Annotated in this window: 51 protein-coding genes and 5 pseudogenes (1 of these 56 running past the window's edge); 3 read left to right on the top strand and 53 right to left on the bottom strand. The window is 43.3% G+C overall.

All coding sequences use genetic code 11. The features are described from left to right. From aspS to VSQ32_00215, 14 genes and pseudogenes are all read right to left on the bottom strand, one after another. Nucleotides 1-335: the 5' end (the start) of an aspartate--tRNA ligase gene (aspS, locus tag VSQ32_00280; GenBank protein ID MEH2941331.1), read on the bottom strand. The gene continues 1,411 nt to the left of window position 1, outside the view; 335 of the gene's 1,746 nt are visible here — the first part of the coding sequence; the start codon lies at nucleotides 333-335; the stop codon falls past the left edge of the window. 554 nt (nucleotides 336-889) lie between these two features. Continuing rightward, nucleotides 890-2,710, bottom strand: a complete 1,821-nt coding sequence (locus VSQ32_00275; protein ID MEH2941330.1) for a methyl-accepting chemotaxis protein — start codon at nucleotides 2,708-2,710, stop codon at nucleotides 890-892. A 219-nt stretch (nucleotides 2,711-2,929) separates the two neighbouring features. Beyond that, nucleotides 2,930-3,784, bottom strand: a complete 855-nt coding sequence (locus tag VSQ32_00270) for a sugar nucleotide-binding protein (GenBank protein ID MEH2941329.1) — start codon at nucleotides 3,782-3,784, stop codon at nucleotides 2,930-2,932. 13 nt (nucleotides 3,785-3,797) lie between these two features. After that, complete coding sequence (locus tag VSQ32_00265; GenBank protein ID MEH2941328.1) at nucleotides 3,798-7,172, bottom strand: DEAD/DEAH box helicase family protein; 3,375 nt, start codon at nucleotides 7,170-7,172, stop codon at nucleotides 3,798-3,800. A gap of 66 nt (nucleotides 7,173-7,238) precedes the next feature. Then, on the bottom strand, nucleotides 7,239-8,327 hold the full coding sequence (locus VSQ32_00260) for an alpha/beta fold hydrolase (protein MEH2941327.1): 1,089 nt from the start codon (nucleotides 8,325-8,327) through the stop codon (nucleotides 7,239-7,241). Nucleotides 8,328-8,391: 64 nt separating this feature from the next. Next, nucleotides 8,392-9,486: a DUF4261 domain-containing protein gene (locus tag VSQ32_00255; GenBank protein MEH2941326.1), complete on the bottom strand. Its 1,095-nt coding sequence runs from the start codon at nucleotides 9,484-9,486 to the stop codon at nucleotides 8,392-8,394. Nucleotides 9,487-9,519: 33 nt separating this feature from the next. Beyond that, nucleotides 9,520-9,844: pseudogene (locus tag VSQ32_00250) on the bottom strand (dihydrofolate reductase family protein). Nucleotides 9,845-9,919: 75 nt separating this feature from the next. Continuing rightward, nucleotides 9,920-10,126, bottom strand: a pseudogene (locus VSQ32_00245) (integrase). 28 nt (nucleotides 10,127-10,154) lie between these two features. Then, nucleotides 10,155-10,592 (bottom strand): hypothetical protein, encoded by a 438-nt coding sequence (locus VSQ32_00240; protein MEH2941325.1) that lies wholly within the window; start codon nucleotides 10,590-10,592, stop codon nucleotides 10,155-10,157. Then, nucleotides 10,582-11,052 carry a DUF3990 domain-containing protein gene (locus VSQ32_00235; GenBank protein ID MEH2941324.1) on the bottom strand — a complete coding sequence of 157 codons (471 nt, stop codon included), beginning with the start codon at nucleotides 11,050-11,052 and terminating at the stop codon, nucleotides 10,582-10,584. The genes VSQ32_00240 and VSQ32_00235 overlap by 11 nt, the downstream gene beginning before the upstream one ends. Before the next feature lie 3 nt (nucleotides 11,053-11,055). Beyond that, nucleotides 11,056-11,397, bottom strand: coding sequence for a hypothetical protein (locus VSQ32_00230; GenBank protein ID MEH2941323.1), 342 nt, complete (start codon nucleotides 11,395-11,397; stop codon nucleotides 11,056-11,058). Between the two features lie 32 nt (nucleotides 11,398-11,429). Further along, a complete protein-coding gene (locus VSQ32_00225; protein ID MEH2941322.1) occupies nucleotides 11,430-11,675 on the bottom strand; it encodes a restriction endonuclease subunit S in 246 nt (81 codons plus the stop codon). Beyond that, the gene (locus tag VSQ32_00220; GenBank protein MEH2941321.1) at nucleotides 11,672-12,043 is read right to left on the bottom strand and encodes a hypothetical protein; all 372 of its coding nucleotides are present in this window, start codon (nucleotides 12,041-12,043) and stop codon (nucleotides 11,672-11,674) included. Before VSQ32_00220 ends, VSQ32_00225 begins: the two co-directional genes overlap by 4 nt. A 187-nt stretch (nucleotides 12,044-12,230) precedes the next feature. Then, nucleotides 12,231-12,434 (bottom strand): annotated as a pseudogene (locus VSQ32_00215) (cell filamentation protein Fic). Between the two features lie 526 nt (nucleotides 12,435-12,960). Between VSQ32_00215 and VSQ32_00210 the strand changes: the two are divergent. Next, entirely contained in the window at nucleotides 12,961-14,109 is a 1,149-nt protein-coding gene (locus VSQ32_00210; GenBank protein ID MEH2941320.1) for a hypothetical protein, read from the top strand. A 727-nt stretch (nucleotides 14,110-14,836) separates the two neighbouring features. On the opposite strand, the gene VSQ32_00205 is transcribed toward VSQ32_00210, so the two are convergent. The 6 genes from VSQ32_00205 to VSQ32_00180 form a co-directional block, all read right to left on the bottom strand. Beyond that, on the bottom strand, nucleotides 14,837-15,427 hold the full coding sequence (locus tag VSQ32_00205; protein MEH2941319.1) for a hypothetical protein: 591 nt from the start codon (nucleotides 15,425-15,427) through the stop codon (nucleotides 14,837-14,839). Between the two features lie 185 nt (nucleotides 15,428-15,612). Further along, nucleotides 15,613-16,005 carry an HTH domain-containing protein gene (locus tag VSQ32_00200; GenBank protein MEH2941318.1) on the bottom strand — a complete coding sequence of 131 codons (393 nt, stop codon included), beginning with the start codon at nucleotides 16,003-16,005 and terminating at the stop codon, nucleotides 15,613-15,615. A 13-nt stretch (nucleotides 16,006-16,018) separates the two neighbouring features. After that, nucleotides 16,019-16,987, bottom strand: coding sequence for an ArdC-like ssDNA-binding domain-containing protein (locus VSQ32_00195; protein ID MEH2941317.1), 969 nt, complete (start codon nucleotides 16,985-16,987; stop codon nucleotides 16,019-16,021). Next, nucleotides 16,932-17,096, bottom strand: a complete 165-nt coding sequence (locus VSQ32_00190) for a hypothetical protein (protein MEH2941316.1) — start codon at nucleotides 17,094-17,096, stop codon at nucleotides 16,932-16,934. The genes VSQ32_00195 and VSQ32_00190 overlap by 56 nt, the downstream gene beginning before the upstream one ends. After that, nucleotides 17,093-18,067, bottom strand: coding sequence for a DUF5688 family protein (locus VSQ32_00185; protein ID MEH2941315.1), 975 nt, complete (start codon nucleotides 18,065-18,067; stop codon nucleotides 17,093-17,095). The genes VSQ32_00190 and VSQ32_00185 overlap by 4 nt, the downstream gene beginning before the upstream one ends. Nucleotides 18,068-18,100: 33 nt before the next feature. Next, nucleotides 18,101-19,774 carry a type IV secretory system conjugative DNA transfer family protein gene (locus VSQ32_00180; GenBank protein MEH2941314.1) on the bottom strand — a complete coding sequence of 558 codons (1,674 nt, stop codon included), beginning with the start codon at nucleotides 19,772-19,774 and terminating at the stop codon, nucleotides 18,101-18,103. Nucleotides 19,775-20,214: 440 nt separating this feature from the next. Between VSQ32_00180 and mobC the strand changes: the two genes are divergently transcribed. After that, a complete protein-coding gene (gene mobC, locus VSQ32_00175; protein MEH2941313.1) occupies nucleotides 20,215-20,532 on the top strand; it encodes a plasmid mobilization relaxosome protein MobC in 318 nt (105 codons plus the stop codon). Next, a complete protein-coding gene (locus tag VSQ32_00170) occupies nucleotides 20,490-21,338 on the top strand; it encodes a relaxase/mobilization nuclease domain-containing protein (GenBank protein MEH2941312.1) in 849 nt (282 codons plus the stop codon). Before mobC ends, VSQ32_00170 begins: the two co-directional genes overlap by 43 nt. 59 nt (nucleotides 21,339-21,397) lie before the next feature. Here the strand turns inward: VSQ32_00170 and VSQ32_00165 are convergent, their stop codons facing one another. The 33 genes and pseudogenes from VSQ32_00165 to VSQ32_00005 form a co-directional block, all read right to left on the bottom strand. Then, the gene (locus VSQ32_00165) at nucleotides 21,398-21,847 is read right to left on the bottom strand and encodes a hypothetical protein (protein ID MEH2941311.1); all 450 of its coding nucleotides are present in this window, start codon (nucleotides 21,845-21,847) and stop codon (nucleotides 21,398-21,400) included. A 98-nt stretch (nucleotides 21,848-21,945) separates the two neighbouring features. Then, a complete protein-coding gene (locus tag VSQ32_00160; protein MEH2941310.1) occupies nucleotides 21,946-23,475 on the bottom strand; it encodes a recombinase family protein in 1,530 nt (509 codons plus the stop codon). Nucleotides 23,476-23,534: 59 nt separating this feature from the next. Then, nucleotides 23,535-24,287, bottom strand: a complete 753-nt coding sequence (locus VSQ32_00155; GenBank protein MEH2941309.1) for a Fic family protein — start codon at nucleotides 24,285-24,287, stop codon at nucleotides 23,535-23,537. A gap of 102 nt (nucleotides 24,288-24,389) precedes the next feature. Continuing rightward, on the bottom strand, nucleotides 24,390-24,884 hold the full coding sequence (locus VSQ32_00150; GenBank protein ID MEH2941308.1) for a restriction endonuclease subunit S: 495 nt from the start codon (nucleotides 24,882-24,884) through the stop codon (nucleotides 24,390-24,392). A 144-nt stretch (nucleotides 24,885-25,028) separates the two neighbouring features. Continuing rightward, nucleotides 25,029-26,061: pseudogene (locus tag VSQ32_00145) on the bottom strand (N-6 DNA methylase). Between the two features lie 46 nt (nucleotides 26,062-26,107). Then, the gene (locus VSQ32_00140; GenBank protein MEH2941307.1) at nucleotides 26,108-27,400 is read right to left on the bottom strand and encodes a hypothetical protein; all 1,293 of its coding nucleotides are present in this window, start codon (nucleotides 27,398-27,400) and stop codon (nucleotides 26,108-26,110) included. A gap of 11 nt (nucleotides 27,401-27,411) precedes the next feature. Then, nucleotides 27,412-27,726: a CRISPR-associated endonuclease Cas2 gene (cas2, locus tag VSQ32_00135; GenBank protein MEH2941306.1), complete on the bottom strand. Its 315-nt coding sequence runs from the start codon at nucleotides 27,724-27,726 to the stop codon at nucleotides 27,412-27,414. Between the two features lie 43 nt (nucleotides 27,727-27,769). Continuing rightward, nucleotides 27,770-28,369, bottom strand: a complete 600-nt coding sequence (gene cas1 / locus VSQ32_00130) for a CRISPR-associated endonuclease Cas1 (protein MEH2941305.1) — start codon at nucleotides 28,367-28,369, stop codon at nucleotides 27,770-27,772. A 1,468-nt stretch (nucleotides 28,370-29,837) separates the two neighbouring features. Continuing rightward, nucleotides 29,838-30,956 (bottom strand): type III-A CRISPR-associated RAMP protein Csm5, encoded by a 1,119-nt coding sequence (csm5, locus tag VSQ32_00125; protein ID MEH2941304.1) that lies wholly within the window; start codon nucleotides 30,954-30,956, stop codon nucleotides 29,838-29,840. Next, nucleotides 30,953-31,888, bottom strand: a complete 936-nt coding sequence (gene csm4 / locus VSQ32_00120; GenBank protein MEH2941303.1) for a type III-A CRISPR-associated RAMP protein Csm4 — start codon at nucleotides 31,886-31,888, stop codon at nucleotides 30,953-30,955. The genes csm5 and csm4 overlap by 4 nt, the downstream gene beginning before the upstream one ends. 2 nt (nucleotides 31,889-31,890) lie before the next feature. Next, the gene (gene csm3, locus VSQ32_00115) at nucleotides 31,891-32,550 is read right to left on the bottom strand and encodes a type III-A CRISPR-associated RAMP protein Csm3 (protein ID MEH2941302.1); all 660 of its coding nucleotides are present in this window, start codon (nucleotides 32,548-32,550) and stop codon (nucleotides 31,891-31,893) included. 11 nt (nucleotides 32,551-32,561) lie between these two features. Then, nucleotides 32,562-32,957, bottom strand: a complete 396-nt coding sequence (gene csm2 / locus VSQ32_00110; GenBank protein MEH2941301.1) for a type III-A CRISPR-associated protein Csm2 — start codon at nucleotides 32,955-32,957, stop codon at nucleotides 32,562-32,564. After that, on the bottom strand, nucleotides 32,954-35,320 hold the full coding sequence (gene cas10 / locus VSQ32_00105; GenBank protein ID MEH2941300.1) for a type III-A CRISPR-associated protein Cas10/Csm1: 2,367 nt from the start codon (nucleotides 35,318-35,320) through the stop codon (nucleotides 32,954-32,956). The genes csm2 and cas10 overlap by 4 nt, the downstream gene beginning before the upstream one ends. Further along, complete coding sequence (gene cas6 / locus VSQ32_00100; GenBank protein MEH2941299.1) at nucleotides 35,317-36,069, bottom strand: CRISPR-associated endoribonuclease Cas6; 753 nt, start codon at nucleotides 36,067-36,069, stop codon at nucleotides 35,317-35,319. Before cas6 ends, cas10 begins: the two co-directional genes overlap by 4 nt. Nucleotides 36,070-36,516: 447 nt before the next feature. After that, nucleotides 36,517-36,681: a helix-turn-helix transcriptional regulator gene (locus VSQ32_00095; protein ID MEH2941298.1), complete on the bottom strand. Its 165-nt coding sequence runs from the start codon at nucleotides 36,679-36,681 to the stop codon at nucleotides 36,517-36,519. Between the two features lie 67 nt (nucleotides 36,682-36,748). After that, complete coding sequence (locus VSQ32_00090) at nucleotides 36,749-37,006, bottom strand: hypothetical protein (GenBank protein ID MEH2941297.1); 258 nt, start codon at nucleotides 37,004-37,006, stop codon at nucleotides 36,749-36,751. 388 nt (nucleotides 37,007-37,394) lie between these two features. Continuing rightward, the gene (locus VSQ32_00085; GenBank protein MEH2941296.1) at nucleotides 37,395-37,964 is read right to left on the bottom strand and encodes a sigma-70 family RNA polymerase sigma factor; all 570 of its coding nucleotides are present in this window, start codon (nucleotides 37,962-37,964) and stop codon (nucleotides 37,395-37,397) included. A gap of 163 nt (nucleotides 37,965-38,127) precedes the next feature. Beyond that, complete coding sequence (gene cysK, locus VSQ32_00080) at nucleotides 38,128-39,060, bottom strand: cysteine synthase A (protein ID MEH2941295.1); 933 nt, start codon at nucleotides 39,058-39,060, stop codon at nucleotides 38,128-38,130. 21 nt (nucleotides 39,061-39,081) lie between these two features. After that, nucleotides 39,082-40,395 carry an O-acetylhomoserine aminocarboxypropyltransferase/cysteine synthase family protein gene (locus VSQ32_00075; protein MEH2941294.1) on the bottom strand — a complete coding sequence of 438 codons (1,314 nt, stop codon included), beginning with the start codon at nucleotides 40,393-40,395 and terminating at the stop codon, nucleotides 39,082-39,084. 108 nt (nucleotides 40,396-40,503) lie between these two features. Next, a pseudogene (locus VSQ32_00070) lies at nucleotides 40,504-41,328 on the bottom strand (ATP-binding protein). 77 nt (nucleotides 41,329-41,405) lie between these two features. Next, entirely contained in the window at nucleotides 41,406-42,668 is a 1,263-nt protein-coding gene (locus VSQ32_00065; GenBank protein MEH2941293.1) for a DNA methyltransferase, read from the bottom strand. Beyond that, entirely contained in the window at nucleotides 42,647-43,960 is a 1,314-nt protein-coding gene (locus tag VSQ32_00060) for a DNA methyltransferase (protein MEH2941292.1), read from the bottom strand. Before VSQ32_00060 ends, VSQ32_00065 begins: the two co-directional genes overlap by 22 nt. A 93-nt stretch (nucleotides 43,961-44,053) precedes the next feature. Next, nucleotides 44,054-46,603: a response regulator gene (locus tag VSQ32_00055; protein MEH2941291.1), complete on the bottom strand. Its 2,550-nt coding sequence runs from the start codon at nucleotides 46,601-46,603 to the stop codon at nucleotides 44,054-44,056. A 24-nt stretch (nucleotides 46,604-46,627) separates the two neighbouring features. Beyond that, nucleotides 46,628-47,653, bottom strand: coding sequence for a response regulator (locus VSQ32_00050; GenBank protein ID MEH2941290.1), 1,026 nt, complete (start codon nucleotides 47,651-47,653; stop codon nucleotides 46,628-46,630). 47 nt (nucleotides 47,654-47,700) lie between these two features. Then, nucleotides 47,701-48,051: an Hpt domain-containing protein gene (locus tag VSQ32_00045; GenBank protein MEH2941289.1), complete on the bottom strand. Its 351-nt coding sequence runs from the start codon at nucleotides 48,049-48,051 to the stop codon at nucleotides 47,701-47,703. A gap of 289 nt (nucleotides 48,052-48,340) precedes the next feature. Next, nucleotides 48,341-48,826, bottom strand: a complete 486-nt coding sequence (locus tag VSQ32_00040; protein ID MEH2941288.1) for a hypothetical protein — start codon at nucleotides 48,824-48,826, stop codon at nucleotides 48,341-48,343. A gap of 55 nt (nucleotides 48,827-48,881) precedes the next feature. Then, nucleotides 48,882-49,931 carry a GHKL domain-containing protein gene (locus VSQ32_00035; protein MEH2941287.1) on the bottom strand — a complete coding sequence of 350 codons (1,050 nt, stop codon included), beginning with the start codon at nucleotides 49,929-49,931 and terminating at the stop codon, nucleotides 48,882-48,884. A 19-nt stretch (nucleotides 49,932-49,950) separates the two neighbouring features. Then, nucleotides 49,951-50,487 carry a LytTR family DNA-binding domain-containing protein gene (locus VSQ32_00030; GenBank protein ID MEH2941286.1) on the bottom strand — a complete coding sequence of 179 codons (537 nt, stop codon included), beginning with the start codon at nucleotides 50,485-50,487 and terminating at the stop codon, nucleotides 49,951-49,953. Between the two features lie 284 nt (nucleotides 50,488-50,771). Next, the gene (locus VSQ32_00025; protein ID MEH2941285.1) at nucleotides 50,772-51,506 is read right to left on the bottom strand and encodes a FlxA-like family protein; all 735 of its coding nucleotides are present in this window, start codon (nucleotides 51,504-51,506) and stop codon (nucleotides 50,772-50,774) included. Between the two features lie 179 nt (nucleotides 51,507-51,685). Continuing rightward, nucleotides 51,686-53,284, bottom strand: coding sequence for a M56 family metallopeptidase (locus tag VSQ32_00020; GenBank protein ID MEH2941284.1), 1,599 nt, complete (start codon nucleotides 53,282-53,284; stop codon nucleotides 51,686-51,688). A 49-nt stretch (nucleotides 53,285-53,333) separates the two neighbouring features. Continuing rightward, the gene (locus VSQ32_00015) at nucleotides 53,334-53,693 is read right to left on the bottom strand and encodes a BlaI/MecI/CopY family transcriptional regulator (GenBank protein MEH2941283.1); all 360 of its coding nucleotides are present in this window, start codon (nucleotides 53,691-53,693) and stop codon (nucleotides 53,334-53,336) included. Nucleotides 53,694-53,797: 104 nt separating this feature from the next. After that, on the bottom strand, nucleotides 53,798-56,824 hold the full coding sequence (locus VSQ32_00010; GenBank protein MEH2941282.1) for an AAA domain-containing protein: 3,027 nt from the start codon (nucleotides 56,822-56,824) through the stop codon (nucleotides 53,798-53,800). Between the two features lie 55 nt (nucleotides 56,825-56,879). Then, on the bottom strand, nucleotides 56,880-57,560 hold the full coding sequence (locus tag VSQ32_00005; GenBank protein MEH2941281.1) for a dihydrofolate reductase family protein: 681 nt from the start codon (nucleotides 57,558-57,560) through the stop codon (nucleotides 56,880-56,882). Nucleotides 57,561-57,671: the final 111 nt, after the last annotated feature.

Here is a 57,671-nt window from a genome sequence, read left to right as displayed (position 1 = left end):
ACTTCAAAGGGCAGAGGTGCATATACGTCTCCCAGAATCTGAATTTCCTTTGCTTCCAGCTCTATGGTTCCCGTGGGAATCTTCGGGTTGTACGTATCCTCATCCCGCTGTTCGATAATACCCTGAATGGATACCGCCTGTTCCCGGCGGATTCCCTCCAGCAGCTTCCCATCCCGAATCACCACCTGCATCACAGCGTACATGTCCCTCAAATCAATAAAAGAAACGCCGCCATGGTCCCGGATGTTTTCCACCCATCCGGCTGCCCGGATGGTCCGTCCGATATCTGTTTCACTCACTTTGTTTAACGTTATGTCTCTGTAAATACTGCTCATAATTCCCACTCCTTTTTGCGTATCCGTGAGCTGCGCAATCCAGCAGGGAAGATTTACCGCACCCTGCTCGCCGCGCGCGAGCGGATTGCCTGGCAATAGATTTCCTTTCCGCGAGCTGCGCATCCCGCCCGGAGGGCTTTATCTTACAGGAAGATACTTTCGCACGTTAGCGCGACACGGTATTTCCTGTAAGATAAAAAAACCCCGGAATACTTTCGTATTCCGGGGCGAATCTCTTCCAGGGAAATCCGCGGTACCACCCGCATTGAAAGACTGCTTCCCGCTGCACAGCATCAGGAACATCTGCTTTCCACTCTTATGCTTAACGCGCACAACGTACTGGCCTGCCCGCCATGAATCTTTTCCCATAAGCTGCTTAACCAGTCTGCTCCGGAGCGTTCCCTTTATCTCCTCTTCCAAACGGCGCTCTCAGTCGGTGACGCCATATTCCTGTCGGCTTCTGAAAACAAGAGTCTCCTTCAACGCTTTACTAAGTTGATGTTTTTTAGTTATGGGTTATCTTATCACAGATTATTCTGTTTTGCAAGAAAAATTTACAATTTAAATTTATTTGCCTGGTCATTCTGTCTGCGGCTCAGTTCTACCAGTCCCCTGGTATCTTCGGTACACTCGTCAATGGTCTGAGACAGAAGAGTCATGCTGGCGCTGGTTTCTTCTGTGGACGCCGCACTCTCCTCCACCACGCTTGCCAGACTGTTGGCAGAGTCTGTAACAATCTGTTTCAGGGAATTCAGAATCTCTGTCTGTCCGCCGATTTCTTTTGTCACTTCTTCAACCATGGCTACTTCTTCTTTCAAATGCTGAAATGCAACTCTGGTTTCCTGCAGACATTTCTGCTGCTTCTGCACATTGTTCGTAACTTCCTGCATTTTATTGACGGAAACTTCCACATTATGCACCAGTTCTTTCACTATTTCTTCAATCTCCTGGGCATTTCCGGAAGATTCCTCGGAAAGATTCCGGATTTCTTCTGCCACAACTGCAAATCCTCTGCCGGCTTCTCCGGCTCTGGCCGCCTCTATGCTGGCATTCAGGGAAAGCAGATTGGTCTGGGCTGCCAGCCCTTTGATAATCTCAATGGTTTTATTGATATTGGCGGCGGAGTCATTATTCTTATTGGTCTGTTCTGATACCACATCAATGGTTTCAATGGTCAGTCTTGTAATCTGATCCAGTTCCCGAATACTCTCAGAAGCTCCTGCTGAATGGGTAGCCATGGCAGAAACTGCTTCTTCCAGCTTATGTACACCGCTCTTTTCTACTTCAATAACATCTCCCAGTTCCCCAATCTTCTCATTTACGGTCTCTGTCTCATTAGCCTGACTGGTAGCTCCCTGTGCCAGGTCTTCAATGGCCTGATTGGTATCCCGGATACTGGTCAGAATATAACCGAACTTCTCACTGAACTTTTCACTGCTCTGATTCAGAGATTCTCCTGTATGGAGAACACTGCCAATCATAGTTGCCAGAGATTCCCGCACATTATCCAGGGAACGTGCCATTTCTCCAATCTCGTCATTCCTTTGCAGTAATACAGGGCTGACGGTAAAACTAAGATCTCCCACTGCTGCCTGGCGAAGATGAGCCTCCACCATCTTAATACCTTTTGTTATCCGCATACCACCCACTGTGGAAATTACTATCGCTATAATCAGCATAACAACAGCCGCAACTCCGTAAATCATAAGCATACCGGAGAATTCTTTCTGGATATTATCTTTCTGGCTGTCAATCTTTGCATTCATTTCATCCACATAATTTCCGGTGGCAACGGCCCAGCCCCAGGGCTCAAACATCTCAGAATAGGCAATCTTGGGCGCAACAGTCACACCGTCTGCCTTGGTAAAATAAAATTCATTGTAGCCGCCTCCGGCTTTTGCTGCTGACACCACATTCTGCGTCACTTTCACACCGTTCTGATCTGTTAAATCCTTCCGGTTGGTACCTTCCTGGTCTGTCAGAATCGGATGTTCAACCAGCACATAATCCTCTCCGTCAATCCAGATATAACCGGAGCCGTCATCCCGGTAACGCATGGAACGCACTGCATCTTTCGCTCTCTGCTGCGCCTCTTCCTCCGTCATTTCACCGCTTTTAAACCTGTCATAATAACGCTGAATCAGTGCCAGGGCTCCCTGTACCTGAGATTTGATTTCCATGGAATAACCGTCTGTCATGGACTCCTCATACAAATCCACTGACTCATCCATGGACTGTCTCAGATAATAAACACCCAGACATGCCAGACCAATTGTCGGAACAGACACCATAATACAGATAATGGAAACCAGCATAACGGTCAGGCTTTTGAAGCCTTTCGTCTTCGGTTTCTTAACTTCCATATTTTCATTCATATAATCCCACCTTCCACATTTACTGCCTGTTGATACTTCTATTATACAGTTTTCCCAATATAAGTCAATGGAATTGGAGATTATTTGTTAATTTTACCGTTATCTAATTTTCACCATTGTGCAAATATAGTGCTATTTTACTATTATTCACTGCTTTTTCACCAAAAATTTCTGTTTTATCACCAAAACCTGCTTATGCCGGGATATTTCCGGACAATATCAGGTTATGTCCAGACCGGCCAGTTGCCTGGCCAGACTATCTGCCGTATCAGAAAAAAATATGCCCTGACTGTTTATTTTCTCCTGACACATGGTAAGATTCCTGGGATTCCCGCGGAAGGCTTCTTCATTTTTCTGCAGCCTGTCCGTATTCAGTCCCAGATTTTCAAACACCCCACGCACTGTCTCATAAGTACTTTTCTCATTGGGCGAGCCAAAATTGTACACACCTCCCGGAAGTTCAAATGCTTTTTCCAGATGTTTTGCCACTTCATTTACATCCGTAATGCCCCGTCTGTCCCATACCGGCAATTTTATGGCTTCTTCACCTGCAATCTGAGAAATCAGTGTCCGGAAAAAATCACTGTGTTCCCCTTCTTTTCCCGTTTTCACATCGTACATCCAGGACAGACGCAGTAGCACGCAGTCCGGATTTGCACGGAGGCATTCCTGTTCTGCCCTTAGCTTCTCCTGCCCGTACAAATTACAGGGACTGAGTGCTTCCTCCTCCCGGTGAGCTCCGGAAAAGCTGCTGCCGAAATACACCTGGTCCGAACTGCAGATCATGCATTTTGCCTGTACGTCCCCGGCTGCTTTTGCGAGGTTTATACTTCCGTTCACATTGATTTTCCAGGAACGTTCCGGCTCTTTTTCACACTGGCCCACGTCCGAGACAGCGGCGCAGTGAATCACCACATCCGGCCGGTAAGTTTCAGCCATGCGCCTGACGCTTCCTTCGTCTGTGATATCCAGTTCCGCGTGAGCTGGTGTATATATTTCATATTTTTGTGCGTAGAATGAGGCAATTCTGCTTCCAAGAAAACCGGAGGCTCCGGTTAGTAAGATTTTTTTCATTTTTCCTCCTGAATTACGCCATAACGGGAACTGCATGTTCCCTGATATCATTAATTGCCGCTATCAGAGAAGCCCTTGTTTTTGCGTCAAACATTTTAATAAAAGGCACAGGCTTGTCAAAGGGCGGTTTCTGCAAATCCATAATATTTTCCATGTACCCGTTCTGCTCCATATGGTTGATAATCTTGTAAACGAACTGTATCTGCCTCTGATTCAGAGATTCATCATTGATAAATGCTGAAAATGCTGTCATGGCAGCTTCATGGTCCAGTTTCGCAATTTTCCTCACCAGAAGTCCGAAGGGAATATCTCCAAATTCCCGCTGGTAATCTTCCCTGCTTCCCAGTTCTTCTGTCAGCACCCGCTCCAGCTCCCGATAGTCTTCTTCTGTCAGCTGCTTATTGTGGAACAGTTTATAAATTGCCAGAGAATCCCTGTGTTCCTCCACATAGCGGTTTACTTTTCTGCGGTAATTTTCAAAATCATAAGCGGCACCTAACTGAACCCCTTCTTTTTCCTCCAAAACCGGATCCTGAAGTCTTGTCATAATCGACTTCCTGGAAGAGTCTTCCGCCAGAAATTTCATAAGTCCCCGTAATTTGCTTCTTACATGCTCCAGCCGGAGGGCATCCGTATCTTTCCAGAAATTCTCTGTATTTATCTCTCCTATCAGTTTTAACTCTGCTTCAATCTGAGGAATATTTGCCTTTTTTTCCAATTCCTCTGCAATTTCACACAACTGTTTTTTCCCTCGCTGAAATCCGGAAGCCTTTCCCAGTTTTGCCAGTACCATTCCATACATGAAATTATCGAATCTTTTTGCCATCTCATCCTTATCTTCCATGGTGACAATGGGGGCAATTTCCCGAAGCAGCTCCCCTTCGTCCGTTTCATTCAGGCACTGAAATATTTCTTTGTTTCTGTATTTTTCCACATATTTTCTTTTCAGTTTTACAGATATCAGCCCGTCATTCAGCTCACCTGCCTGTTTACAGCAGATTTCCACCAGCTCATTTCTCCAGTTTCGATATGCCTCCTCCGAAAAACATTTTTCCTGAAAAGCGGTAATCAGCCGGATTCTTTTCCCATATATCATTTCCGACAGGGATTTGGCCTCTCTGCCCTCATATCCCCTCGGCTTTGTACCGAAAAATTCAAAATTGTTGCAATAATCAAAAATAATAAATCTTCTTTTTCCCGTATACTCTCCGTCAATCTGATCCACACAGATTAAATCCTCCGCCAGCCTGGTTCCCCGGCCAATCATCTGCCAGAATTTGGTTTTGGAGCGTACTTTCTTAAAAAATACCAGGTTCACACACTCCGGCACATCAATTCCCGTATCCATCATATCCACAGAGATTGCAATATGAGGCTCCCCCTGAGGCTTTTTAAAATCATCTATCACAGTCTGAGCATAAGCGTCGTCACAGAGAACCCTCTGAGCAAAGGTGCCGCGATATTTCGGATATAGCTTATTGAAACACTTCAGGATAAATTCGGCATGTTTCTTATTCTGAGCAAATATAATAGTCTTCCCGATTCTGTCCCCGCCTGCTGTTTTAATGCCCCGTTCCATCAAATCCTGCAGCACGCGTTCTACCGTAAGCTCATTAAATACAAAACGGTTCAGTGCTTCCGACGGTATAAAATCCGGCATGGCTCCATCCTCTTCCTCAAAATCCTCCTCATACCTTTCCCGGTCTGCCGCAGACAGTTTTTCATAGGTAATGCCGTCATTTAAAAATTCTGTTTTTACGATATATGTGTAATACGGAACCAGTACATGATCCTGTTCCACCGCAGTTTCATAATCATAAGCGTAAGTGGGAACGCCATGTTCCATTTCAAAAAAATCATAAGTATTCCGGTCCACATCCGTTTTGGGCGTTGCGGTAAGCCCCACCAGGATTGCGTCAAAATATTCGAAAATTGCCCTGTATTTTTTGAAAATGCTTCTGTGGCTTTCATCAATGATGATTAAATCAAAATGGGTTGGGGTATAAAATCTGTTTCCTTCTTCATTTTTCACAGAATCAATGGCATTCAGCATGGTGGGATAGGTGGAAAACACAATTCTGGCATTTTTATCGTCTTTTCCGGTACACAGATTACAGAGGGACATATCCGGCAAGTAATTTTTAAAATCATCCTTCGCCTGTTTTACCAGCGCCAGCCGGTCCGCCAGAAACAGAATATTCGTTGCCTGTCCCGCCCGGCTGAATACATCGGTCAGACTTGCGGCCGTTCTGGTCTTCCCGGTTCCTGTGGCCATAACCAGGAGATTTTTCCGATGGCCCTGCATAACATTTTCACATACGGCACGAATGGCTTCTTTCTGGTAGTAACGGTCTGTAATTCTGTCATCAACGGGAACTGACAGCAGGTCTTTTTTCTCGGTTCTGCGGTTCATCAGCTTCTGCAAATCACCTTTGCTGAACATTCCGCTGACACTTCGCTGGGGGCTGGATAAATCATCCCAGAAATAAGTTTCAAACCCATTGCTGGTAAACATCATGGGGCGTCTGCCGAATTTCCGTTCCAGGCAGTCTGCATACAACATGGCCTGCCTTCTTCCCGCATTGGGATCTGCGCCCGTCCGTTTTGCCTCCACCAGGGCCAGGGGCAGCCCGTCTTTTCCAAACAGTACATAATCCACATAGCCTTTCTGTCCCAGCACGCCCGTCATATCATTTACCTGATATTCCTCCCACACATCAGCGTCTTCTCCAGTAAATTTCCATCCGAGTTCTTCCAGATCCACATCAATAAATTTCTTTCTGGTCTCCCATTCGGTAATATCTTCCGCAACAAAGGTACGTTCCTGTCTGTGCATTTCTTTTTGAGCAGTAAGGCGTTCTGCCATCTGTTCCACCTGTTTGCGGAGTTTTTCGATTTCAGCGTCTTTTTCTTCCAGAAGGGATTCCTGTTCTTTAATCTTCCTGGTATTTACCACGACTTTCTCTCTGGGGATTCTGGCTTCCTCAAATTTACGTTCCGTATAATCCGCGCCATAACAGTAATCAATCCACTGGATAAATTCAAACAGGCCCCGCATGGACATCACCGCGTCGCTGGCCCGCACACTTTTTTCCGTATGTACCGCCAGATTTCCAAGTTTAATAATATAACGCAGTTTTCCCCATGTATTCGAATCCAGCGCAAACCGAAACGTTGGTTCATGAATCAGAGACTGCAGGTTGTCCCTGTATGGCATCTGAATGGATTTATCAGCAGAATACACCCATTTTACCGCAAGCTCCAGGGCTTTGCGGCAGCCTGCGGCACACATGGCCGGAGAGGTACGGTATACTTTCTCCGCTTCTATTGCCGCAGGGGCAAACATAAGATATTCCTGCCTGGTTTCCAGAAATTTAAAATTTGACATCGGAAATCCCCCTTATCCTTTGTTTCATCGTAACAGTTCAGCTTTCGGCGGAACTGTTATGTTTCATCACTGTCTGCTCATGTACGCATCATAAAAATCCAGAATCCGCTGCATTAACGCAGAATCAAATTCATAGCATTTGCTTTTATCCAGATTTTTTTCCATAAATTCCGCCTTTATTTCGGCATTGTATTCACCGCCATGGGCTTCCACATAAGATTTATAATCTTTGTTTAACTGCTCTTTATAACGCCGCGCCCCGTCCGAATAATATACGCTGTCGTGCCCTCTGTCCTCGTATTCTACAAAACAAAACCGTGAATCATCACCATATGTACGGTAAAATTTATCATAGCCGTTTTCCGGCAGGACCGTGGTATCATCTTTACTGTGAAGCACCATAATCCCGGCGTCGGAGGCCGCAAATCCATCCATTGCGCTGTAAGCAGCGTATTTTCCAAATTTCAGCCGCTCATACAAAGAGACATAGGGCATAAAGAATTTGATGACAGGGCCTGCCATGGTTTCCCCCTGCTGCTCAAATAAATCGGCAGAACAGTCAAATCCGGCCACAAGCACTGCCGCTTTCACATCCGGATGGCAGTTCAGCACGCAGCCTGCGGAATAACCTCCCCAGCTGTGACCAGACAATGCAATGGGCAGCCCCTGATATGCGTCCGCTTCCTTTACATAGCGCAAAGCATAATCCAAATCTATAATTCCCTGGGGAAGACCTTCCACAGAATCGCCTTCGCTTTTATCATTTCCGGTTCCGTCATAAGCAAAGACAAGATACCCGTTAGAAGTAAAATAATCGGCAACGTCCATATAGGTGTTGTGTCCGCCGCCTCCAAGACCATGAGCCAGTACAATCACGCCTTTCACGTCCTGATTTTCTTTTGCATACTGATATCCTGCCAGAAGCTGTCCGTGACTGGAAGGAAATGTACATTCTGTGACTTCCAGTCCCTCAAATTCATTGACGGAATAAGCCATCCATTGGGCAGTCTCAAATCTTTCTCCAAAATTATCCTGATAAACCATAACAGTCATAGCGGGCATCAGAACAAGAAAAAATACAGCCAGCACGCACCCTGCTGCAATCAGTGCAATCTTCTTTTTATTTCTGTGATGTTTCCTGCTTTTATCTTTCATTTTATCTGTGTTCTCCTTCGCAGATTCTCGTTCATTTTACAGATCAGTTTCAGAAGCAACGATATCAGAACCCTATTTTTATGGTCTTTCCCTTCACATAAACGCCTTCTGAGCGTGTCAGGGACAGCTTCTGCTCCGGGGAAAATCCAATGGTTTCTCCATCCCGTAAAACGGCTCCTTCCTCCAGAATATAAGCGGAAATATCCAGCATGAAATCATAAACTTCAGAGGCCGGCCGGCTGCTTTCCACCACTTCCAGCTCATCTTTTCCAAAGGAGTTCAAACCGCTGGTCCAGCTGCTGACTCCCTGTTCATCCTGATACAGTCCCACAAATACCAGATTTCCCAGAGGCAGTTCTCCCTCTTTCATTATCAGGGCCATCTGGTTAAAATGTTCCGGCAGCCATACGGTTCCGCAGTCATAGATTCCAAGGGCATTGGGCGCTTTCAGACAGGCGCAGGCAATTTTCACAAACAGCTCTCCCGCTTTCCGGGGCTTTGATTCACCGCCCAGTACAGCCACCAGTAAGTGGGCTTTGTGATTCTTCGCTGCGGCAACGGATTTTTCTCTGGTCATAAAATTGCTGTTAGCCCAGTACTCCGCCTCCCCGTCCGGAACGGGCATATCCATAAGCCCCACCGTTACCATCATGTCATCTATCTCAAATACAATGGCATCCTGTTTACTTTCCGGATGTTCCGGTTCCTCCGGGCATTCCAGTCCCCAGTCCTCTTTTAACACGAAACGGAAGTTTTCCACATCAAATTCCGGCGCGGACAGCAGGACAAACCCCAGAAAATCTCCGGCCCTGCGCTCTGTGTCCTGATTTTCTTCCTCCTCTTTTGCCCGATCCATCCAGTATTGACGGATTTTTTCTACCATGGCCACGCATTTTTCCTGTGCTGTGGCAGGGTCATACTGTTCCATTTCACTGTAAATATGCCCGCAATGGCCCAGGCCTTCTCCGTCATAGCCTCCGCAGACTGCCACTTTCCAGGAACCCAGTTTTGATTTTTTAAACCTGAAAATATAATAATGGAGATCATGCAGGTCAAATTCCCCGGCAATCTCCAGCTTTGCAGGCTTTTTCCCAAGCTCTTCGGGATGGGAAAGCCATTCTTCCATTACTTCTGCGGCTGCTTTCTGCTGTTCATTCATATAGGTATCCTCCTGTACATTCTCTGCATTTCCTTATCTGCACACATAAACCAGTTCTGTGATTCCATTATAAGTCTGTGTATGAACCAGCCGGAGCTTTATTTCACTGGAAAGTTCCCCAAACAGGCGAATGCCAAAGCCCGAAATTACAGGTATCACAGAGATATAATAAATCTGTTGCAACCTGGTGATAAGTGTTCCATCCCATAACAACGGTATCCATGTCTTTCACAAAATCCGAATACGTATCTGTATTTTCCTCATCGCTGCCATGTCCATGAAGCCAGTTCACACTTCCACGTCGGTCTGCAATATATCCGTCAAGGCTCATTGCAATGTACAGGGTAACTGTTCTCATTTCTGTCCTCCGATTCGTTTCTTATTGCATTTTGCTGCATATGATATGAAAATTTTGATATCTTTTGAAATCACGCAATGATTTTGTTGCCAGAGTCTTTCGGAATTTATGTGGATATACTCTGGATATCTCCGGCTTCTTCCCCAGCTCACGCAAACGTATTTCCACGCCGCTTATCTCCAGCCTCTTGTATGGCTTTAGCAACGATACAAACAAAGCCGGATTATCATCATTTCCTGAATCCAGGTAATTTTTCAAATGTATCTTAGCCCTCGCGTAAAAACATTCTACACCATTCAGAACCTTTCATCTATGCGGAAAGTATTTTTCCTTCTTTATAGCAGGCTGCAATATAATCCCGTGGCTGATAATATAAATCGGAGTTAAAATTCAAAATTCTTTCTGTAAGCCAGGATTCGTAGACTTCTCTGATTCCGGTTATTACATTTGCCTCCTCATAGCAGTCTTCCACCAGACGGGCAAAAACTTCTCCGATATCCCAGTAATCCGGAACAGAATACTGACAATTTGATAAATTATCGTAATTCCCGTTGGCAATCTCATCTTTTTGTATAAAATCATCTGCAACCTTTTCGATTGGCTCACAATGAAAAATATCCGCATAATCATAAATACGCTGCAAATCTCTGCCCAAAGAATTCACAATATCCCATCTGTTATTACGTGTTTTTCTTGCAATATATTCAATCAGACTGCACACATAAAACAAATTATTATCATTCTTCATATACCTGCACTCCTTTTGAAAATTTTAATGTGGTCAGTGCTCTTGCCGTATGAAAACTGATTTGGTGTGTTGGATACTTAAATTTAGCCAGCTCCCAAAATGCAGCTCTTGAGTATTTTCCATCAATAAACCCCTGTACATAATTATAAATTGTGTCGTCTGCCATCGGCCCTTCTACAATATCGTAATCATGCCCGGTTCCAGTTCTGCAGGCTGCAATAAAATCCAGCCATTCTTCTGTCATTTTCTCAAATGTAAGCACCTTTAATTTGGGGTTGGGCGTATACTCAAAAACGCTGATATAGCCTGACTCGCCAAATCTTGTGGCCCAGCGTTTTGCCTGTTTTTCCATTACAGTGCAATAAAATCCAAAATAGAAATTCTTATTATACTTCGTCACTCTGATTTCCGGCATCTCTACAATTTGAGAACTTCCATGGTAAATAATTGTCTTTTCCATATTTCATTGCTCCTGCCCAAAATACTGCTGCATTAATGCTTTTTTCAGTGTCTCCAGTTTTTCAAGGCTCTTCTTTACTGCCAATTTTGATTTGACAAGTTCATCTAACTTTCCAAGCTGCTTTTTTCGCTCTGATATTGCTTTCTCCAGACAATCCGGTTTCTGATCTATTGCTCTTTGGATTCTGATATCCGGCAATGGAATTTCTTTTTCACTTAATGTCGATTTATTAAGGGTAAGTCCCATCACTGCTTTATTTGTACCAATACTCCAATCTGTCCCTGCCAAAAGATAGTACAAATAATCTTTATTTATTTCATAAATTCCCCTATCAATAAACGCCATGATAGCTTCATTCGTATACATAGGTTCTGAGGTTATTCCAACTTTACCAATAGATAATTAAAACTCATTATAACCGTTCCCTCAGGAACAACTTTAATGCCTGTTTCTGACAGCGCACTTTCTGTAATACTCTCTTTTGTCTCTGATATATATTTTTCTGCATTTCCCAAATCTGCAATTGATATCCATTTATTCGTTCCATTCCAGTACAACGCATTATTACGTGACGGTGTTTTCCCCATTTGAAGTTCAAATGCCTGACCTAATTTTACTTTCATACCTTGCCTCTCACCACATCGTCCATCATTTCTTCTTTTACAATATAACACTCATCCTGACAGCTCCGTCCCTCATTTTTTACCAGAAACTGAAACTCATCATATTCTGTCATATGATTTACTTTCAAAATCTGCCCTATGTTCTGGCGTTCCGGCGGCGTGACCCTTTGACATACCCACCGATAACTCCACTCTTTCCCTATCCTGCGCTGATTCTTCCTGATAAAATCTGATATAATAAATGGTGCTTCATGGCTTTTTACCGTTTCCGGTATTTCAATTTCATACTCTTTCTTTTGTTCATCATAATACAGATAACCTATTGTTTTTCCACCATAATAAGCATTTTTAATTGCAAATTTCAACATATTTTTTCCACCTCTTCCAAAGCATTTCCCATATTCTATCCAAATGTTCCTTTGGTAAAACCTGCTCTAAATCCTGCAGAATCTTTTCTTTATGCCAAATTTCAGTTCTCCATTGGTTAGTCCATGAGGAAACGCAGACAGGGAGAAAATTCTAACATCAGGAAATTTTCTAAAGAGGGTTTTATGACTATATATCGAACATGGACATCAGTTTTCTGAAGGTATCCTGTCCATCCAGACAGGTATCTGTCAGATAGCCTTTCTCCCGTTCCCATTCAGAGAGCCCCCGATAATAATACATTTTTTTGTCATCCTCAATGATAAACGGAATAAGCCCGAAGCGCAGACACTCTTTTAATGCGATCAACCTGCCGACTCTGCCATTGCCATCACAACACTGAACATAAGTCAAATTTTTTCAATTATTTTTCAACTTCACTTAACTCTGTAAAATCATCCTTGGTATTGGTAAAACTCCTTTTCAAATAATCATTCCCACCATCTACACTACAACAACCACATTTGCAGCTTACAAAATCATGCCTATAAGTTGAGATTATAATATCCCCACATAAATTACATTTAATCATGTTCTTAGTAATCTTACACATTTCCCTATCACCACCTAAACAATAATTTTCTAACAACTATGTTTCTATTGTATAGTCCCAAAATATAAAAAGTCAACTGATAATAAAGTTCTCTTGAAACTCATATAAAACCAACTCTAAGTGTTAAGTAATCCCTATTTAATCAATACATTCAATTTACCCATTACACTCAAAAGAACCAGGAAGATAAAGGGAAGAAGGAAAAGAAGAAGGAAAAATTTTCATATAGGCAAAGAAAAATCTGTCTAAAACTGAAAAATCTCCCATTTTCCAGAAAACAAAAAATTTCTGGAAGGTGGGATATTTATGAATATCAGTGATTTAGAGATGGATTCAATCAAAAGAGTGGGAATTGATAAGATAAAACTCTCAGGCTTTGCAGTGGAACACATTGACATGATTAAGCTTCAGTCTATGGCAAAAAGAGTGGAAATTGTCCAATCCCCAAACTCTTTCATACCTTGTAAGAGGTATATGCCAGAATCAGGGGCAGGAATCTCTAAAATCCTTATCAAAGATAATGAAATCTTTTCTGATTTGTTAATTGGGTGTGCTAACAGTGGAAACAACATGCCTATTGAATATGTGTACTTAAGCATATGTGTTTCCAATGCCAAGGGATTCAACCTGGAAAACATGACCTATGAAGAATATGACACTTACATCCATCAGGTTCTGGAATACATACACTCTGAATATGGAATTGTCTTACATAATGCTTATATGAAAGTTGATTACATAGAGATTAACACAAACATATTCTTGAGAAATGCCTTTTCCAAATACAACAGGGTATTAAGGTTGTTTATGTCATTTTTTCATAATCATCTGGGAAAGTTGAACACTTATGATAAAATGAGGAATAAAAAAATAGTCCATGAAGAATCCTTTATAAGAGGTAACAAATCAGTAGAAATTATATTTTATGACAAGGCAGAGCAGTTAAAAAATGAGGGGATGGAAATAGAAAATGACATTGAAATCCTGCGCATTGAATTAAAGCTGAAAAACAGAAAGAAAATCAAGTCTGTCTTTGAGTCCTCTTTCTGGAAAGATTTGAGCCAGGAAAAATTAGCTGAATACTTCAACCAACAGATATATGAGAATTTATTGAAAAAGTTCAACAGTTGGCAGCTCACAAGAGAAAAGGAGTTGAAAAGGTTAATTGTGGATTGTCGCACAAAAAACAAAAACACATGGCACCACAAGGTAATGCAGGAAATAAGGAACAAGTCAGAATCAGCAATGATTCCATACATCCTTGACATTGAACAGGTTTGCAGTGCCTTTAACAAACTGCCAGACCCACACAGAAATGCTCAAAGAGCTTTAAAAGCCTTGTTGAGCATTTCCATTGAGAATGACATTTATAAAAACAATGACATTGCTAAAATTCATGAAATACTGGAAACTTTGAATGATTACAAAAAAGCAACATCATATTACCCACAATAACAATATGATATTTTTATTCAAAGTGACACATTGGGATTCCATCAAAAACCCTTATTTTTCAATGGTTCCAGGGACTTTTTTACAAAAGAAACTTACCAAAAAGTCCCTAAGGATAATTCCTTGGGACTTTCCTACACTCCCCCTTTCAGGCAAAGTTTATTTCCCATCCTCTCCCTTGCTACACACAGCCTGTTTCAAAAAAGAATTGAAGGGAAGAAGGAGGGAAAAGAGAAGAGGAAGAATGTAAGGGATATTTATCATGTTTACCCCATATAGGATTTAAAAGAAAATCATAATTAAGAGGATATGAATAACTATGTATTCACATCCTCTTCTTAACATTATGCTTCTTTTCCCAATTATCAAGGCAGAGAGTATTTTTTCATTTGAAAAGATAATGAAAAAATCTTCCTCTTTCCCCTTGACAATTTCACCCTGATTCTATTTTGTCTTTGTTCTGCCAACAGGCTCCCTATTGCAGAATATTCCAGGTGGAGTAACAGCCTAGGTGATTTCCCTTCACTATCTTTGTGCCAAATTGAAACAGATAAATTCCCCCCTTCCCCTGTCCCTATACATCAATTCTAATACAATGGTGAATATTGTCAACAATATCTTTGTATCCATTACCATTTCAACATTATCCACAAGCACTGAAAAACAGCCCTCAGCTTCTCAGCTAAGGACTGCTTTTCAGCCTGTTTCACATAATAGGTGCATGAAAGCTCTATTTCCAATAATAAGTTCCACCAGCATGTAGTTCTTTATGGATTTTGGCTACAGCATCACCATGTTCAGTGATTCTGTTCATGTTTCCAGGCATGCCTGTACAACAAGAGCCACAGGTATAATACTGCCCCTTCTTTCTTCCACCAGTCTTGAACTTAATGCTTTTAACCTTGCCATAAACAATCTTCCCATTCTTCCCTTTTGTGTATGCCTTTATTTTTACAGTATATCTATAATCAGGCACAAGGTTGTTGATGGTGTAAGTTGTTTTTTTAGTGGTTTTTGCATAAAGTAATGGGGTTTGATATCCAGGTTCTCTATGTGTCTTATAAATCAGCACCTGATACCCTGTAGCACCTTTTACCTTGTTGAATTTTATTTTAACATAGCTGATATTTCTGTAGCCATCCCACTTGCATGATTCTTTCACTTTTTTCAGCCCTTTTACCTGACCTGGTTTCTTTACTTTTGTTGTAGCTTTGATGGTGCTTTTTGGGGTTGCAGCATGAGTCTCCATGCCAGTAACAGGCATTAACAATATTGCTAACACTACTAATACAACCATCATTCTTATTCTTTTCTTTTTCATCCTCTTTCGTCTCCCAACATTTCCTTTGTGAATTTTCAGTTTCTTAGAAAGCTAATCAACAAATTCTGTTAATTAATTTCATTATAAAGCGTATAAAAATTCTTGTCAAGAAGATTAAAAATGAGACAGATGAACAATGTATTTTCTGTCATAAAAGGGATTGGCTTTTGATTCAGGGCCTTTTATCAAAAGATTGTTTTGCTGTTTTCATTAAAATTTCCATCTACTGAATGCTTTTTTATCCTTCTGGATATGGTAGACTCTGATACCTCAAACAGTTCTCCAATTTTTTCATTGGATAAATTTTTCTGTTTCTTTAAGAGATAGACAGAACCACAGGCAACAGGCTTACCCTTATATTCAAGCTGTTTCATTTTTGCGCCTGCATTCCTGCAATTTCCTTTCTGCACACTTAACAGTGGGATTTCTTTGTCATCCCATGAGGATTCAAAATAGTCATACTTATCAGATGATTTAATTCTATTTGTATAAATTCCTGCAATTTTTAACCTGTCCATGAATTTCTGCACAGTATATTCACTTTCTGGATAAATTGCATACATAATTCTTTGTATCATAACTATTCCCCCTTCAATGTCTCATGGATTTTTTATGTAAAGGCTTATCCTGTTTAAGAAAATCAGTATGCTTGTTTTCAGAGATTTCCATACCTTTTTGCTTTGACATTTTTATTCCTTCTAATTTCTCATTTATACCAGTAATAATTATTTGTGCTGTATTTCTAATAGTTTCCATACTTGCTTTTAATTCTTTCAAATCTTTTCCTGAACTCCAACCACTGATATAGCCAAAGGAGTAATCAGAAGTATTTATGCCAAAGTATTCACAAACTGTAAAAGCAACAGATTCTGCTTGTACCTCTTTAGTTTCAATATCAACCTTTGAATCCTTTTCTGTTTCAATATCTCTATCATGTAAAATAGCATGTGCCAGCTCATGTATTCCAGTCTTGCAATGCATGGTTTGTGACATGCCACTATCTATAGCAATATATTTCTCTTTTAAGTCATAATATCCATTGGCAGAACCATCAATTTTCTTAATTTCAACAGGCACAGGAGAAATCTCTTTTATTGCCCTCATGAAATCTGCATACCCTTCCACAGTCCCATCTAACTTATGTGCAATTTCTGGGAGTGGCTCACCCTCTGTAGAACTTATATCAAATACATTCACCATCTTAAATCCCACAAGGATTTTTTCAGTTTTCCCACTCAATGGCTTGTCCCTTCTGGCAGAAATTCTATCATCTTCTTTTCCCTCATCTTCCCTTTTTTTCTTATAAATGATTGGTGCAAGTATCTGAATTGCTTTTTCACCCTTTTTCACCTGTCTGCCAAGGCTTTTCCAGGTGGTGTACCCTGCAACAGTGGTGGCATCTGGTTTTTGCATTGCAATAAGCAATGTATTGTTTAAAGAATATGAAGTGAATTTGCTCATAGTTAAAAGGTAATTCTTATAATTTTCTGATTGAAACAAATCCTCAATCCCCTTTTCCAATTTCTCTGTGATTTCCTTTATCTTTTCCTGCTGTTCCATTCTGCCCACCTCCCCCATATGTCAGTCCCTTACATGTATGCACTGGCTTTATTGCCACATAATTTGAATATAAACTTTTAACTTGCTCATACAACATAACATTCATCATAATTTCCTCCCCTTCCCTGAATCCCTCTTTGCATTGTGTTTTTTAGTTCCTTTATCCTGAAATAACCCCTTGCTGTCACATATAGAAAATGTGAAGCTCTTTGCATTGTACTTATAAACAGAGTTGCTCAAAAAGTCTTCTGCCTTCAAAGCCTGTGAACCCTCATGGACTTCCATAACAATATCCTTTAATGCTTGAGAATCTAATGGCAAATTGGGATTTGCCACCAAGATTTCATGCCTGCTAGATGGAATGATATAGAGTTCATCACAATTTAACTGATTAGCTACTTTCTGCAAAAAAGTATTAGAGAGCATAACAACACTTCCATCAAAATAATTTTCTGTTGTGACAACATAGAAGGGAGTCTGTTGCATTGGGATAATTTCATCCACAACTTCTTTTTCAATTCCATTCTTTAGCATGATTTCCCTCATTACCCCTGTCATTTCTTCACATATAAATTTCTGGTTCTCTGTATTCTTCTTTGCAATCATCAATAATTCTTCTCTTGTCATCTGTAACTTCTGCATGACATTTGTATCAACAAGGAAAGATTCTTTCTCTGAAATGTGCCACCTTATGACTCCTGCCATGTCAAACACATCAATGTGAGGGCATTTCTCCAACAGCTCTTTGTTCCTCTCCTTGTTTATTAAAGAAAATCTGACACAACTTGCAGCATTTTCAACTGTAATTTCAGGCATTGCAGGCTTGTGTGCAAGTGCATATGAAATCTCTTTTGAAAAATATTCAGCCATCTCTGTAACACTAATTCCCCTTTTATATTTCTCATATAATCTGTTAGGATAAATAGTTAAATCCATCCCTTGACTGCCTTCAAATTTCAATGCCATTCCTTCCACAGTTTCATTTGTCAATGTAACCATGTTTGAAACAAAATCAATATTCTGTAAAAACCTCTCTTGTATTTTTTCTTGTAATTCTGTCTTAAATTCTTCATAATTCATAAAACATTCCCCCTCTAACATTTATAACTTTTATTACCATGTCTCTAATTCCTGGTTTCCCCTGACTATTTCATGATACCTTTTTAGAAGTGCTGAATCTTCAAAATATCTAAACTGTTTGATTCTGAAAAACTTGCCATACAAAATCAAAATGACTTCCTTTTTGTCCCTCAAATCTTGAAAATCTGATACTTCCATGATTCTTCTGTACTCATTTGAAATGCTTTCTTTTCCACTGGAACAATGCAGTAGGGAAGACCTGTTATGAGATATTTTTTCTTCTCTGTATTCACCTATTAAATTAGACAGCTCTTTTGCTGTTTCTCCATCTTTGCAGGAAAGTACATATGTAATCTCTGATAAATTCATTAAAGTTCTTGATTCTTCTCTGCTATATATTTTCTGAATTTGTGACATGTCCTGATAAGCCATCAATACAGATACTCCAAGACTTCTGTTCACTGCCAGAAAAGATAAAAGATTCTCCAATTTTCCTAGTCTGGCTAACTCATCCAAAATCAGAACAACAGGCTGTCTCCAATCTTCACCCCTTTTTTCAAGTGTTTGGATAATCTGAAAAGTTATAAGCCTTAAAATATCCTCATTTTCATCCAAAAGGTACATAGGCAGACAGAGAAAAATTGAACTCCCATTATTCAAATCTTCTGGATTGGCTTTCAATGGATTATCCCTTAATTGATACCTAACATCAGAATTTAAGAAAATATTCAAATGCTCTTGTAAAGTCAATTCAATATCCTGCATGGCCTCACTATCCTTTTCATCATATTTTTTCAATCCATTGTAAACCAGACTTCCTTCTGGACAATATTCTTTATCTTGCAGAACTTCCTTTATATGCTCCCCTACATCCTTTGATATGATTTTTGTAATTCCATCAATGAATCCCAGTCCCCTGTTAAACCAATATAATAGTAAGAATTTACAGATTGTTCTTGCATTATTGACAAAAAACTTGTCCTTAGGATTTGAACTTGTTATTAAGGCTCTGGAAATTCCATCAAAAACCCTCATTTTTTCATCATCTGTTGTATCTTCATTCAAAGAAAAATAAACATCCCATCCTGCTTTGCTCCTGTCAGTAAAATCAACAACCTTCACATTTTTATTTTCACTCAAATCCACACTTTTACTTGCTAACTCTGGCTTTATATCCAAGCAAAAAACAGGAGTTGGTTCTTTTTTCATAAAATTGTTAAGTAAGAAATTTGTTAGAAACACAGACTTTCCAGAGCCAGGACTTCCAAGCACAACTGCTGAAACTCCATCTTTCTGACCTTTCTTTCCAACAGGTAGGCACACAAACTTTCTTCCTTGTTTTCCTAAGATTATTCCCTCTGGCTTTTTTTTAAGAAGGTTATCATCCTTCCCAACTTTTCTATACATTGCTTGTTTTTTAGAATCTGAAATAGAAGTAACATTTTTCTTAAATGTTAGGTTTGGAGTAAACTCTTTTTTCCCTTTTGAAAGGTAATCATAGAAATTAGATAACATAACAAAAAATGGTGCAATCAGTCCCCCTATGGCAATCCCTGTTATGTTTTCTCTGTCAAGAGTAAACTCCTGCATTCTCATTGTTTGTATAAAATACAAGAGTAGTCCAGATAAAGAAATCCCAAAAGGGTAGCTCCACAATCCTAAAAAGTTGATGATATTTTTCAAGTGCATTCTCTCACATCCTTTCATTTTACCTTCACAATTAAAAATGATATTTTTGTGAAAATAGAGCAGGAAGGGAAGCACAAACCTCAATCATTTTAATCATAGATTTTTCTCCACCATGCAGCCATTCAAAAGAATATTGCAGTACATTTTTAACAAAATGTATCTGCAAATTCCTTCTTCATTGCTGCACAATCCATCCTTCATAATTAAATGTGCATTCCAACTCTCTCCCTTCAAATTTAATTCTGAACCTTAACAGTGCAGGATGGATTGTATGGCAAGATTCCAAAATTGCTGTCGCATTTTTGAACTTGCAAGTGGGGATTCCCCCTTGACCCCCTTTTTCAGTGTGGCTCCGCCACACAAATTTTCTGGCTATAATTTTAAATTATTGCTGTCAGATAAAATTTCATTTTATTGTTACAATCTATTATTCAAGTCAAAAAGGGTGGTGATAATTTATGATTCAAAGAACAAGGAAAATGACATTCAGATTATCAGAAGAAGAATATGAAATCATAAAAGGAAAAGTAAAAGAGTCTGGAATTTCCCAACAGCAATTTTTATTAAAAACAGCACTAGAAAAAGAAGTTATACACATCAAAGAATTTCAAACACTGATATTCCATATAAAGAAAATTGGAATTAACATAAACCAGATAACCAGACATTGTAATGAAACAGGAAATGTTACTGAAGGAGAAATTTCAGAAGTAAGAAAGGGGATGGAAAAAATATGGCAATTATTAAAGCAATCAAAAATTCACATTCAGACATAAAGCACATTATCAATTATGTAACCAGAAAAGAAAAAACCATAGGGAAAAAGTTATGTTCTGGTTTTAACTGCTCCATAGACACAGCAGTTACAGAAATGAATATGACAAAGGAATTATATGGAAAAACAGGGGGAAGAACTTATAAGCACTTTGTCCAATCCTTTTCACCAGATGAAAAAATCACAGCACAGCAGGCATATCAAATAGCAAAAGAATTTACTGAATCCTGCCCCCTCTTTTCAGATTTTGAAGTTGTGTACTCTACCCATGTTGACAAACATCACATACATACTCATTTTGTTGTTAATAGTGTGAGTTTTCTTAATGGACATAAATTCTCTATGTCAAAGAAAGACTTAGAAGATATGAAAAAACTTAACAATAAGCTATGTTTAGAGCATGGACTTTCAGTTTGTGAATTGGCAAAAAAGAAGTCCTTTGATGGACAAGAGAGAAAAGGGCTTGTGACAGATAACATGGATAAATACCAGTTCCTTAAAAAAGCACAAGAGGGAAAAGTAAAATCTTTTGTCCAAGACACAGCAGTTGCAGTTTTTAACTCAATGAAAGAATCTTTATCAAAGGATGATTTTATCAAATCTATGGAACAGAAAGGATATGCTGTTGTCTGGAAAGACACCCATAAATATATAGTTTTTATCAATCAAGATGGAAAAAAAGTAAGAAACTCCAACCTTCAAAAAACTTATAACATGAAAGTGGGAAAAGAAGAATTGCTTGAATTTTTTAAAGAAAAATCCCTTTACAAAGAGAAAAAACACACTGCCAGACATAGAAGAAGATAGAGAAGAAGGAAGGGGAAAGCAGAGGAAAAATCCTCTGCTTTCTTGTTCCTGACAACAATTTATTTTTTATCATACACATAAATTCTGTTTGATTTTTGGAAATCTCCTAATACCTCCTTAGCGTATGGAAACCATGTTTCATATTCTCTGTCAGAAATTCCCACTGCCTGATAATCATTATAAAATTCTGCAAAATCCAATACCTGATATACCATAGGTTCTGCAAGGTATTTATATCCATATTCACAAAAAATCCTATGTATAAATATCCCTTTTTCTTTCCACAGCTCATTTATAATGATTTTTGCCACAAGAACAGCATTATCAGGCTCTCCATATCCTGTTAATAATTGCAGGGCATTCAGTGAAGCACCAATCTGCTCATATAACCTTAATTCTCCATTTTCTAAATCATCCACAATAATAAACTTTTCTTCTGTCTTAACTTTAACTGGATGGCTCTTAATTCTCATTAACTGCATATTATTTAACTGTATTCTTTCCAACATTTTCAATACCTCACTTTCTAATTTTGAAACCATTTTCTAATTCTAAAATGAGATATTTCTTCTTGGAAAAAAACTATTGGAAATTCTACCTAAAATTTTTACCCTTTCCATTCAATATTGACACTGCCATCTTTATAGACATAAATCCTATCAACTAAAACCCTTAAAATCATTTGCTTTCTTTCAATATCCAAATCTGAATAATTAAATACTAAAGTGCCATCTTCATCAAAAATACTTCTAAGAATTTCTATGTCTCCCCCTGTTGCCAGCCTAAGACCTATAATATCATCTTTTCTGTCAGTCTTTAATTTTAATTGTTTCTCCTTGATTTTCACAATCAGACTGTCAATTTCTACTTTAACTCTTTCAGCAATGTTATCACTGAATTTTGCAAGCTCCATCAGCTTTTCCAATTCCTTTTCCAATTTAGCTATTTCCTTTTGTTCCTGTCTCATTTTATATGTTTTCTTTATTTGAGTTTCATTTAAATTTTCAAGGTATTTCTGTACTTGTGTAGCAACATTATCCTGCACAGTTTCCAGTTTGATACCCTTAAAAGAAACTGAACAGATTTTTTTCTGGCTTCTCCCTGTACATGTCAATGTGGGATATGTCTGCATTTTAACTGCTGAACCACACTCAGCACATTTTAATAAACCAGACAGTTCTTTTAAATTATGGTTTGGTGTGTTGTTGGAAGCAACAGCAGCATTTTGTTCTATGCGTTCTTGTACTGCAATGAAAGTCCTACTGTTAATCACAGGTTTAATGTTTGTAATATACACAACTATCCCTTCCAAGTTTTCATTCCTTAAAGACCTGTTCTTTTTTCCCACAATAGCTGCTGAAAAACTTCCATCCCACTGTTGAAGGGGATTAACAAATTCAATCAGTTTCTTTTGGTAATATTCTGCTAAAAGGTTATCTGCACTGCAATAAACAGGGTTTGTCAGTATGTGTCCTATGGTAGTTCTGCTGAATCCTTTGCTTGATTGGTGTCCTTTTATTCCCTTTTCAATGAGTTGTTTTTGTATCATCCCAAGAGAAATATTAAGGCTTTCAGCATAGGTTTTGAACATCCATTTCACAACCTCAATTTCTTCTGGAACAGGAATCAGGGTTGTCTTTCCATCCCTCTTTCCATTTTTAAATCCAAAAGGTGCCTTCCCAGAAGCCCATCTTCCATCCCTGATACGGTAATTATAATTATCTTTTATTCTTGTCTGGATATTCTCTCTTTCCATTTGGGCAAAAACAACAAGAATACCCATCATTGCCCTTCCCATAGAAGTGGTTGTGTCAAATTTTTCATCCCAACTGATAAACTCACAATCATGCAGTTGCATAATTCCATACAAATTATAAAAATCTATAATGTTCCTACTAATTCTGTCAAGCTTGTAAACTACAACTTTCTGTATAATTCCTGATTCTATGTCTTTAATCATTTTTTGAACTTGTGGTCTTTCTGTATTTTTTCCACTGTAACCTTTGTCTTTATAAACTTTAAAATTTGCTGAACAGAGTTTTTTACATTCCTCTATTTGAGCTTCAATAGAAACACTGTCTTTCTTATCTATTGACTGCCTAACGTAAATTGCATCATACCTTAAATATTTTGCCATAAAAAAACCTCCAACTTGTTTAATATTCAAGTCAAAGGTTATTGTATCATTTACAGAGTTTAAGCACAACACAAATCTTTGACTTGTGTTAATAGTTTATCCTGAAATGGATGAATACGTTCAAACACGTAATGGAAACGAATGATGTCGTTAATTGTGACAGCAGTTTTGGCTTCATATTCAGAAAGCAGAACTTTCATGTGTGAAACAACCTCTTTCGGCTTTGCAGTTTCATGGCCTCCAACCACATTGGCTCTTTTCTTGTAATCCCCAACTGCAAACCACGCAAGCGAAGAATCCTTTGTACTTTGCTTCAAAATGCGGTGAAATTCCTTGATGATATCTTCGGTAAGTGGTTCTTCTGCCATATCAATACAAAAGTCGACAGCGCGAAAATGATTGACGGTTTCGATAATGTCATCCACAGGTATACCTTCTCCGATATCTATTGTGTTTGTTTCAAAAATCAGCCTGGTCTGATCTTCACTGAGCCTGCTACCCTCTATGTGATTGGAATTATATGTCATCCGTACCTGAAGCTCATGGTACAGCCCCCCAGGCATACGAATGTTTTTTTCATCTCTAAGCATTTGAAGCAAACTGTTATCCGAAATGGTCTGGCATAGTTCATCTGCAGAACAACCGAAAAAAACAGCCATTTTTTCAAGAACATGATCAGCGATTTTCTCTCCACGCCCGATTTTTGCCACTGTACGTGAAGAAATCCCAAGCTCCTTAGACAGTGCGGTTTTCGTCAGACCTTTTTCATTTAGTTTTTGCAACAGATTGGAATATGAAATCGTGGTGTTCACCTTCTTTCTTTACTTATTATACCCTGAAAGGCTAAAAAGTAAAGGTTCCTTTGTAAAAAAGTAAAGGGAAAGACAGTCAAACACTCTGTAAAGTATTATAATTCAACAGCTTATAACAAAACTGTACTCCGCCTTTTTCCTCATAAACCGGGATTTTACAAGTTCATCCAGCTTCTTTTCCGCCAATTTGACTTCATCTATCAATTTGAAAACTCTGTCCAACTTCCCCACTATCTCTTTCTGTTCTCTCAAATCATACAATTTAAATGGAATTTCTCCCAAATCTGAAAATTTCAGATTATTCCTTACACTTCCGGTAGCCATATTTACAATATACTGCTTTGCAACATCACTTTTTAAATAATAAAGCAAATATTGCTGATTCACTTTTTCTTTCACTTTAAAGACCACGTAAAGCGGACTTACAATCACTTTTTCTTCTTTCCGTTGCCAGTCAATGGAACCTGCATTTATTCTTGATGGATTATATGCAAAAAAACCATATGGGACTACCTTATAATTACGCCTGTCCTTACTCGCAACTTCTTTACTAAAATATCCGGTGCAAAATCCTTCTTCATTCGTAACACTATACACCGGAATATTCCGGTCATCTTTATTTTTTCAGAATATTCTTCTATATAATCTCCCAGCTTAACAATTTTCACTCCAACATCCCCTCCAGCTCATCAATCCCTTTTGAAATCTCCTTCTGAAGTTCCTTAATCTCCGCAAGTATTTGTTTTCCACCAGTTCTTTTCGAATGGATTTGTGAGCTTTGCTGCTTCCAAACAAAACGCCGTCAGGTACAATACAGGCACATCTGCCTCCTGTCTTCAATAATCGGAGAAACAATGCCAGAAACAGCAGTTCTGTTTTCTTCGTATTTGTCACTGCCTTCAAATCGTCATTGATACTTTCCGCATCCACTGTCCCTTTGAACGGGGGATTTGCCAGGCATATGGTATACTTTCCGCTAATCTGATTCTGTTTGGATACGCTGTCTTTATACCCAATTTCCGGGTTGGTAATGGAATGCAGCATCAGGTTCATGGCCGAAATTCTCAGCATGGTATAATCCGTATCAAATCCGGTAAATGCCGCACCGGTAAAATGTTCCCATTGCTCGCCTGTCATGGTTTCTTCATAGTGTTCCCTGATATACTGAGCGGCAAACACCAGAAATCCTGCTGTACCGCAGGCGGGGTCTACAATAATATCATCCGGCGTGGGCGCCAGCAATTTCACCATCATTTCCCGTATTTGCCTGGGTGTTCTAAACTGCCCGTTCTGTCCGGCAACAGATAATTTCAACAGCATGTACTCGTACAAATCTCCCTGCATGTCCAGGTCCGCAATATCATGTTCATATAAATCGTCCAGGCCCGTAACAATCTTTTGCAGTACCTGAGGCGTAGGTATCAAAAATGCCGCACCTTCCATATATCTGGCAAATGCTGTACTGTCGTCTTCCCTCTGCCCTTCCTCATCCGAAATCTCCATTAATTCCCCTGTTTCGCTGTAATCCGGCAGTCTGCCATATTTCATTTTCTTGATTGCCGGAAATACTCTCTGAGAGATGATATCAAATATTTCACGGGAATCCTTTTCTTTTAATCTACTCCAGCGCGTTCTCAAATTCTTTTTCATCCAGGGAGCGAAGAAACATCAGATAGGTAAGCTGTTCAATCACTGTCAGAGGATTCATAATTCCGCCTGCCCAGATATCCGTCCAGATTTTGTCAATTTTGTTCTTAATTATGCCTGTAACCATGAAATCCTCCATTTTATAATAGGATTTACCATCATTTTCCATAAAATCACAGTAATTCCCACAACTGCTCATTCATCCTGTCATAGATTTTCCTGTTTTCTGCTGAAATATCAAGTCCTGCATATTTTCCCAGTTCAAACAGCATGTCCATGATTTGTTCCGGCTCAAATTTTGTTCTGCTTTTGATCCATTCTTTCGTAACGCCCACTATTTCATGTGCCGCCAGATTTCGGACTTCCCGCTCCACCGTCCGAATGTTTTTCATCAATTCCAGCACATGAACTTCCTTACACTTCTGCTCCATAATTTTTAAAATCACAAGAGAAGAAATATTTGTATGGTTTCCCCATCTGCTCTGGGGTTTTATGTTTCTCTCCTTCATCTTATCCAAAGAAACCAGAAAAGCTCCTTCTTTATTTTTTGTCCCGATATCCTCAAACCGCAATCCGCAGTATTTTTTCAATACTTTTTCTGACAGAGAAAAAAAGATGGGCGTTACATCCCGGATAAAGTCCATATATTGTTTTTTCCAGAGTTTTGTCTGCATGGACAAAAGATATTCGTACTCTTTCATCTCCCTGTCCTGCACCACAGGAAACCAGTGGGATACGTTACATTTTCTCCGCATTCCATTGACAAATTTCAGATTCAGCCGGTTACGCTCAATTGCAATGGCAAGGCAGTCCATAAACTGTTCGGAAGGCTGCACAGATAAGGTATTTGCCATCATTCTTGCCGCTTCATAATCGTAAACTTTCAGATATTTATGGATATTTTCTTTGCGGATTCGGTCCAGAAGATATTTTGCATCGGATATACTGCAGCGATTTTCAAACCCTTCTTTCCGGTCTTCATTGCATTCCCACTGAATTTCCAGATTATAATCATCTTTGTCCTCATGATGGTCGTTGCTGGCTTTCCTGGGCGTTGACACCTGAATGGCCTGAATATTGTTCCAGAGCATGGAAATAATCTGCAGAGAACACTTCATTGCCGGGGTTCCGGAAGAAACATTCAAATATAATTTGTCCGGCCTGTCCTGCTCTCTGATTGTGCTGATAATCCTTTCAAAGGAATTGATAAACGCATCAAAAATCTGAACGTTTTCCATGGTTTCATCACGGATGACTTCAATCTCACAGTTCCAGCCGGTTTCCTGTTCCAGGAAACGAACTGCCTGACGGTAACGATCATCCATATCATGGTACTTGCACATTTCTTTTGACAGATATAAATATAATTTATCCGGATGGAATACTCTGCATATGTGCAGCATTCCCCCGTCTGCACAGTTTGAAATGGGGTCTGTACTGCCAATGGCGCTGAATAATACTTTCATTTTCTTTCTCCTCAAATTACAATGATATCTTCTGTTTCAATATCCATATTTTTTCCAAAAGCTGTTACCTGTCCGCTGCCAATTATTTTATACACTTTCACGCTGTCACAGTCATCCACATAATTCGGTATTTCCCGCAGTAGTTTCTGGTACTTTCTTTTGGGAATCCTTGCCTCAAAGGCTGATTTCTGAACACGGAATCCGTAGCCCTGAAGATATTTCGCCAGCTTTATCCTGCGTTTATTGTCTGTAATATCATAAATAATCAAAACAAATACTTCATCTCTTGCTGCTTTTTCATCAATTTCAAAAAAATAATTTTCCATTTCGTCTCCTGAAGTCAGTTTCAACCTGCATAAATTTGTCCTCTCATCTCAGCCATATGGGATGATACAGAGAGGCATCCTCATTTTCTATTGCCTTCGTCAATTCATTGATTTGCAGGTCAATTGCCTGACGGAACGTAACTGCATAGTCAATATAATCCAGATATTGGGTTGCTGTCTGCATTTTTTTCTCATACTTTTTCAGAAAAATATTCATTCCTTCTGTTGTCAGATAATAACCGGGTTGATCCCTGTTGTGAAAGAAATGTTCCGTATGTATTTCATGCCCGTTTACCAGGCTCATAACCAGCGAATCCACCAGGGTTGCCCTCCACTCCTCCATCATATCACTGGCCAGCGTGGGGTGTTTCTCCCTGTCACTGTGTATGAATCCAAAATATGGATTATCTTTCACGTCTTTTTCTTCGCTTCGGGCATACCGTCGTAATATGATTTCCTGATTGTGAATTTTGCCGCTGACAATATTTTTCGCCAGTTCCAGAGAAAATTCGGAATCTGCCAGGGCTGCCTGCTTTCTCTGTCTCTGCACATTTATATGATTGGTAGACTGCAATCTGCTAAAGTAAGAACCACCTTTGGAATAATATGAAATATTGATTCCGCGTTTTAAACATTGTACCACGCATTGCATCGTAATTGATATGGGCGCCATTGGAATTCACAAACAGATAACTCATTTCATTCCCCCTTATCTTATATGTATTACAGTATCTCTGCACAATTCTATTGTACCATATATTGAATTGTTCTAAAACAGTTCATTTTAGCGTATTTTATAATTTTTCGTCCCCTTCCGGGGCTTCTTTTTCCTAAATATTACAAGGATTGAGCTTGAGCAGAGATATCCGTAAAGTTTCCGTCCCCTTTCAGGAGCTCCTTTTTCCTAATGAAATTTAAAAATGAATTAAATGACTATGCAACAAGTTTCCGTCCCCTCCCGGGGTCTCCTTATTCCTAATGTCACTAAGAGGCACGACGGGTGCCCTAGAAAATGTTTCCGTCCCCTCCCGGGGTCTCCTTATTCCTAATAAGCATTAGCGGATATTCTGGGAATTGAGTTTCCGTCCCCTTTCGGGGGCTCCTTTTTCCTAATTCGTGCACGGGCTGATTGAACTTGCTTTGGAAGTCGGGTTTCCGTCCCCTTTCGGGGCCTCCTTATTCCTAATGAGGACTGGGAGATTATCGGCTACGAGGAGAATTAAGTTTCCGTCCCCTTCCGGGGTCTCTTTATTCCTGATGCACTAATTCCCTTATATCCAGAATTGGACGGAGGGTTTCCGTCCCCTTCCGGGGTCTCCTTATTCCTAATATTGAAGCGGAGATTAAACTGGAGGAAGAAAAATGTTTCCGTCCCCTTACGGGGTCTCCTTATTCCTAATGTGCGCTTTCCACCGTTGTTTAAAACCGAAACTCCGAGTTTCCGTCCCCTTACGGAGTCTCCTTATTCCTAATAAAGAAGATAACAATATCACGATTGGAAACGGGTTTCCGTCCCCTTCCGGGATCTCTTTATTCCTAATTGACAGATAACCAGTGGAAAGACAACCTCAGAAGTCGTTTCCGTCCCCTTCCGGGGTCTCCTTATTCCTAATGCTTTGATGGAGTCTCCCATCACATCGACATTCTTCAGTTTCCGTCCCCTTCCGGGGTCTCCTTATTCCTAATTATTGGTTTACGAACGATAACGGAGAAAATATTTTGAGTTTCCGTCCCCTTCCGGGGTCTCCTTATTCCTAATTAAGCGCCATGCAGTTTAAAAAGGAGGAAAATTACTATGGTTTCCGTCCCCTTCCGGGGTCTCCTTATTCCTAATAAAGGGGCAGAAAGGAGAGATTTATATGGTAAACAGTTTCCGTCCCCTTCCGGGGTCTCCTTATTCCTAATCCTGTCTCCGCTGCCCCGAAGGGAACATACATTACGTTTCCGTCCCCTTCCGGGGTCTCCTTATTCCTAATACCACCCGCCGCACCCCGGTAAAATCAACACCTCCCGGCGGGGTTTGCGGGGGAAAACTTTTTTCTTCCTTCCATATCTTTTTTTCCTGCCTGATTCAGCCGAAATTCCCTGCCAAATCAGGCAGCGGGGCAAAATCACCGGCATTTTGTAATTTTTGCATGGCACAGACCCATCTGATACCGTTTTCCCTCATAATAAGTTACTTTACAGATATGAGGGGAAACTCCCAGTTTTCTGTCTGAAAAATGTTTATGGTTATCCGGCACTCCCGTTGCCTTAAAAATATTCACGGTTGTCTCCAGCCCCTCTTCTCTGCCAAACAGGGGATACACTTCCGTCTTTGTCACAAATCCGGTTCCGCCTCCTAACCATACCATATCCTGAGACGGCCTGTCCATATCCGGATATTTTTTCAGGAAACACTCGTAATACATCTCTCCGAAATATGTCATTGCTTCTTCCAGGTACTCTTTCGTAATCCCGCATATATCGGAATCAATGGTGAGGCTGGTGCGAATAACAGTTTCCGGCCGCAGTACTTCCCGCAGCACATTTAATTTTTTCTCTTTTCCGTCAGTATGCAATTCTGTCCTCTGGCACAATACCAGATCTTCCATGGACAAAGGCTCGCTGTCACTGACTGTCATACCGGCCATCCTGTCATTTACCGCATGATTCGGAACTTTTTCCAGCCTGTGCAGCGTTCTGTAACATGCCTGTTCCATGGCAGCCGATTCCATTCTGCAGACAGTTCTGTTCTTTCTCTGATTCCTGCTCAGGGCTCCGGAAATATCTCTTTTTACCCCTTTATATTTTCCGGAATCACAGGCAATATCATAGGCCAGCAACATCGTTCTCAGCATTCCCTTGACAGAACTGCCCGGTACATATGGCATTCCATACGCATCTTTTACAAATTCCAGAACTGCCAGCTTACTGCGAGAATCAATCACAGCATCCTGACATCCCAGCCGGTAACGGACACAATTCTGATATTCCTGTCTGGAAACATGATTTTTTTCCAGCCATTTTCCCAAATCATCCCGACTGTTTCCCAGTATAAATTTCTCATATTGAGACATCAGCTTTTTCTGATTTAAAAGCTGACACAGTTTTGCCATATCCATTACCCGTATCTGTTTTTCCCAGGGTGAAAATGCATACTCTTTTTTGCCGATTTCTTTCCCGCTTCCAATATATACCGGCCCTGCCGCTGTCAGTTCCAGCTCATACTGTTCCAGTACTTTTTTCATGAAACCACCTCCAGAAACACAGGTTTGGCATAACGGTACACAGGATGAGAACCTCCGGCGCTGACGTCATAGATATCTCCTTCAAACCGTTTTCCAAAACAGGAGCCCGCCTGCATCACATACAGGTCACGTTTCTTCTGATGTTCCTTAGCATATGTATCAGAAGCCACAAATCCGCTCCGTTTCAGCAGCAGATAGCTGGCCTTCTCCAGAACTTCCTCCAGCTCGTCTTCTTTTGGAAGACACACGGACAAGGCCATTGATACGGAACTCTCCCTGGCCTCCAGACAAGGTTTCAAATCTTCCGGAACCTTTTCCTGTATCAGCCGAAATCTCCCCAGACCGGCAGTTCTCTTTCCGCCGATTCCGGACAGTTCCAGCGATTCCAGACCCGTTTCCAGCAACCGGATATCCTCTCCGGTTTCTCCTCCTGCTATGATATATAATCCGCTTCCGGGGTGAAAATGGTAAATTCCAACCCGATAAGGCATTGTTTCCTCCAGTCCGCGGACTGCCGCGCTGGTTTTCACCTCTCCGTACCCCAGATTTTCCTGAAACCGGTTGAGTTCCTGCATCACATCCAGTTTCCCGGCAATATAATCCTTCAGTCTGTCTGCCGGAATATAAGACAGTTTTTTATATGCCTTTTTCAGCGTGGAATCCCCCTGCTTTTCCTCTGTCTCTATTTTCAGCATGGGCTTTGGAAGATAACAGGTATGTTCCATACAGGGGAAAGCGTCTGTCAGCCGAATCTTTCCTTCCCGCGTCCGGGCAACCAGCCTTTCCAGCTTCTTATGCCCCTGTTTCAGGCACTCCTGGCACAGGGCGGAAAAAAGCGTATCCGCATGAAGGGTAAATCCTCCGTCTTCCAGAGAGTCCTCTCCCAAATGCACTCCCGTGATAAAGTCAAATTTATAAATTCTGTACTCCATCCCTACACATCCTTCAACAGCGTATTGCATTGACTCATAATATCTTCCGGTATTTCCCCAATCACCGGGTCTGCCGCCAGACCATGAAATTTTACTTTCCCATATCCTCTGGATCCATTGCCGCCCAGATAATCATACTGCAGCAATCTGAATCCTTCTGCCAGCACTTCAAAATCTTCCAGTATTTCCCCTTCTTCTGCCGCTTCGTAGATAACGTCCAATGCAAACTCAGACCCCCGTACCACCCGCTCAATCTGTCTGGGATTGGCAACTGCGGTAATCCGGTCGATACTGTTCTCAAATTTCACTTCCGTAAGACTCTGCAGGCCCTGTTCCCGCAATTCTTTTTCATTGGCCAGCATCATATCAGAGATAAGAATCCGGCTTCTTTTCACCTGCCCTTTTTTTGCAGAACCAAATAATCTTGTGAGCCGTTCACAGTCATCATCCGGTTTCCCGGCGATTCCATCATTATACACCTTTGCCAGCAGCGTGCGCATTTTCCCCTTCAGGGAGCTTCCCGGTATCATGGGACGGTTGCTGCCTGTATCCTTTATCACCGGTGAGTCTACCGCCCCAATAGCTGCGAATGCAGAAGAACCTCCGATATGCATTCCCGTTACCACTTCAATATTTCCTGTAATCTGTATCTTCCCGTACATAACTGTCCTCCCTAATTATCCTTCCCGCCGTGATATCTGTGATAAGCCACCAGAGCTTCCATATACCTGCCAAACAGCAGATAGTTTTTCCTGCTGCCCTGGATTTCACTGATATATTTCAGTATATCCGTATTCTCCACAAATTCCTTTACCACGGGCTCTCTTCCTGCTTCATACAGCACGCGCACCTTCAGGTAATCAATCCGGCCGCACAGCTCGTCGCTGAGTGTTTCCTCTTTCCAGCTCAGGACCTCATTGCCGATATCCGCTGTCATGGACAGAAGATTCCTGATTTTTGAAGTAGTTACCATAGGCTTTTTTCTTTTTGTCTTTTCGTTTATTCTGTTTTTATGAAGCAAAATGGCAGCTTCTGCCTTCTCCACATAATTTTTCTCCGTGATAGTCATACTTCCTCCTTCTCCCGTATCTTATATGCATACAGATTAATGGCTGTCCTTAGCTGTCTGCAGTCTTTTTCCTGTTTCACCCACTGATACATTTTTCGGGAAAATTCCCGATAACGGGCTTTTTCTTCCGGTTCTGCCTGTTCTCCCGGCTCCATCCTTGCCAGGAGATACGCAAATCTTGCCAGATTTATTTTATCTTCCTGTCTGCGGGCCAGTTCCAGCAAATGATAGAGGAAATTTTTGCCCCGTCCTTCCGTATTCCGGAAAAATCCTGCAATCGTCCGGTATTTTTCCTCAATGACTTCCTGCAAAAAAACTTCCCAGGAATAAGTACCGTTGCTGATTTTAAAGACCTCTCCTGTCTCCCCATCCGTTTCCTCATGGATTTCTCCGTCCGGTAAAAAAGTAAGTGCATTTTTTCCAGGCAGCATTTTTGCTTCGTCCTCCAGCTTTGCCGTCTCCCTGGCGCTCACATGAATGGGAAATCCGGGCTGATACAGACCAATTCCCGCCGACAGAGACAGAGTCCCTTCCGTATATTTCTCAAATTCCTGCCGGATGTCAACGGCCAGCTCCAGAATGTCATCCCAGGCGCCGGCCAGAAAAAGGTCGTCCCCGCCGGAATATACCACTGCGGCTTTCCGTTCCTTTTTTCCCTTTCCATCCAGGGAGTACCTGGGCTGTTGTAATATGATATTGATATGGTGCCTGAAAAACAGTGATAACTGTCTGGATAAGGTTGCTGTTCTGGACAGCGTCACATACCGGTTCCCATATGTTTCACTTTCAAATCCTGACACAAATGTCCTGCCCAGGTTGTCCACATCCGCCCGAAGTATCCCAATCCGCTCTATCCCCTCTGCCTGAGCGGCCAGTTCTCCAAAAGTTTCCCCGGTGGTATAATTTCCTACCCATATTTTTGTGGCAATATGCTTTCCGGTAAACATCTTATTCTTGCCGTATGCCCGGACATACCCTGTATCCTCCGTCATACGCTTCCGAAGGCTTTCCCCGTGCTCTGCTGTCAGCCAGACGCCAAAGGGCAACGGAAGCCCCTGCTTTTCCGGCGTTCTGGTAACAGAAAAGAAATCCGTATACAGAATATCTTTTGACATGTGAAGTATGGAGGCGCAAATCTGGCAGATGCCATCCTCGGTCAGATGATCCACCCTTTTGCATACCCTGCATTCCCGCGTGTAATCTGCAGTTCGTTTTCCATTCAGCCTGCGGATTTGTTCTGCGCTGTACCGTGCCGATTTTTTCCTGGATATCTCGTTAGTGACCCCTCGAAAAAGCTCCCCATAAGAACCTGCAGGCTCATCCCGCAGCGTGCTCCCGCTGCACTCCTTCCAGCCTGCGGCCACATACAGGGCAATATCAAACTGTTCTAACAGCCACGCATTCAGTTCCTGCTCAAATTTACAAAGAGCCTCTCTGGTTTTTTCCGTATTCGCCAGGAGCAGATAACAATGGCCTCCTCCCGTATAAATCAGATTGGCTCTGGATAATTCCAGCCGCTCCAGGAGGGTATCCGTGATATGCTCCATCATGAATTCCAGATAAAAAGACCTGGCTCTCAAATTTCTCAGAGCGCCTTCACTATGTATGGTATAGATAAATTTCTGAATTCCGGAAACATCCATGGAAAACAGAAGAAACACATTTTCTTTCTGAACATCCCTGCCATGCACCAACAGGGCGGTTCTGTAATCTTCCGTCTGTTTTTCCTGCAGATAGTCGAATATACAGGAGCTTATGGCCGCTGTCAGTTTCAGATGGTCGTAAAGGGAAATATCCGCCCGTTCATCTTTCGCTGTGGAAGAAGGAATCAGACTGAGGTTTCCTTCCAGGATTTCCAGCAGAGAATTGATATATTCTGCTTCCCATCGTATACCGCGAAAATTTTCCGTAAGTTTCTGCTTTATGGTCAGATAAAAATGTTCATCATACAGTTCTGCCTGTTCTGTTGGACAGTTGATATCCTCTTCCATATTTGCCGTCTGGGAATAATACATCTTCCTGTCATTTCCGTTCAAAATATTAAACACTGATTCCAGCGCCGTATTCCGGACAAAACCCTGTTCCCCGCTGTCATTCTTTCTTCGGTCGGCGGAAGCTGCAATATTATCTGCCAGATACGTGATATAGGCAAAAGATTTTTTATCAATCCGGGCGTCCTTAAGCTCCGCGCCGTGATGATACCGGACAGATTCCAGTACCTCTTTCTCCTCCAGATGTGCTTCATCCTTTAAAAACTCATACCCGCTGACACTGTGCTTTCTCCCGTCTCCCTGCCGGTATATTACTTTTCCGATATCGTGGAGCAGGCCGCCCACAATTAACTGCACTTTCTCCCTGGTCATCTTTTTCTCCCTTCTGTGATCCTGATGGCTCCCATCCCCATGGCTGTTTTTATTCCGATTCCCGCATATTCTCCAAAGTGAAACAGCAGATTCAGAAAATTCACCATGGCCTGAGGGCCATTGATTCTTATTTTTATCTGCCCCATAAATGCCGGAATCCGTTTTCCATGCACGGAATAGCTGCAGCTGTGAAGCTGGTACTGCACAATTCTGCTGTATTTCAGAAGCTGTTCCAGAACTTCCTCACTCTCCACCGTCTCATCTTCAGAAGCCGCATCATATTTTTTCATCAGGCTCTGATAAATCAACTGCAATGTGGGCATACGGACATATTCCTCCTGGCTCTTAAAGGCAGTGGGCGTCTGAAAAGCCACCTGGATATACCGGTCCGAATCCTGAAAATAATAATTGTCCATAAATTCGCTTTTTCCAATTTTCAGAAGCTGTTTCTGAACCACAGACACCTTCCAGTCGTCATCCTCCATATAAAAGCCTGTAAACCCATCACTTTCCAGCGGCAGAATCAGTTCCTGATATGCTTCCCGGTTCGTGGTGCAGACAGTCCAGATATTTCGTCCATTCTGACTGATTACCCGCTGGCTGTAAGGATGAAGCCCCGGCTCATGGAGCTTTGCGGCATACTCTGCTTCCACCTGCTCCATCAGAATGCCCTGCAGTATGACCGCCTTCTGATATGGTATAAAATCATTGTTTTCTGTTTTCAGTTCCATCTGTAAACTTGCCAGCATAATCATCCTTCTCCTGAACCGCAGTTATTATTTCCTGCCTGCCATGATTCTGCAGGCAGGCTTTCTCCATTATTCTGTACATTATACCATTAATTTCCATATTTTTGCATAATTTTTCTGTGTCAGAGCATAAGCAGTATGCTGAACGTATCGTGTTTAAGTACAGTTGCGAAGCAATATTTTCCTCCTGTGCGAATATCCTAGTTTCATTGGACTTCCAGGTGTCAGTGGCACCTGACTGGCAACGACCGGAAGGTCGTGTAGAAAACCCTGCGCATCCCGCCCGGAGGGTTTTATCTTACAGGAAGACACTTTTACGCTTTAGCATGGCAAGTTCTTTCCCGCCAATCTTTTGTATAATTCTTGATTGATATATTTATTGTCGCCTTTGTGAATCTGAATAGAAAACATGGAGCGTTTTGATGTGTATTTTCTGAAATATTCCTCTCATTCATTTTCGTTCTTTTTGTATATGGCAATGTCACGTAATTCACAATCTGATATCCCGCATAATGTGTTCAGCGTACGTGTAGATACATTTTCATTTTTTCTCAGACGGAATAATTGTCCGGCTGAAAAACTGTATTTACTGATTAGCTGGTATTGCGAAATATTAAATCACTATACCCATAATGAAACAGGGCAGAGTATCCATTCCACGTTGTATGGCTTTTTATGATTAATTATCATTTTTCATACCCCCAAAATCAGAAATGATACCACAATCAACAAATGAAAAATTCCCAATCGAAAATTTCTTATTCGCAATTTTTTCAGCAAGCTGTCTGCTTTCAATAAATTCATCGGTCACGATTACAAAAAATTGTTTGTCCGACTGATTGACAAGATAAAATTCTTTTTGTGTAAGTCCTGCGCTTTTCCGTGCGAATTTTAATTTTTCGCCTAATGTAATTCCTGTTTCATCATGTTTTACCATTTTATAATCCTCCGAAAATTAAGTCAGCTTTTGCTGCCTCCTTAATTATAATTTCCACAATACTTCATTACAGGAAACGCTCATTTTCATAAAGGCAACGCTCCGTAGCATTGCTGTTTTATAGCTTATGGTTAATCATACTTTCCTGCCTGCACTTCGGGCAGTAAAGCAGTCCAGATAAGATGTGGCGAGCATAGTTGCCATATCAGGAACATATATCCACATTTCGAGATGAAACAGACAGGCATTTTCCTGGCTGATACCTGAATTCCTCTGTATCAGTTCAGTCAACGGTTTGAATTCTGGCATCTTTAAAAATTTTACATTTTTATAATCATAAAAGAAAGAAAAAACATGCTGCCCCAGGCACACATGCTTTCTCTTTCTCTCAAATCCGGACGCCTTCTCTCTCGTCCCAGAGCCCCCGCTCTTTCAGGACGCCCTGCAGTTTCTTTCTGGCACGCATGGAAATATGCCTGACGTTATCCGGCGTCGTATCCATCTCCTCTGCAATTTCCTGCACGCTCAGCTCATGGTAATACTGCAGAGTCAGCACTTCTCCATAAGGAGATTTCAGCCCTTTCAGCAGACCGGTTACCAGTTCCTGCAATTCTGTTTCCTCCAGAATGGTATCCGGGCCCTTTTCCAGAATCTCTCCCGTCTCCCATTCTTCCAGCCCGCTGCATTCCTGTATCTGTCTCTTTCGGTACAGATTAAAGCACCGATGTCTGACCGTGGTCATAATATAATCCCGAACCTTATAGGACTCGCTGTCCATAATCTTGTTCAGGTGGTCAGTCAGAATCAGAAATGTCTCGTGAACCATATCCTCCGCATCCGCTTCGTTTTTCAGAATTGCACGGGCAATGCAGAACATCTCCTGCCTGTACTCCTGATAAATAAACTGAAAGAATTCCCGTTCCTCGTCTGTGTCCAGCAGCAGTAAATACCGGAACATATCACCCCTCCATTACTTTTCTGCAACAGTTCGGGGCTTCACCTGAACCGCCGCATTTTTCTTTTGTAACCTCTCCGGCAGCAGAATGCCGGAGACGTACTGATATTATACCGCAAAAAAACATGAACAGGGCGAACATTTGAGAAACGCGAATCGAAATTTCCTAATCCACAAACAATGGTGTGGAATAATACCGGTCTCCGCTGTCCGGCAGCAACGCCACAATGGTTTTTCCTTCCTGTTCCGGACGTTTTGCCAGCTCCAGAGCCGCGTGCAGCGCGGCCCCGGAAGAAATCCCCACCAGGACTCCTTCTGTCCTGGCAATCTCTTTTGCCGCTGCAAAAGCATCCTCATTTTCCACCGGAATCACTTCGTCATACACCTCTGTATTCAGCGTAGCCGGCACAAATCCTGCGCCGATTCCCTGAATTTTATGAGGGCCTCCTGTCCCCTGGGACAGTACCGGAGAGGAAGCGGGCTCCACTGCCACTATCTGAATCTGCGGATTCTGTGATTTCAGGTATTCTCCCACCCCGGTAATGGTGCCGCCGGTTCCAACCCCTGCCACAAAAATATCCACCTTTCCATCGGTATCTGCCCAGATTTCCGGCCCGGTAGTTTTTCTGTGGATTTCCGGATTTGCCGGATTTTCAAACTGTCCGGGAAGAAAGCTGCCCGGAATTTCCTCTGCCAGTTCTTCCGCCCTGGCAATGGCCCCCTTCATGCCTTCTGCGCCCTCTGTGAGCACCAGTTCCGCCCCGTAAGCCTTTAAAATATTTCTGCGCTCCACGCTCATGGTTTCCGGCATGGTGAGAATCAACCGGTACCCTTTGGCGGCTGCAATGGCTGCAAGGCCGATTCCTGTATTTCCGGAGGTAGGTTCAATGATTACGGAACCTTCTTTCAGCTTACCCGCAGCTTCCGCATCCTCAATCATGGCTCTGGCAATACGGTCCTTTACACTGCCCGCCGGATTAAAATATTCCAGTTTCACCAGGAGCTTTGCTTTCAGTCCATGGCTTTTCTCCAGGTTAGCCGCCTCCACAAGAGGGGTGTTTCCAATCAGATTCAGAGTTCCCTGATAAATATTTGACATGTTCTTGTTTCCTTTCATAAATTATTTGCTGTTTACAGCCTGAAACGCCTGTTCCAGATCTTCAATAATATCGTCAATATGCTCGGTGCCCACAGACAGGCGGATGGTATTTCTGCAGATTCCCTGTTCTTTTAATTCCTGGTCATTCAACTGGGAATGGGTGGTGGAAGCAGGATGGATGGCAAGGGATTTCACGTCCGCCACATTTGCCAGCAGGGAAAACAGTTCCAGATTGTCAATAAAATCTTTGGCTGTCCGGTCATCCCCTTTGATTTCAAAAGTAAAAATGGAACCACCTCCGTGCGGGAAGTATTTCCGGTACAGGTCCTGCTGCCCTGCGTCTTCGGAAAGGGAAGGATGATGTACCTGTTCCACCTGAGGATGGCCGCTCAGGTATTCCACCACCTTCAATGCATTTTCCACATGGCGCTCCACCCGCAGAGACAATGTTTCCAGCCCCTGCAGAAACAGAAATGCATGAAACGGAGAAAGAGTGGCCCCGGTGTCTCTGAGCAGAATGGCCCGGATTTTTGTAACAAAGGCCGCCGGTCCCGCCGCCTGTGCGAAAACTACTCCGTGATAACTCTCATTGGGCTCTGTCAGACCAGGAAATTTCCCGGAAGCCTCCCAGTCGAATTTACCGCTGTCCACAATAACGCCGCCGATGACCGTTCCGTGTCCGCCGATAAATTTCGTAGCGGAATGCACCACAATGTCCGCACCGTATTCTATGGGCCGCACCAGATACGGTGTCGCAAAGGTGTTATCCACCACCAGCGGAATTCTGTGCTCGTGGGCAACTTCTGCGATGGCCTGAATATCGCTTACATCCGAGAGGGGATTTCCCAGCGTTTCGATAAATACGGCTCTGGTATTTTCCTGTATGGCTTCTGCAAAATGTTCCGGGCGGGAAGGCTCCACAAAAGTTGTGGTAATTCCATATTCCGGCAGCGTATGTGCCAGCAGGTTATAGCTTCCTCCGTATATATTGTTGGCCGCTACTATGTGTTCCCCGCTTTTCGCCAGATTCTGAATGGTATAAGTAACTGCCGCTGCCCCGGAAGACACGGCCAATGCCCCAACTCCTCCTTCCAGAGCGGCAATCCGCTGTTCGAAAATATCCTGCGTGGGATTGGTAAGCCTTCCGTAAATATTTCCCGCATCTTTCAGGCCGAACCGGGCCGCCGCATGATCGGAGTTGTGAAATACATAAGAAGATGTGGCATAAATTGGAACTGCCCGCGCGTCCGTAACCGGATCCGGCTGCTCCTGTCCCACATGAAGCTGCAGCGTTTCAAATTTTAACTTCCTGTCCGTGTATGGTATTCTGCTCATATCTTTCTCCTTTTCCTCTATTTCCTATGTGTTTAGTAGGTTATTGGTTTACAGATACTATACACTCTTTTTTCCGATAAGTCAACCGGAAATTTTCCAAATCCCTTCTTATCTGTCATAGCTTTCCAGAAAATGATGTTTTACGCCCTGTTCCTTGTAAGCAATCACAGTGCTCAGATTCACATTTTCCACACTCCGGAAAATATTGGCTTCCACAAAAGGATTTGTCTGTTTTAATTCCTGTATCAGCCTCTTGACTTCTTTCCGTTTGGAAACAGATTCCCGGTCCGGCCCCTCAAAAGCACAGTTCTCCGTAAACCGGCAGGCGCACTGAAGAAATTTCAGACCGTTATAATCCCGCCAGCGCCGGATGGCGTCTTCCCGGATATAATACATGGGGCGGATTAACTCCATTCCCGGAAAATTCGTACTGTGCAGCTTGGGCATCATGGTCTGTATCTGTCCGCCGTAGAGCATTCCCATCAGAATTGTCTCGATGACATCATCGTAATGATGGCCCAGTGCAATTTTATTGCAGCCCAGCTCCCTGGCCTGATGATAGAGGTGTCCTCTGCGCATTCTTGCACAGAGATAACAGGGAGATTTCTCAATTCCATACACAGCTTCAAAGATATCTGATTCAAACACCGTAAGGGGCACCCCCATCCGCGCCCCGTTCGCCTCAATCATGTTCCGGTTCGCCTCCAGATACCCTGGGTCCATCACGAGAAATTTCAAATCAAATGACACTTTCCGGTGTTTCTGCAGTTCCTGAAACAATTTGGCCATCAGCATGGAATCCTTTCCGCCGGAAATACAGACTGCGATGTTATCTCCTTCCTGTATCAGCTTATAATCCCTGACTGCTCTCGCAAAAGGAGAAAACAGCTCTTTGTGAAATTTTTTCCGAATACTCTTTTCCATATGTTCTGCTTCCGTATTCCGCTCCATCCTTCACACGCTCCATCCTCAGACATATTTTATTCTTATATATATTTTTATACACATTTTTATACACGCTCCAGCACCAGAACATAATCCCTGCCAATCTTTCCGCCCATCCCTTTTCTTGGAATTCTGATATAGGGATTCTGTATGACATAGCTGAACCGGCTCCAGGTACGGTAACCTGCTGTACAGGCAATTTCCTCCAGTACCCGCCAGCTTTCCACCGTAACTTTCCGGATGGTACTGTTGCCAATCACAATCATATAACGGCCTCCCGGCTCCATCTGGCTGCGGACTGCTTTCAGGTTTGTTTCCATATCCTCAAAAAATTTTTTTACAATTAAAGCACGTTTCCGGTCCTGCACCGCGATTTTACCGTAATATTCTTTTAAAAGACTGCTTTTTTCAAGTATATCCAGTCTTTGGTCTTCCTCTTTCGCGTTAATTTTTTCCGTTCCCACATACTGCTTTTTCTTTTCCCGGAGAGAATCTTCCGTCAGTGTACCCAGCCACAGATTTTCCAGACGCATGGTTCTTCCGTAATCGAAGGCATTGATATAGGGGGGAGATGTGACAGCCAGACCAATCCCCCCCGGAACGGAAAAATCCAGAGCGTCCCCCGCAAGAATCCTGGTAGTCCCCAGATGTTCCACTGCTGACAGTTCCGCAACCATCTGCCGATACCTGCGGAATACGGAGGTAAATTCCCGTTCCACCGGCGGCGGTATTTTTTTTACCTTATTGGAGACATAGGGTTTGGGAGATGTATCATCCGCATTGGAAACTTTTTTTATAATGGAGACCATGCACAGATGGAAAAAGTCTCTCACCGCCTGTTCGGTAATTGTTTCCGTACAGATGCGCATCCGGCCAAGTTCCGCAATTACCTCCGGAGAAAACCAGTGTTCCAGATTATCAATTTCCGGCCGGTAACACATTCCGTTCCCCCTGAAAGTTCTGTCCAGAATCCGCTGAAATTCTTCATCCAGCAGCTTCATCTGTTCTTTGTTCAGCGGAGTGGTCTTAACTTTGATAATCAGTTTCGCAATGTCGTCTATCTCTGTGCCGCAGGCATGGAAACCCCGGAGATTTGCCTCCAGCAGCGTTGTCCCGCTTCCGGAAAAAGGGTCAAACACAATGTCTTCCTCCCTCCGGGCGCAGGTGCGGATTCCCCATCCCGGAAGTTCCGGTATGAATTTACAGGGATACTTAAACATGCCATGGGTGTATGAGTTGGGATTGGGCTGCTGAATCACATATGTGGCCCCCTGCAGGATTTCATCAGGCAGCGTCTCCACTTCCACTATTTGTTCTTTCTCAGACATACCACACTCTCCCTTAAATATTTTCCCGTTTCTTTCGTCTTTTCATACTGCTGGGAACTGGTGATAATATAGCGGTCCACCTCTATTTTATCCACATCAAATCCAATCCTTTCTCCGTACTCCGCCAGTATCAGGTCTGCCGGAAATACCACGCCGCCATAGGCGGAATTTCCCACCACAATACAGCAGAACCCCTCTTTTTCCAGAACACGGTAGCTCTCTCTTAAAACCTGAAACATATCCCGGTAATACAGGCCCAGCATTCTGGGAATTTTTTTGTCCCACAGCTTCCGGTCCTCTAATTCTTTCAGCAGTTCTTCCAGAATCTGGCTTTCCGGCTCCGGTTCGGAACTCAGATCTCCATTCAGATGAGAATGGAGGGACTGATTTCTAAGCTGTTTCAGATCTCCGTAGTCCGACACAAACTTTCCAAACCACAATTCCAGCTTATAGATTTCCGTGTAATCAAAACAGTTGGCGTAGGGCGGGGAAAATATGATTCCCTCCACGCTGTCTTCCTCCAGATAGCGGTTCATATTCAGACAGGAATCCTGATACAGCCGGATATTTCCCGGCTGACGGTATTCCTGCAAATCCGTGTATATCTTCCGATATTCTTCCAGCAGCATGTTATGGGCGTCCTCCGGCGTCACCACTCTGGGTTTCACATATTTCTTTATTTTCAGTCCGTTCCCGGCCTTTCTGTAATTGGACAGGGGCTCCAGACAGGACAGCCAGCCCAGCTTCAGCAGATTCCGCACTTTTTCTGTCAGATGGGGGGCAGATTCTATTAATACTCCGGCCCTCATAAAATATGCTTCCACCTGCTTATCAAACACTTTATGGCTGATGGAAAGTCCGGGCAGCACATAGTCCGTTCCCGGCTCCGCCGCCTGCTCCAGAATCTCCTCAGACGCTTCCCGAAACTGTTCCTGTTCTTCCCCGGAACAGGGTTCCAGCTTACATCGGGACAGAAAACAGGAAAAGGGATTCACTTCAAATCCGACTCCCTCATATCCCATGTGCTCTGCCGCCAGCAGCGTACTTCCGCTTCCGGAAAAAGGGTCCAGGATTACACCCTTCTTATGTACGGAATATTCCTGAATCAGCTGTTCCACCATTTCTGTGGAAAATCCTTCTTTATAGCGGTACCACCGCTGAAAGGGTTTATCCAGATCATCGGAATAATTCAGCAGACTTGTATAAGTGGCATTGGAGCTTTCCGGGTAAATCATGTGGTACCGTTTTTCCAAATCCATGTATTTATAATGCTTTGTGGTCAGATCTTCCATCTGTTTCCTCCCGTCTGCACGCTGTCCGGCATATTTGATTCCGGACTTCAAAACAGGGCTGCCCGATACGGCAGCCCCGTCTTTCTTCCTGTTTTATTCATCCTGTTCCAGGTATTTCTGTAAGGTACGCATACATTCTTTCAAATCAATGGGTTTGGCAATATGAGCATCCATCCCCACCTCCAGACAGTGCTGGGCGTCATCGGAAAATGCATCTGCCGTCATGGCGATAATGGGCAAACCGTTGTCAGACCGTTCCAGCTTACGGATTGCCACCGTCGCATCATAACCGTTCATCACCGGCATACGGATATCCATGAGGATTGCATCATAAAAGCCGATTTCTGACGCTTCAAATTTCTCAAGGCATTCTCTGCCGTTGATTGCCCGCTCCAGAATCAGGCCCACGGAACCGAGAATCTCACTGATAAACTCCCAGTTTACATCAATGTCTTCCGCCAGAAGAATATGCTTTCCTTCAAAGTCGATTTCTTCTTCCTCATCTTCCTCGCAGGTAATGCCCTCCATATATTTCCGCAGATACAGGTACAAGGTGGACTTAAACAGAGGTTTGGAAATAAATCCTTCAATTTCAGATTCTTCCACTTCTTCCAGTTCGTTCCAGTCATAGGCGGAAATCAGGAATGCAGGCACTTTCTTGCCCTGAGTCACATTCCGCATTTCGCGGATTACCTCAATTCCGTTCATATGGGGCATTTTCCAGTCTACCAGAACAAAATCGTAGTCATTGTTCTGAAGATGCCGGTCTTCAATCATGCGGATTGCCTGCCGGCCATCCAGCGACCACTCCGTATGTACCCCCAGTTCCTGCAGATTTGCCACGGCGCTGGTACATAACTGCTCGTTGTCATCCACCACCAGCACATCCCAGTGGGGAAGCATCATATCCTTCTCATCTATATCAGATTTCTTCAAATCCAGTGCAATATGGAATCTGCTTCCTTTGTCCTGTTCACTCTTCAGTTCAATGGTACCGTCCATAAGATCCACAATGGCCTTTGTAATGGACATTCCAAGACCGGTTCCCATAATCTTTGCCACCTGGTCAGAATTTTCCCGCTCAAAGCTGTCAAAAATCTTCTTCTGGAATTCTTCTGACATTCCGATTCCCGTATCTTCCACAATAAAATGGGTGCGCACATACTCTTCTCCCTGGGGAGAATCCTCCTGGTAGAGATGTACGTCAATCCGTCCTTCTTCCGGTGTAAATTTGGTAGCGTTGGATAGCAGGTTCAGAAGCACCTGGTTTAAACGCACCGAATCACAGAATACATTTTCTGTCTGTATGGACTGGATAAAGATATCAAAATACTGATTTCTGGCTTTCACCTGAGGCTGCATGATATTCACAATATCATCCATCGCCTCCCGCAGAGACATCTGATTCATATTCAGCGTCATCTTGCCGCTCTCGATTTTGGACATATCCAGAACATCGTTAATCAGTCCCAGCAAATGCTTGCTTGACAGCTTCACTTTGCCCAGACAGTCTACCACACGCTCCGGGTCTTTAATATTTTTCAATGCGATTTCCGTCATTCCGATAATGGCGTTCATGGGCGTTCTTATATCATGGCTCATGCTGGAAAGGAACTCGCTTTTTGCCTTATCTGACTGAACTGCTTTCTTTCTGGCCTCATTCAAATCTTCCATCTGCCGGATGGAAAACCGGAAATATTTGATAAACATCACGGACATGGCAACCAGAATCATCACGGAAGAAGCAATCATAATAATCAGACGCTGTACATCCAGACTGCTGATAGGCGTATCCATGGCTTCACTGTTCATAACCGTAACCAGATACCAGTCCAGATTTTCCGCAAGGGGCGTACAGTATGTATATCGCTTTTCTCCATTGATGGAAACCAGCCTGGAATAGGCCTCTCCGTTTTCAATGGCCTCCTGAAGTTCCTTTATATATTCCTCCGCTCCTCCTTTATGATTATCCCGCACTTCCGATATGATACGGTCAAAATAACTTTCCCGGTATGCATTTCCGCTCCGGATTACAAAGTTTCCTTTAGAATCAATAATGTGAGAGTAAATCAGCGTTTCGTCTGAATCCAGAAACAGCGCTTCTTTCAGATAATCCATGGGAGCGCCCGCCAGAAGGGCAACGCTTCTGCCGCCGTCTTCCATGGGATATTCCGCCTGTTTTTCCAGAATCAGCATCCGCTCCCCCCTGTGGTTAATTCCCATTGCCACAATACTGCCGTCATTTTTCAGAGACTCCAGAAGCCCTTCATCCTGAAAGACGTCCAGCTCATCTCCGTAAATATTTTCTATGGTACCGTCTTCCCCATACAGAGCCAGAAAATCAAAATTCCTTACTTCTCCGCCCAGGGCAAGTTCTTCCAGCAGTTCTTCTCCGTAAACAGCCGATTCCGGCGGCGTACGCTTTACAATGCCTTCAATCTGTTCCAGCCGCAAACCGATTACCGTGCTGAATTTCTGCTGAATCTGTGTATTCATTTCGGACATATAAATCTCACTGATTTCATCAATGGTACTCTCTGTCCGCTTCCCCATAATCAGCACCAGCCCGATAAATACAATGACACATATACTAATTACGCTGATAAAGCTGTTTCTCAAAAATCTCTTAATATTTGTTTCCATATATTCCTCCACACCACACACATTCTAATTCACTGCGTTATAGTATCTGTCAATCTCTCTCTTACACTTTACCAGCAGTCCCGGAAGTTCCGGTCTGACCGCGCCCGTATCACGTACCAGTGCTCCCCGTACAAATTCAAACTGCATATTGTTGTGCTCGCGATAGCGGTAGAACATACTGTCAAACTCATCGGCCAGCCTGCATAGCTGGGTAAAAACCGTATTATGATTTCCCATAATTCTATGGGGAAATCCGTTTCCGTCATACCGCTCATGATGATGAGCGCACATGTCTCCGCATATATGTACAAAATATTCACAATGTCTGGAATAATTCAGGTGGATAATACTGGAACCGGCTCCTGTATGGCCGTATATATCGTTACTCATTTCATCCTGTTTTGATGATTTGAATTTAAAATTATTAGGAAGCAGCATATTGCCGATATCGCAGAAAAATGCTGCTTTGCTTACCAGTTTTACATAGACCTGATCTGTTTCGTCCAAATCGTTATAATACCCGTTCAGCAGGATTTCCAGCAAATCTGCCATGCGCTCATAATGGCCGCAGTCCTGTCCGAAATTTTTCAGAAATCTCCGGTATATACTTTCCAGATCTGCAATGTACTTCTCTGTCTCCTGAATATCTTCTTCCGAAAGGCTGTTTCTGCCCAGCATTCCCAGTCTGGTTTCCAGCCGCCAGAGCACTTCTTCCCGGTCATAGGGCTTTCGGATAAAACCGGAAATATGGTACCGGGCGGCGTTGGCTACATTTTCTCTGGTAGCTTCCGCAGTAATGAGAAAAACCGGAATATTGTTCACTCTGTTTTCTTCCAGCCGTTTCAATACGCCAAATCCATCCATTACCGGCATGGATACATCCAAAAGAATCGCGTCCAGGCTGTTCCCGTTTTTCAGAATCTTCTCAACCCCCACAGAACCGTTCTCAGCCTCCAGGGTGGAAAATTCTTCACTCAAAATCGTCTTCAGCACTTCGCGATCTACTTCCGAATCATCAATGATTAATATTTTCTTATACTCTTTTGTCATTTTACCAGCCCGTTATTACTTATTTTACCAGTCCGCTATTACTTACTTTACAGAGAACTTTCTATGACATTTAAGATTTTTTCCTGAACAGGCAGTATATTCACAAGAACCTCTCTTGCTTCCTCCGGCTGGCCGCTCCGCAGCAGGTTCACAATTTCGGTATATGCATCATATAACGGGGTAACGGAAAGATTACCGGCTGCTCCCTTAATGGCATGAGCCTTCTCCGTAATATCATCATAAGCCTCATTATCATAATCAGGCTCAAAAGAATATGTCTTCATCATTTTCAGAAATGTACCCAGCATTTTCTTATAAATGGCGGCGTTTCCTCCCAGACGTTTTACGCCCTCATCCACGCTTACTCCCAGTTCTCTCAATTCATCCAGTAAATTCATTAAAACAACTCCTTTTTCCCGATGCTTCCGCAAATAGCTTCATTATATCTTATAATTCACAGTTTATCGACCTGTATTTCAGGCAACACAATGTCTGCCCACATTATATCACAGTTCTTTTTTTCCCGCAACTGATTTCCATACCTTTCAAAAAGGGCTGCTGCAAAACACAGCCGGTATACAATATATGCATAAGACCAAAGAGTCTGAATGCCATATTCTGTATACAACGCCTGTTTTGCAGCAGCCTCCTGAATGAAATCCGGATATTTTGCCTGCAGCGTATTTTTTAAATGGAAATATGGATGAATCCTTCCGCAGGTTCTGCCGGACTGGCGGTTCCCGTCTGATGATACAGCAGGGGGTTCTGCGGCGGCTCCGGTTTCTCCTGTGGAATTTCCGGACGGGAACAGTTAAGGCTTTCTGACAGTTTCTTTCCCTCCTCGCTTACTTCCAGCGTGTCTGTCTGAGGAATTTTACTGCTTTCTGTCTGTTCCTCCAGCTCCCGGTGTTCCTCTCTCCGTCTCTCGATGGTCTCTTCCAGTTCCAGCTTTTTCCGTTCTTCCGCTTCTACGGCTTCCTCTTTCATGCCTTCTTCCGCTTTCTCCTGATACGCTCTGGTTTTTCCGGCAAAATCTGAAGCATATTCCATAGCCCGTTCCATGGTACCCATATCGCCTCTTCTTCTGGCTTCTTTGAATACTCTCACAGGCACTTTCAAAAGATTATAGTTTGTGCTGGCTCCCGCCAGGCCTTCCATGGTTTTTACATGCATAGCCTTCCTCCTTTTCTGTCTTTACCTTTCTTCTCGTCCGAAGCTGTTTCAGGTATTAGCTTTCTGTATCAAAAGGCTTCTCAGATGTCATGTAAGATTCCGGCAGAGGCAGCAGCACGGAAACGGTAAATACCGAATATCCCGGCTCCGTTCTCACGGTTCCGTTATATTTTCCGGCAGCTTCCCTCATATTAGACAGCCCTGTTCCATCTGCTTTCTTTCCTGTTTTACCGTCTTTGGCCGCACCTTTCACAGGCTCCGGATTTATGCTGTTTCTGGCTTCCAGCAGGAAAAAAGAATTCCGGACGCCGGACTGTATGGTAATAAATTTCTGATACAGCAAAGCGTCCACCACTTTATTTCCTGTGGCTTCCTCACTTTTACAGAAAGCTCCGGCTTCTGCCATCCGTTCCAGATAATCTTTCATTTTCTCCCATTCCCGGTGTTCCAGGAGCCCCTGGAGGCCGGTCACATGATTTTTCATATCATGCCTGAGACGCTCCATCTGCCGATACTGTTCCTCCATCATTTTATAAACCGCCACCTGGGACCGGTACTGCTCCCCGCGTTTCTGTTCCCTGTAAATTCTGTCCATGCCGAACATATAACCTCCTCCGGCACACATACAAAGCAGAGCCAGCGCCAGATTGGCCCCATGGCTGAAAAGCTGATTATAAGAAAGGTTCCATCTGTCCGCTCCGCGGAACATAATTCCCTTTGTAGCGCCCCAGGTTACAATATCCGTCAGGACAGTCAGAAACATCAGCGGAACCGCCAGCATAACATACCAGTTTTTGCTCTTTTTCTCCAGAACGGATGATAGCAGCGGCCGAAGCAGATACAGCAGTACCGCCGCCGTGGCCAGTTCAGAAACTACTGCCACAGCTTCTTCTTTTCCGCTGTAAATTACAATCCCTTCTCCCCTTATTCCACGGCGCAAAATCAGTATGGCAATGGAAAAGCAGGAGCCGCCCACCGTGCCTGCCAGTTTCAGCACCCCGTTTGAAATCACCGCTGCCAGCAGTTTTTTTGACGTTTCTCCGGGAAACATCAAAAGATGCAGACTCAGAAAGCATACCCGCCCCACCAGAACATATTCAGACATACAGACCACCCTTCCCGGCTCATAAAATACCTCCGTTTTCTTTCATATATTCCAGCAGTACCTGACAGAAAGCCTCGTACCTTCTTTTGGCAATTATAATTTTCCCGTCGTCATCCAGCGTAGCTTCCTGCCGGTTATATCCTCTGACCCGGCCCAGATTTACCAGATAGCTTTTATGGCACCGGAAAAACCCTTTTCCCTGTAACTGCTGCTCCAGCGCCCCTATCTGTTCATAAAAACAGAAGACTTCTTCGGACTGATGGGCATATATCATCCTCCCTCTGATTTCAAAATAGCAGATATCTGCCAGAAACACTTTCTTTTTCTGCCGTTCGCTGGTAATGACCAGAAACTCCCGCGGCTGTCTCCGGATTTTCTCTATGGCCTGTTTCAGAACTTTCCGAAGCCGCCAGTCTTCCACCGGTTTTACCAGATACCAGAAGGGCTCCGGCATAATAATATCCAGAAATATAATGTCAAACTGCTCTGAAGTCTGAAGCAGTTCCTTCCCGCTGATAAACCGGCACACTTCACAGAGCACATTCCATTCTTCCAATATTTTTTTATTCTTCCTGTCATCTGGCTGCAGGCCAGGATTTCATCATCACATACCGCTATGGACAGCATGGGGCACCTGCCTTTCTTTTTCCTGGTTTTCCTGGTTTTCCTGGTATTACTATCGGCAGAAATATGGGCAAACATTCTGCCGATGTCATAAACGGGCCTGTTTTATGCTATAAATGAAAGATTCTCCCACTCATTTTCATGTGCACAGGCTGTAAATGCAAAGGAACACCCCTGTTCCGGAGTGTCCCCTTGCATTTACAGTCAGATATCATATTACAGATAAATGTCAATGGAAGTCTTTTTCTGTTCTTCTTTTTTCTGTTCTTCTTTTTTCTGCCCGTCAGTTCTTTCGGTTTCCTCTTCTTCTGCCTTCTTATCTTCAGGCTTTTCTGCTGTTTTGCCGGAAGCCTGAGCGTTCCGTATGGCCTTGTCTGCCTCTCCCAGTGTGTCCATCTGCGCAGACGCCGCATGTTCTGCCCGCTGCTCCAGCTCCGCAAGTTCTTTCTTTTTGGCTGTCACATCACCGCGTCCCGCATCCTGTCTGATTTCCGTTTTCAAAATGGCGGCCCGGTTTTCCATTTCTTTCGCCGCACTGCCCTGTGCCTGGGCCAGATTCAGGGCTGCATCTGCGGAAATCATGGTTTCCATGCCTGCCTGAGCCAGCTCGGACTGCTTCCCTTTTCCTGCGGATGTCCGCCTGTTTCTACCCAACATATCCTCCATGGATGTTCCCTTTTCCTGATTTTTCGCTCCGCTGGCAGCTTCTCTGCGCTGTTCTGCCTGGTGTTGCTTTAACTGGTTCTGCAAATCATGAATTTCCTGCATGATTTCCTGACGCTTTTTCCGTTTTGTTTCCATATCCAGTTCCTGATTAGAAGAAAGATTCTGAAGTTCTTTCTGCTTATCCACAATCTTTTTCTGAATATTTTTACTTACGGAATCTGCCTGCTGCAGTCCCGCCTGCCCCGGCCGGGGCATTGTTCCGTTGTTCATTCCGCTGATTCTCATAGGCTAACCTCCTGTCTGTTCATCCGAAATCCTTTTCGCATTTCTGCTGCTTCTATTCAAATCACAGATATCCTGAACATACCCTGTGATTCGTATCACATTTCGGAAGGAGGCAGGCCTGCGGTGAGCAAAATGTTTTTAATCGCCGGTTTTCTGTTGTGAACAGGAGAATGACTGCTTCACAGCTCCAGCCCCGTATCTTCCACCGACTTCTGCATTTCCTCTCTGGTTATTTCCTCAAAAGAAATTATGTTATTTTTTGTGTCACGCTTCACCAGCAGGTATGCTCTCTCCTCTTTCGGAATACCCTCGCATCCGTCACAGAAAATAAAGTTTCTGGCGTCATACAGGACTGCAATCTGTTTTCCCTTATATTTTCCTTCTTCTGTCACACCGTACTTACTGTATTCCTCTGGAAAATTAATACAGGTAATTCCGTCTGTTTCCAGTGCCTCTCCTGACGCATCATATGAGCCCTCTGCCTGGGCCTCTTCCAGATTGATAAATCCGCTTTTCTCCTGCTCTTCGTATATCTGCTCATAAGTAACGCTTTCTTCCGAGTGCAGACTGCCGTCCACATAAGGCACATGAGGTACCGGAATCCGAACAGTCAGCCTGTCATTTTCTTCCTCCTGTTCCCCATATACTGCCTCATGCTCCATCGTGCCCTGTTCTTCTGCATATGCTTCTTCCGTACTTTCTCCGGATGCGGAAGTGGCAAATAAGACAGCGATAAAAACCACCAGCACTGCCGCTCCCGTTACTTCTGCCAGACTGAATCTTTTCTTTTTCATAATCGCAACAATCCTTTCTTCCATTGCATTTCTGCCAAAGGGCAGATTTCTGTGAGATGAAAATCTTCCGAAACCATTCCCCCAGGATACAAAATTACTTTTCCGCTCTGCCAGACTAATCAGAGAAAGGGCGTAAGCCTTCCCGGATTCCTGTCCGAAATACTGAAGCACCCGTTCGTCACAGACCAGTTCCATATCCCGGCCGGCCAGTACATACATCACCCATACCAGCGGATTCCACCAGTGCACGCACACCGTAAGGAGGAGCAGCAGTTTTCTGACCACATCGAATCTTCGGATATGCACCAGTTCATGGGTAAGCACCATCTCCATCTGCCTGGAATCTTCCCATTCCATTCCTTTGGGAAGCAAAATCACAGGACGCAGCACACCGTAAGTCATGGGTGTTGCAATCAGACTGGTCTGGCGCACCTGAACCCGGCGTTTCACCGGAAAGGCGCTGATAAATTCCCGGACAGCCCTGTCTTTTGCCGGCAGTGCGGTACGAAATTCCCGGCAGCATTTCAGATACGTAAACATGTAATATCCTGCTGTCACCAATACTCCGGAAAGATAAATGAATTGCCCCGGAGAAAGAGGAAGCGGGAACTCACCGGCCTGCTTCCCGGAATCCGGAGACATCATTCCATTCTCCCTGCCGGTTCCCGCCGAACTCTGCGTTTCGGATTCTGCATTTCCTGCATGGGAATTTCCTTTTGAATTCTCACTGCTGTCCCATTCCGTATCTGCCCACCGAAACATTTCCGGCTGTTGCGGCAGATTTAATTCCATTCCCCAATGTTCCATCAGTGTCCAGACATTATAAGGCGCCGCCACGGAAACAGGAACCATCAGGCGCAGAAAAGCCAGCGTCCACAACATCAGAAACGTCCTTCCCGGCAGCCTGCTGCGAAGCAGTCTGCGCACCGGAAGAATCACCAGAATCAATATGCCACCTGCAATGCTCATTTCCCACAAACTCATCCTCTGTCACCTCGCTCCGGTTCTTCCGTCATCTTCATCCGCTGTCACCTCATTCCAGTTCTTCCACTATCTGTTTCAGTCTGCAAATCTGCTCCGGCGATAACTGGTTCCTGCTCAGAAGGGCCGCAAACAGCTTGTCGGCAGAGCCATCGTACACCCTGTTAATCAGCTCCTGTGTTTCCGCTTCCTGGACTTCCTCTTTGGGAATCAGGGCCCGGCACATGAAATTCGGCTCGCAGCGCTCAATGGCCCTTTTCTTTATACATCTTTTGATTAAGGTATAGGTGGTATTTTTGTTCCAGCCCACTTCTTCCTTTAACACATCGGAGATGTATTTGGCAGTGCTGTCTCCTTCCCGCCATAACACATCCATCACCTTCAGCTCGGAATCAAATAACTTTATGTCCATCGCAAATCCTCCCAAACTACTGCAGTAGTCTATATGTTCATACTACTACAGTAGTCTCTCCTTGTCAACCCTGAATTACTGTTGCGGAATTAACTGTTACGGAATTAACTGTTGCGGAAGAAGTTCATGAGAATTTCCTTAATATGGTTGTACCGTCTGGCATAGGTATTCTCCACCCGGATTACCTGCAAATCAAACCTTCGGCAAAGCTCCTGTTTCTTTTCTTCCCGCCGCTTTTTCACTTCCTCTTCCAGATGTTCCCGCCCCTCCAGCTCAATGGCCAGCACCGGTACTTCCCGTTCTCTCTGCTGCTCATACACCACAAAATCAAACCGGTCAGAATAAAACAGAGCCGCCCCCTGCTCCGGCAGCACCTCTGAAACAGCCACTTCCCGCTGTACCTGAAAACGGTTCTGGGTCAGCCAGATATTTTCCAGCGCATGATTCAGATTTTTCAGAAATGCCTCCTCTGTGGCTGAGCTGAAAGGCTTTACGCCAAGGGCTCTGGAATTTGCCTGCTTTCCGGTTACCTGGGATTTCCCGTTTTTCCTGGTATACTGTATCAGCTCATATAAATCGTCTTCTCCGTCCTGCTGGTGCAGCCGCTCCAGATTTTTCAGGTCTGACAGTACAATCAGCCTGTCTTTTGCTCTGGAGGTGGCCACATTAATCAGCTCTTTGTTATTCTTCAGCCACTCGTAAGTACCTGCCTGGGTCTGAGAGGTAATGGCAGTAGAAAACAGCACAATATCTTTTTCATCTCCCTGAAAAGCATGGACAGTACCGCAGTCCACATTGGACAGGCCGGCTTTCTTAAGGCCTTCTTCCAGCAGTTTTTTCTGGTTCACAAAAGGCGTAATCACCCCTATGGTTTTGTCCCTGTTTCCGGCCGCATATTTTATGATTTCCTCCGCTTCCCCAGGGGCGGTATTTTTCCCGCTGCTCTGGCTGTCTCTCACATCCAGATACAGCAAAGGCTCCTGTTCGGAACTTTCCGTTTTAATGCAGAGCTTTTCATTATAATATTTTTTATTGTTAAATCCGATGATTTTCTCGTGACAGCGGTAGTGGTAGTGGAGCAGAATCTCATCGCTGACCGCGTCACAGGCCAGAAAGGTTTTGTAAATGGAATTTTTCCGATAGTCGTATTCCTCCGGAACGTTATATTTTTTCCTGAGCTTCTGGTTGACCATTTCTTCCAGCTGAATCACCGGATTAAGCTGCTGCGGGTCCCCTACCATCATCAGGCTGCTGCCCCGGAGAACGGGCACCAGTGAAACGGCGGTATTGCACTGGCTGGCCTCGTCCATAATCACCATGTCGAACATGGGCGCCGGCTCCCCCAGTTTGTGGGCGGAAATACAGGTGGTGGCCACTACGGGAAATATTTCCTGCAGCTTTCTGATATTTTCTTTCCTGCTCAGATATCTGGAAAAATCCTCCAGACGTGTCTTTTTATTTTCATTGAATACAATTTCTTTCAAGTCCTTATGCCTGGGCAAATCCAGTTTCCGGATATATCCGGCGGAAGTGTAGTACAGATATTTTTTCAGGTCTTCCACATTGTCGTCCAGCAGTGAAAATGCTTCTTCTTCGGTAATACTCCCTGTTTTTTCCATTCTGCGCCTTACCTGCTCCATCTGCCTGCCCTGCAAATCCGCCTGGAAAGGCAGCATCTGCACAGACAGGCTGCCTCCTTCTTCGTATTCCAGTACCCGGCTGATGGTTTCTCTCCGTTCTTCCAAATCCAGCAGTTCTTCATACCTGCGCAGCAAATCGGAAAGTTTTCTGGCCCGCTCAATTCTGTCCTCCCGGTTCCTGTCCAGCGTGGAAGCAAATATTTTAACAGAAACGGTCTGCTCATACACTGCCCGGATATGCTCCAGCGCTTCCTGCATTTTCTCGCTGTTTCCCAGACGCAGCACCGGAAAGGGAATGGTTTTGTCCTGGTATTTCATGGAAAGGAGTTTTTCCACCACACCGTTGATGGGGTGATTGTTATAGGACACAAACAGCACGGTTTTTTCATTAAAAAAGGCAGTGACAATGGTATTGATAATGGTGCTGGTCTTTCCGGTTCCCGGCGGCCCCTGGATATAGGCAACAGGATATTTCATGGCGTTGTTGATGGCCAGAAGCTGGTCCAGATTCACCTTCTGCTCCGCAAGCACCACCGGATATGCTTTTCTGCGGCGGGGCCTGCGCACCATTTCTCCGAAAAAGGCCTGAATGGGCGCTGTCACTTCCTGTTTCTGATACATGTCTGTAACGGCCTCATATTCTCTGTGCAAATCCAGGATAATATCCATGCCAAGGCCAATCAGATAAGGCATATCGTCCACACCCAATGCCTGCCCTCTGTGATTTGTAATGCATTCTTTAATCTGTTCCTGATTCTTCTCAAACTCTTTTAACAGCTCATATTCATCCCCGTCCAGAAATTTCCGTACACTCTCCTTCACCCCGTCCAGCGTATATTCCGTGCAGATGACAATCTCATCGTCAGGCCGCAGAATTCTCTGTCTGACATCCAGCTGCAATTTCCGGTAAGCCAGTACATACAGCCCCCTGGGCGTATGGATGCTGAGGACGTTCATGGCAAGCTGCCGGATTTTCAGCCTGCCTTCCCGGTTTCGCTGCTCGTCGGTTTTATACTGGAACTGCTGCACAATCATACGGAACTGTTCTTCGTTCAGCAGGTATGCTTCACCCTGAAAGCTCTCCCGGTCCAGATACCGTACCAGTTCAAAATCAGAATAATAAGGAACCGTGTCCATGCGGTTGCACTGCTCCAGATAATTCAGTATTTTCAGGTTCACCGTATGGTCAAACAGCCCTTTATATTTGCGGGGATTTTCTTCCATATCCCGCACCAGCTTCTCATTTACGGGACAGTAAGAGCCCTCCACGATGGAGGAAGACAGAATGGAATCAATATAGATTCGTTCAAAGGTCTCGGTGGTATACCTGCAAAGGTGCAGCCCTTCCACTTTCAATGTGCGCTTCGCCGGATTCAGGTCATAAATCCCAATCCAGTACCTTGAAATCTGTTCTTCTTTGTTGCGGTATTCAATGCTCATCCATTTGCCCTCGTGGATGGCTCTGAAAATATCACGGTAAATACTGTTCATCCTGTGCGCTCCCTGTATGATTCCTCCCATGCTTCTGCCACAAATCCGGCCTTTTTTACCGAACCACCTTATATTTTAACCGCAGATAAGAATGCTTTAGCGTCTCACAGCCTGTCAGTTCCAGGATTCCCAGACGGTCCAGTTCCTCCTGTCCGGTCAGGGATTTTCCATCAATCAGCGAGGAGGTGTCCTGTCCGCCCACAAGCACCGGCGCCACCACAATATCCACATAATCCAGCAGCTTTTCCCGCAGAAACATTCCGTTCAGAGTTCCTCCCGTCTGCAGGGTAATCCTCTCGCAGCCGTAATTTTCCCGAAGCTGTTCCAGCACCCCATTCAAATCCAGTGTTTCCTGAAATATAATACTGAGGTTTTCCTCTTTGCTTTCAAAAGCCGGATGACGGGGATTGGTGGTAACCAGCACAAATTTCTGAGACCGCCCGCAAAAATAGCGGATACCATGTTCATTCAGATGATGATTATCTATAATTACGAAAGAAACCGGCGTTTTGGGAGGAACGGGTTTCTCATTGACTCCCATTTTGGCCTGTACCCGCCCGGAATTCAACGCCCACAAATCCGTAGTCTGCTCAATTTCATAATACTGCCCAAGGCCTTCCCGGACTCCGTCTATCTTCGGCAAATCCTGGTCAAAATCAAGGGTATCATTCGCCCCTGTGCTTATTCTGCCGTCTACGGACATCAACATGAATAAAGTGGTTACCGGTCTGTTCATTTTGAAACCTCTCTTTCTGAATTATCTCTTAATTATTTCTGAATACCATTATACGTTCCCATGCAGCGCGGGTCAATCAAAATTCCTGTTGCCCCTCTACCTGCGTAAGGG

The organism is Lachnospiraceae bacterium JLR.KK002 (assembly GCA_036941025.1).
Lineage (GTDB): Bacteria > Bacillota > Clostridia > Lachnospirales > Lachnospiraceae > Petralouisia.
The sequence above is the reverse complement of the archived record's forward strand: the minus strand, read 5'-3'. Positions and strand labels throughout refer to the sequence as shown.

What these genes read in the sequence shown, in the direction of transcription:
- csm4 (MEH2941303.1), bottom strand. Translation starts at nt 31,888, where the DNA reads ATGGAGTACAGAATTTATAAATTTGACTTTATCACGGGAGTGCATTTG.
- VSQ32_00045 (MEH2941289.1), bottom strand. Translation starts at nt 48,051, where the DNA reads ATGAATTTACTGGATGAATTGAGAGAACTGGGAGTAAGCGTGGATGAG.
- csm3 (MEH2941302.1), bottom strand. Translation starts at nt 32,550, where the DNA reads ATGTACGGGAAGATACAGATTACAGGAAATATTGAAGTGGTAACGGGA.
- VSQ32_00010 (MEH2941282.1), bottom strand. Translation starts at nt 56,824, where the DNA reads ATGAACAGTATTTACCGTGATATTTTCAGAGCCATCCACGAGGGCAAA.
- VSQ32_00160 (MEH2941310.1), bottom strand. Translation starts at nt 23,475, where the DNA reads ATGGCAAAATATTTAAGGTATGATGCAATTTACGTTAGGCAGTCAATA.
- cas10 (MEH2941300.1), bottom strand. Translation starts at nt 35,320, where the DNA reads ATGACCAGGGAGAAAGTGCAGTTAATTGTGGGCGGCCTGCTCCACGAT.
- mobC (MEH2941313.1), top strand. Translation starts at nt 20,215, where the DNA reads ATGATTCAAAGAACAAGGAAAATGACATTCAGATTATCAGAAGAAGAA.
- VSQ32_00020 (MEH2941284.1), bottom strand. Translation starts at nt 53,284, where the DNA reads ATGAGTTTGTGGGAAATGAGCATTGCAGGTGGCATATTGATTCTGGTG.
- VSQ32_00190 (MEH2941316.1), bottom strand. Translation starts at nt 17,096, where the DNA reads ATGATGAATGTTATGTTGTATGAGCAAGTTAAAAGTTTATATTCAAAT.
- VSQ32_00065 (MEH2941293.1), bottom strand. Translation starts at nt 42,668, where the DNA reads ATGTCTGAGAAAGAACAAATAGTGGAAGTGGAGACGCTGCCTGATGAA.
- VSQ32_00195 (MEH2941317.1), bottom strand. Translation starts at nt 16,987, where the DNA reads ATGGAACAGCAGGAAAAGATAAAGGAAATCACAGAGAAATTGGAAAAG.
- VSQ32_00225 (MEH2941322.1), bottom strand. Translation starts at nt 11,675, where the DNA reads ATGAAAGTAAAATTAGGTCAGGCATTTGAACTTCAAATGGGGAAAACA.
- VSQ32_00275 (MEH2941330.1), bottom strand. Translation starts at nt 2,710, where the DNA reads ATGAATGAAAATATGGAAGTTAAGAAACCGAAGACGAAAGGCTTCAAA.
- VSQ32_00075 (MEH2941294.1), bottom strand. Translation starts at nt 40,395, where the DNA reads ATGAGCAGAATACCATACACGGACAGGAAGTTAAAATTTGAAACGCTG.
- VSQ32_00085 (MEH2941296.1), bottom strand. Translation starts at nt 37,964, where the DNA reads ATGTTCCGGTATTTACTGCTGCTGGACACAGACGAGGAACGGGAATTC.
- VSQ32_00140 (MEH2941307.1), bottom strand. Translation starts at nt 27,400, where the DNA reads ATGAAAGTATTATTCAGCGCCATTGGCAGTACAGACCCCATTTCAAAC.
- cas2 (MEH2941306.1), bottom strand. Translation starts at nt 27,726, where the DNA reads ATGGAAAATTATTTTTTTGAAATTGATGAAAAAGCAGCAAGAGATGAA.
- VSQ32_00060 (MEH2941292.1), bottom strand. Translation starts at nt 43,960, where the DNA reads ATGGAAGATCTGACCACAAAGCATTATAAATACATGGATTTGGAAAAA.
- csm2 (MEH2941301.1), bottom strand. Translation starts at nt 32,957, where the DNA reads ATGACTATCACGGAGAAAAATTATGTGGAGAAGGCAGAAGCTGCCATT.
- cas6 (MEH2941299.1), bottom strand. Translation starts at nt 36,069, where the DNA reads ATGCTGGCAAGTTTACAGATGGAACTGAAAACAGAAAACAATGATTTT.
- VSQ32_00035 (MEH2941287.1), bottom strand. Translation starts at nt 49,931, where the DNA reads ATGTCTGAATATGTTCTGGTGGGGCGGGTATGCTTTCTGAGTCTGCAT.
- csm5 (MEH2941304.1), bottom strand. Translation starts at nt 30,956, where the DNA reads ATGAAAAAAGTACTGGAACAGTATGAGCTGGAACTGACAGCGGCAGGG.
- VSQ32_00205 (MEH2941319.1), bottom strand. Translation starts at nt 15,427, where the DNA reads ATGAAAAAGAAAAGAATAAGAATGATGGTTGTATTAGTAGTGTTAGCA.
- VSQ32_00185 (MEH2941315.1), bottom strand. Translation starts at nt 18,067, where the DNA reads ATGAATTATGAAGAATTTAAGACAGAATTACAAGAAAAAATACAAGAG.
- VSQ32_00235 (MEH2941324.1), bottom strand. Translation starts at nt 11,052, where the DNA reads ATGGAAAAGACAATTATTTACCATGGAAGTTCTCAAATTGTAGAGATG.
- VSQ32_00210 (MEH2941320.1), top strand. Translation starts at nt 12,961, where the DNA reads ATGAATATCAGTGATTTAGAGATGGATTCAATCAAAAGAGTGGGAATT.
- VSQ32_00090 (MEH2941297.1), bottom strand. Translation starts at nt 37,006, where the DNA reads ATGGTAAAACATGATGAAACAGGAATTACATTAGGCGAAAAATTAAAA.
- VSQ32_00050 (MEH2941290.1), bottom strand. Translation starts at nt 47,653, where the DNA reads ATGACAAAAGAGTATAAGAAAATATTAATCATTGATGATTCGGAAGTA.
- VSQ32_00255 (MEH2941326.1), bottom strand. Translation starts at nt 9,486, where the DNA reads ATGAATGAACAGCAGAAAGCAGCCGCAGAAGTAATGGAAGAATGGCTT.
- VSQ32_00230 (MEH2941323.1), bottom strand. Translation starts at nt 11,397, where the DNA reads ATGGCGTTTATTGATAGGGGAATTTATGAAATAAATAAAGATTATTTG.
- VSQ32_00180 (MEH2941314.1), bottom strand. Translation starts at nt 19,774, where the DNA reads ATGAAAGGATGTGAGAGAATGCACTTGAAAAATATCATCAACTTTTTA.
- VSQ32_00025 (MEH2941285.1), bottom strand. Translation starts at nt 51,506, where the DNA reads ATGAGAATCAGCGGAATGAACAACGGAACAATGCCCCGGCCGGGGCAG.
- VSQ32_00200 (MEH2941318.1), bottom strand. Translation starts at nt 16,005, where the DNA reads ATGATACAAAGAATTATGTATGCAATTTATCCAGAAAGTGAATATACT.
- VSQ32_00240 (MEH2941325.1), bottom strand. Translation starts at nt 10,592, where the DNA reads ATGAAGAATGATAATAATTTGTTTTATGTGTGCAGTCTGATTGAATAT.
- VSQ32_00270 (MEH2941329.1), bottom strand. Translation starts at nt 3,784, where the DNA reads ATGAAAAAAATCTTACTAACCGGAGCCTCCGGTTTTCTTGGAAGCAGA.
- VSQ32_00040 (MEH2941288.1), bottom strand. Translation starts at nt 48,826, where the DNA reads ATGCATGTAAAAACCATGGAAGGCCTGGCGGGAGCCAGCACAAACTAT.
- VSQ32_00005 (MEH2941281.1), bottom strand. Translation starts at nt 57,560, where the DNA reads ATGAACAGACCGGTAACCACTTTATTCATGTTGATGTCCGTAGACGGC.
- VSQ32_00260 (MEH2941327.1), bottom strand. Translation starts at nt 8,327, where the DNA reads ATGAAAGATAAAAGCAGGAAACATCACAGAAATAAAAAGAAGATTGCA.
- cysK (MEH2941295.1), bottom strand. Translation starts at nt 39,060, where the DNA reads ATGTCAAATATTTATCAGGGAACTCTGAATCTGATTGGAAACACCCCT.
- VSQ32_00015 (MEH2941283.1), bottom strand. Translation starts at nt 53,693, where the DNA reads ATGGACATAAAGTTATTTGATTCCGAGCTGAAGGTGATGGATGTGTTA.
- VSQ32_00265 (MEH2941328.1), bottom strand. Translation starts at nt 7,172, where the DNA reads ATGTCAAATTTTAAATTTCTGGAAACCAGGCAGGAATATCTTATGTTT.
- VSQ32_00165 (MEH2941311.1), bottom strand. Translation starts at nt 21,847, where the DNA reads ATGTTGGAAAGAATACAGTTAAATAATATGCAGTTAATGAGAATTAAG.
- VSQ32_00220 (MEH2941321.1), bottom strand. Translation starts at nt 12,043, where the DNA reads ATGTTGAAATTTGCAATTAAAAATGCTTATTATGGTGGAAAAACAATA.
- VSQ32_00055 (MEH2941291.1), bottom strand. Translation starts at nt 46,603, where the DNA reads ATGGAAACAAATATTAAGAGATTTTTGAGAAACAGCTTTATCAGCGTA.
- VSQ32_00170 (MEH2941312.1), top strand. Translation starts at nt 20,490, where the DNA reads ATGGCAATTATTAAAGCAATCAAAAATTCACATTCAGACATAAAGCAC.